We start from the raw sequence: 57,671 nt of genomic DNA, 5'->3' as shown, positions 1-57,671 counted from the left end.
GCATGCTCTTCATCATTGCGAAGATTTGTCATTCTGTGGCTCTCAGTGTCATCCCCGCAAAAGCGGGGATCCAGAAAAAAAAGTACTGGATTCCCGCCGTTGCTGGAATGACATAAAAGGAAGCGGGAATGAAATAAAGAGTAACCTAGCAGCTAAAGAACTCATTGCCAATCAAATATCTCTTTTTAAGGCACGTACGCAAATAGTAGGAAAACATGGTAATATAAGCAGAGCAGGTTCAAGCTAGTATACTAAATAGTCTTGGGTTTGAGTTAACTTCTTATCAGCAGCAAGTAATAGAAGAGATAGAGAAAGATCAGGCTAGCGGCATTGAGATGATGAGATTACTACAAGGTGATGTTGGATCAGGTAAAACTTTAATAGCACTGCTTACTATGACGAATGTAGCAGTTGCAGAGTTTCAGGCAACATTAATGGCACCGACTGATCTACTTGCCAATCAGCATTATGAGTTTTTTGTTAGAGCTTTGAAAAATACTGGTATAAAAATTGGATTACTTACGGGTAAAATACTCGGCTCGACTAGAAAAAATATTATGATGCAGCTTGAAAATGGTGAAATTGATATATTAATTGGCACTCACGCTTTATTTCAGGAAAAGGTAAGTTTTAAGAAACTCGGTTATATAGTGATAGATGAGCAGCATAGATTTGGCGTACAGCAAAGACTTGATCTAATAAATAAAGGTAAAAATCCTGATGTTTTAGTTATGACCGCAACACCAATTCCAAGAAGCCTTGCCCTCACTATGTTTGGGGATATGACTATATCTAAGCTCCAAGGAAAGCCCAAAAATCGTCTGCCTATTGCTACAAACACTATGTCTATCAATAAAATCGAACATATTTTAGAAGCGATAAATAAGAAGCTTGTTGCAGGCGAGCGAATATATTGGATATGTCCATTGATAGAGCAGGACGATAAAGAAAAAACGGAAGAAGATAGACTATTAATGGATGTAATGAATCGTTTTAATTCGATTGAGAATGTTTATGCAGAATGCAGCGGTATTATATTCATGGTAAAATGAACAATGAGCAAAAAGATGCTGTAATGAAGCAATTTAAGGATGGTGAAATTAAGATATTAGTTGCAACAACCGTTATTGAAGTTGGGATAGATGTACCTGAAGCAACATTAATTATTATCGAAAATGCCGAGCGTTTCGGGCTTGCTCAGCTCCATCAGCTGAGAGGTAGAGTAGGGCGTGGTAGTTTGCAATCATATTGTATATTGCTATATAATCCTAAAAGACTTGGTAAAGTTGGGCGTGGTAGATTTGAGATAATGAAACAAACTAATGATGGGTTTTATATTGCCGAGCAGGACTTAAAACTTCGTGGTAGTGGTGAGATTTTAGGTGTAAAGCAAAGCGGTGAGATGGATTTTTTCTTCGCTGATTTAGCAAGAGATTATGACCTGTTACTTAAAGCTAATAAGTTTGCTGAAATAGGAGCAAAGGGCGATGCAGAGTTTATTGATTTCCAAATTAAACTATTTGCAAAATCGCAGATTAGCGAGTTTGTATAAATATATTATTTGCTTTTTTCTCTGAATATTGTTAGTATTACTGCGATTATACTGGCTGGGTAGCAAAGTGGTAATGCCGTGGACTGCAAATCCTCTATTCGTCGGTTCGATTCCGACCCTAGCCTCCATCTAAAATTAAAAATTTTATGGAATTTATTTCACAATTCCTAGAAATGTTACTCGCTGAGCGAGCATTATCAAAAAATTCCATACTTAGTTATAAGCGTGATTTATTAGATTTTCATAATTATCTTACCAAACAAAAATTATCAGAATTAAATATTACTACAGAAAATGTTAGAAATTGGATTGAATATCTAGCAGAAAATGGTTTGCAAGCTCGTTCTATTAACCGAAAAATATCAACCATAAAAAGTTATTATGAATTTTTAATTAGTGAAAATCATACTAATTTAAATCCGCTACTAAATGTAGATTTACCAAAATATCAAAATAAACTTCCTGAAATATTAGCGATAGATGATATTAAAAAACTACTTGAATATTGTTCGCAAGATAGTTCACCTGAAGGTATCCGGCTTAATGCAATGATCCACTTGCTGTATGCTAGCGGTCTTAGAGTCTCGGAGCTGGTTAGTCTTAAGCTTAGTGATATTCTAACTAATAAAATGTCAAGAGAAGTAAAAAAAGTATTTTCTGTGCTTGGTAAAGGTAATAAAGAAAGAATTATAGTAATAAATGAGCAGGCTGTTAATAGTCTTGTTAAGTATTTAGCTGTTAGAGATAATTTTGTAAATAAAACAAAACCAAAAAATTTGATTTATTTATTTCCCTCTTCAGCTGCTGCTGGTTATATGACTAGGCAAAATTTTACTATTCTCTTAAAATCGGCTGCTCTTTATGCTGGGCTTAAGCCTGAGCATATTTCCCCGCACGTATTGCGTCATAGCTTTGCAAGCCATTTGCTTGAGGGCGGAGCGGATTTACGTGTTATTCAAGAGCTATTAGGTCATGCTGATATCTCTACTACTCAAATATATACTCATCTTCAAACCAACCATCTTAAAAAAGCATTGTTACATCATCCCCTCAGTAAAAATTAAAATACTTAACCATTGTATAAAATTCTTGCTAATATTTTTTAACTATGCATAATACGCCTTTTTGATATTCAAGGAGGATAAATGAAATTTACTAAATTTTTTTGTATAACAGTTGAGAATGATGATAATGAGTATGATATAAATTATATTGCAGAATATATAATTTATAATATTAAAAACAAGAAAATTATATTAAATATATTAAAAGTTTTACAAGAACTACAAAAACTATCAAATTTACCGAAACATATAAAACAATTATTTCTATTGAATTTAGAAAGTAAAATATCTGATGAAGGGTTACATAGTCTTAATGAAAAAATAATGGAGCATGCTATAAGTCTATCTGATTCTGAAGATCTAAGTTTTTTTCTACGCAAATCAGATGATTCTATATTACGTAACTTACTTTATTTAGAGGCAATAAGAAATAATTTTACTGCTGAACTTAATGAAGAAGGAGATCTAACAATTAATTTTCCTAATTCAATATTGCAGCTTTATAAACTACTGGTGAATAATTTTTATTTAAAAAAGTTTAAAGATGATAAAACTCAGGAAAAAATATATACAAAACTTACGCTATGTTATAGCAAATATGCTAAAAACTCTTATTACACAGCAATGTTTTATAGTGAAGCACTTCATAATATCCCTTAATTCATGGGCATTATATCAAACATAGCGTAAGTTTTGTATAATTTACATCAAAAAAATTTAAAAGATGAAAGTAAAGATGAGTTAGAAAATCATTATGTTAAACAGAGCTTAGCAGAAAGTACAATGTGTTTATTTATAAGTAAATATATTAATGAGCATGATCTAAATAAAGTATTTAAGTTGCCTATATTTAAACGCAAATTAGATAATTCATTAGAATTAGGGTATCCAGATAATGAAGATACTAAAACATTCATAGTTAGTAATATATTAAATGATGTAAAGGTATTTATATTAATAATCTAGCATTTTCAGATATTTTATAATCAGTAATGTATAGTAGATTAGATGATGAAATAATTACAGTAAAAGTTTTAGGAACTATTGAAACAGAATTATGACTTACGAGCTACTATCCTAAAATTTTAGTGATATAGTCAGTAAAAATTCATGGTAATTAGTTTATTACATATTTAATATAATTGTGTCATTAAGTTATTACCATATATGCTAAAAGAATCAAAAAAGAATCAAAATTTTATTACAAATAAAAATCTAGCAGATTTAGTTATTGAAGAGTTAGAAAATAAGGATTTTGATTTAAAAGTTTTAGAAAAAATACAGCAAGCATTTAGTACTGCAAGTAAGCAAAAGCAAAGAGAAGCTTTTATATCTATTATAGATACAAATCTTAAAAATGAGCAGTTACATAAATTAAATAGGGCAGTAATGGAACATGCAGGCGAGCTAATGCCAACTAATGATCCACATTTTGTTTGTCGTACTACTGATAATAAAATTTGGGGAGAATTATTATTATTAGAAGCAAGACGTCATGGTATGAAAGCTGAGTTTAACTCTAAGTCAGAGTTACAGCCTCTTAGTATCAAAAATATACCTCAAGAAATATTAAATCATTATTTCATTCTCAAACAAAAATTTTATCCCCAAAGAGATTCTAAAGACTCAATCTATAGTAGGATTGCTCAAAGTATTAATTTTTTACTATATGCTCCTCTTTTTCGAGAAACAAAAGAGTATGAAAAGCTATCTGATATGGATAAACTGACCGCAGAAGGTGAAATACGAAACCCTAACGGCAAATATGTTCAAAATTTGGTAGAGAAAAAATTAGCAGCACATATAGAAAAGCATGCTAATATTCAAGAAATATATGAGAATAAAAAAAATGAGGAAAAAGAAGCTGAAATATCTTCAATAATTGAAACATCAATAAAAAAGTTAGAACAAAACAAAAAAATAACTATTGAAAGTCAGCAGCGAGAAAAAATTAAAAGACGTCTATCTAGATTTTTAGAAGAATTTTCAATTGAAGCACTAACTTCTAACAAAAGAAAGTTAATAGATATAATTCATCAAGAGCTTTATCAAAAACGATCTATATGGTCAAAAATAGTTAATTATTTCGGTATAAAATATTACAAGATTTCAAAAGAAAACCTTAAAAATATAAAAGAAGTAATAGGTAGTAAAATTTGTTATTTTACTATGAAACCGGAAGTAAGAAAACAGTTAGAACAGCTTTCAAAAGAGTTACATAAATCAGGTACAGTAATATCTTCAATTGATAAAGATAAGCAGAAAAGCCTAGATGAATTAAAGGAAAATTTTAAAGAATTAAAAAAATTAAAAAATCCAATATTGCCGTCGAAAGTTAAACAAGCTAAATCCAAAACAAAAGCAAATTCTACTCTGCACAAAATCTAGAAATTTTAATTTATACTAGACCAGAAAGACATGGGCAAGACTTAAAAAGGTGAGGAAACCTAAAGCATCGGTTAGGGTTGTTAGGAAGACGCCAGAGCCGGCAGCTGGGTCAATATCGAAATAGTGCAGTAATATGGGAATAGCAGAACCAAACGACCCTGCTACCAGAAAGTTTAAGATTACAGCAATAGCAAAAATTACGCTAAGATTAAGGTCCGTCAACATCACAAAACTAAGTCCTGCACCGATAATTGCCAGTACGAAGCCGTTAAAACCCGATACAGCTATTTCTTTCAAGATTATTTTACTTACGTTGCTATAATGAATGTCTTTATTGGCAAGTGCTCTAACCGTAACTGTCATAACTTGCGTACCTGCATTGCCACCCATAGAAGCTACAATAGGCATGGTAGCTGCAAGCGTTACTAGTTTTGTGATAGTATCGTTAAAATGATTAATAATAAGCGAAGTCATGCAAGCGGTAATCAAATTAACAAATAGCCAAGGAAAGCGATGTTTAACAGTGTAAAAGAAATTAAAAAAGGTATCTTGTGTATGCACACCACTTAGCGATAATATATCTTTTTCGGCTTGTTCTTCAATAATATAGATTATATTGTCAATAGATACGCTACCAATTAATTTACCATTTTTATTGACCACTGGTACTATAGTTAAAGCATATTGTTTAAAAATGAAACTAAGTTCATTTAAATCGGTGAAACTATCAGCCAGTTTAAAATCTTTACTCATTAAATTTTTTACCAATTCATTTTTTTCATGCTTAATTAAAGTACTAAGCGAGATGATACCGATAGGACGTAGTTTATTGTCTGTAACAATAGCAGCGTGGAAGTCATTTTTGACAGTTTTTATAAAATTTAACGACTCTTTAACAGTCCAATTTTCTTTAAGATTAACAAAGTCTCTCTCTATTACTCTTCCTACTGTATTTTCTGGATATGTACACCCAATAGTGATTTGATGTTTTTTTTCTTTAGAAAGATTGCTTAATATTAAATCTTTAATATCATCATCTAAGTCAATTACAACTTCAATAGCGTCTTCTATATCAAGCTTATCAATTAATTCTGCCGATTTTTTAATACCAAGTGTTTCTATTATTAAAGGTTTGCTATAAGCATTTAGTGAAAATAAAGTTTCAGGTTTAAGTTTGTCTTGTAATAGTGGAATAATGATTTTATAGATTTTTGGGCTTAAATTATCTAAAAAATCTGCTAAATCGGCATAATGAAGTTCTGCAAGCCTACTAGCTGCAGCATTATAATTATGATCTTCTAATAAATCATTAATTTGATCAAAAATTTCAGCAAATTGATCATGATGATCAGGTAATATGCTTTTGAACATACTGAAATTAGGCATAATCCCTTACCTATAGTCAATTGATTTGAAATTTGTGCTTCGTTGTTCGTCGTCTCGCCTATTATTATAGACGTCGTTCCTCACGCCTGTCACAAAATTCACTGAATTGACTATAATAGTCTGCTTGCAGAACTATTATAATTATTTAAAACTGATTTAGTTAGGTTTGACGTAGAATGGTGTACGATTTGTTAATCAATATAAATTACAGAACAAAAATAAGCAATAGTTTTTTATCCGCTAAGATCTTATGTCAAAACTTACGCTATGAGTAAAAAAGTGATAAATTATTGTAAAAATAATTAAACATGTCAAAGAGGATAAAGTTGCAAGCAATACCAATTAATAGGACAGATTATTGTCAATTTTTAATAGTTAGCCAAAAGAATTATAGTTTAACCTACTACGCTGAACATGCAAAGAAATGTAGTCATGATGTTATTAATAGATTTTTAAGGAATAAAAAATATACACCTTCTTTGTTATGGGAACACATCAAGAATGATGTTATTTTTTCATCTAATGGATATACAATATTTGATGATACGGTTTTAAATAAAAGGAATACGAAGCAAATAGAAATTGCAAGATCGCAGTACAGTGGAGCTACAGGTAGAGTTACTAAAGGTATAGGAGTAGTGAGTCTGGTATATTATAACCCTGATATTAATAAGTTTTGGGTAATAGATTATCGAATTTTTGCACCTGATCATGATGGAGCAACAAAACTAGAACACCTATTAAACATGTTAAATAATGCTGTTTATAGCAAGAAGATTCCTTTTCAAACAGTACTTTTTGACACATGGTATTCTACACACAAAATTATGCAACATGTTGACTCTCTGGGGAAATATTATTATGCCCCTATTAAAGCCAATAGAAACGTTAGTAAAACACACGATTCTAAACCTTATAAAGCTGTAAAAGAGTTGACATTTTCAGATGAAGAGATCAGGCATGGAGTAGAGATTCATATAAAAGGCTTTGCTAAAAATAAGCATGTTAATTTGTTTAAATTTACTGTTTCTACCAACAGAGTTGAGTATGTTGTTACCAATAACAAAACTCACAAATCTTCTAAAGCTGCACAAGATGAGTGTGGCTTTCGATGGGTAATTGAGAGCATGCACAGAGAAATTAAGCAACTTACTGGGATAGAACGTTGTCAATGCAGGAAACAGCGTATTCAACGTAATCATATTAGTTGGGCATTTTTAGTTTGGGCATTTCTCAAAAGGACTGCAAATACAATCGGTAAAACGGTTTACAAAATAAAGTTAGGGCTTTTAGATGACTATATGCAACAACAGCTGCGTTCTCCATCTTTACGATATTTAGAACCAAACATAGCGTAAGTTTTGAGATATTATTGCCCCAATAATATTTGATGGGACATGTAATAAGGACATTTTTGAAACTTATGTACAAGAGATATTGATCAAGGAATTAAAGGCTGGTCAGATAGTAGTAATGGATAATATTAATTTTCATAAAAGTACAAAAGTGAAAACGTTAATTGAATCTGTTGGTTGCAGTATTTTATTTTTACCAACTTACTCTTCTGACTTAAATCCTATTGAGCATTACTGGTTTAAAATCAAGAATGAAATAAGAAAAACTATTTCTAATTTTGAGCACTTTTTTGATGCTGTTTACTATGCTTTTAAAAAAGTCACTACCTTATCGCATTAAGCTATAGCTTGTGGTAATCACATTATTTCTAGTTAAAATATAGACTGCATATGCTTTTTCCCTTGCTTCATTTAAGGAACTAATAGACCTATTTGCCATATTTCCTAAATATATATACCTTGATTGAATGTATCGCTAGGAACGGCTAAATATTTACTAGCTGCTTCGGTTAAAAAATGCATAGCATAAACAGAAATGAATGGATCAGAACTATCGCTAACATTATTCCAATATTTAAACCCGCCATCATAATTTTGACGTTCTGATAGCATTTGAAAAGCTTTAGATAATGACTCATCCATTTTCTTACGATCTGTTTGGAGTATGATAACTAGATTTTGCTGATCATATAGTAAAACATTAGCAAAATTTTGGCTTATTAATTGCTCAGTGCAGCCATAAGGATAATTATTTAAGAAATCTCTAAAACCAGAAATAATAGCAAGCGGTGATTTAGAAGCAGAAATTTGTAATTTAGCAAATTTCGGATATAAATCTCTTGCGATTTTTAAAGTAATATTATTACCAGCAGCAAAGCCAGTATCAACTGTTGTAACGTTAGGCATAGGCGGACGTACGCTAGTTGTTGTGGTAATTTCAGAGCTATGTACTACAGCCAAAGAGATAATATCAGGTTTAAGGTGATTTATAGAAGCTGTAACCTTGAAGTCAGCCGATCCAAGCTTATCTGTTGCTTTTAATTTAACATTAATAGTAGCTTCTTTATTTTTATCAATCTGTATTTCATTAGGATATTCTAGGATTTTAAGCCCGTTACTTGTCTCAATATTTACAAAAACTTGAGCGTTTCCTGAATCTTTTAAATTATTAAATATTGTTACCGGTACTATAAATTCATCATCTGGAGCTACAAATAAAGGTAAGTTTGGAGTAATAATAATATCTGATTGTACTAAAACATCAGATTTGAAAGCTCCAGCAGCTTCAAGACTTGCTGATACTGCCATAACTCTTAAAGTGCCGTTAAGTAGCTTGGAATATTAAATGTAATTTCTCTTTTATTAGGATCTGCATCTAAAATTCCTGACCAAAATACTACTGGAGGCTGATCTTTTCTTTTAAATGGGTTAAGGTTTCTGCTCATACTCATAGCATAATCACCTGCAGGGGCTGCCATAGCTCTCATTAAAAATGATTTTTCTGGCAATATTAAATCCATAATTTGTGATGTAGTTACCTCAAGGGCTCTATTACCTATAAAATAATTAAGAGGATCAGGTGTTTGATAACCAGCAAATGATAATATTCCCTCATCAATAGCAAATATTACAATTTTACCTGGATTTTTAGTACTATAATTAATTGTTAGTTTGAAAATACTATAAGTAAGTAGAACAGAACCTATTTAAAATAATAAGATTTTAAATAGGTAATGATGAACAGAAAATATAGACACTTATCTCGAGAAGAGAGATATGAGATAAAAAGAATGTATGACCTAGGAGTCAGTATTAATAAGATAGCACAACATCTTACGAGGTCTAAAAGCACTATTAGTATGGAGCTAAAAAGAAATAAGGTAAAAGATAAGTATATGCCTTGTGTTGCTCAGGAAAAATATGAAAACAGGATGTATCAGCAAGAGTTATTAAAAATAGAAAAGAACCCTATGTTGTTAGATTATATTAAAAATGCTATGATTCGTAAGAAATGGTCGCCGGATGCTATAGCCGGAAAGTTAAAACTAGACAAAAATACAGCTTTGTGTATCAGTACAGAAAGTATATATAGATTTGTTTACACTTCTGCAGTAGCAGCTAAATTAAAGTTATATAGCTATTTACCTTCTAAAAGATATAAAAGGCAAGAAAGAGGGAAGAGGCGTCAAAGGATCATTATACCACAAAGGATCTCAATACATCAGCGTGATGCAATAGCTACGAAAAAGGTAGAAGTAGGGAATTTTGAGGCAGATCTTACATTTCATAAAGGTAATCAAAGTATGAATATTGGTGCACTGGTGGATAAAAAGACAAAACTTACGCTATGTTTGATATAATGCCCATGAATTAAGGGATATTATGAAGTGCTTCACTATAAAACATTGCTGTGTAATAAAAGTTTTTAGCATATTTGCTATAACATAGCGTAAGTTTTGAAGAGTCAAAAGATTATTTTAGTGCTGAATAACTCCAAGAGAGCTACAACAGTTACCAATGGTTTTTTAAGAAAGATAAAAACTCTTCCAAATAGTTTGAGAAAGACTATTACTATGGATAATGGCAAAGAGTTTGTGGGGCATGTTGCCTATAGACTATCTGGGTTTCAAACTTTCTTTTGTGATCCATACCGCCCTAGACAAAAAGCATTAGTGGAAAAAATGAATTCTATGATTCATAGAATTTTACCTAAAAATACAGATATTACTACCGTTACACAAAGAGGTCTTGACAATGTTGCTGAGATTTTAAATAACATGCCAAGAAAGATTTTTGGTTATAAAACCCCCAATGAAATTTGGGCAGAAAATTTATAGGTTTTGTTCTACTTAGTCCTTGCATTTTCAATGGAAATTACTAGTTTTGCTTATTCTAATAAACTATAGCATAAATCATTAAGATACTGACAATTTAATAGTATTAAAAACAGCATCATAAAATGTTTCAAAATCTCCTACAACTTTCCTAATTTCGTTTTTTATCTTAAACCAGTAATGCTCTATAGGATTTAAATCAGGAGAGTAAGTTGGTAAATACAATATGGTACAACCAACGGATTCAATTAACTCTTTAACTTTAGAATTTTTATGAAAATTAATGTTATCCATAATAACGGTTTGCCCAGGTTGTAATTCTGTAATTAATACATCCCTAATATAAGTTTTAAAGACCTCTGTATTACAATTACCTTCAAATATTACAGGAGCAATAAGATTACCATTACAAAGACCAGCTATCATACTTATTCTAAATTTATGTTGATACACCTTTTCTCCATAACACCTTTGTCCTATAATGCTCCATCCATACTCTTTGCAAGCATTATCCTCTATTCCAGATTCATCAAGATATACTAATTTGTCTTTTGTGATGGTTTGTATCTTTGCTATAAATTCATTTCTTAATTTAATATCTCTTTTCGGATGAAAATGAGTTTTGTTTATAGCTATAGCCAAGTTTTCTGATTTGTCTTAAAATAGTTACAGATGCAATATTACCCCATTGCTTTGCTAACTCCTTTGATGTTTTATTCATATTAGCTTTAAAAAATTCTTTAAAAGATTCTGAATCTTTTATCTTATGACTATGTCCTTTCTGATAACCAGTTGCTGCTTCTAAAGTACCTTGCTTATCTTTTAATTTTTTCCATTTATATATAGTATCACGACTTACATTAAATAATTTACTTACCTTACTTATTCGTATCCCTGCTTCTACAGCTTTTATAACTCTTAGTCTTAGTTCTATTGCATATGCTCGTGCCATATCTCTTTACATGCTTGTTAATATTTGCTTACTATAACATGATACTCTCGCTCTGTCAGTACCTTAATGACTTATGCTATACAGCGTCATTTTACTATTACCGACAGTGGAGAAGATTATTATAAGCTTTTAATAAAAGTAAAAGAAGTAACTGATAATGATTCTTTTTCTGTAACACAGTATCTACGTGACGCTGAAATGAATACAATAGTAGGATTAAGACCTCCATGTGGTATTCCATTTAAATTAGATAATGTTATTCCTCTTGTCCTAATTAGTGGAGGGGTAGGAGAAAGCAATTCTATTGCTGTTATGCAAGCTATAAAAGAATCTATAAAAAATGGACAAAGCGATAAACTACCATCATCTATACATATTATTCACTCTACTCAAGGTGAAAACAGTGATACACATCAATTAGATCTACCTGTAGAGCAATTAAGAGATCTTGGTCTTAAGGTTTCTTATGATAAATATTATACTCAAGATAGCTACAGTAAGAATGATACTATTCATATCGGTAGAATAAATGAAGAATCGTTAAATAGTATCTTAGACAATCATAATAATAATTATGAAATTTGTGCTTCTCCTTCTTTCAGTGCTAATCTACAGCAGATATTAAAAGGATGGGGTGTTGCAGAAGATAATATTCATGTAGAGGGATTTGGACCATCACAGGAAGTATTTGATTCATATTTAGGACAAGATAATCTTGGGTCAAGTGTTTGCCCATTTGCTCACGAATAAATAAGAAAATATATATTGTTAAATAAATATTGCTTATATCTATGAACTAGTGTATTTTGCCTTTTCAAGGGATACAATATTGGAATTAAAAAAAGGTGGGTTATCCCGCCTTTTTTGTTATAAAATTGATAATGCAAACTATTGAACAACAAATAACAGATTTGATACAAGAAACCTTAAGTGATATGGGGTTTGAGTTAGTGCTTGTGCGTGTTAAAGGTCTAAGCTCTAAAGTAGTTGAGATATTAATAGACAAGCTTGATGATCAAAAAGTAACGGTAGAAGATTGCACTAAGGCAAGCAATACTATTTCGGCTATTTTGGATGTTGAAGATTTGATAGAAGAGGCATATTATTTAGAGGTTTCATCAAGTGGTGTTGAGCGTCCATTGGTAAAATTTGAAAATTATAAAAGATTTGTAGGACGGGAAGTTAAAATTAAGCTTAAAGAATTATTAAATGGTAGAAGCCGTTATCAAGGTACGATAATTGAGGCTAAAGACGATAAAGTATATTTAAAATGGGAAAACCAAGAAGTAATAATTAATTACGATTCAATTAAAAGTGCTAACCTAGTTTTAACAGAAGAAATGTTTAAAAAATTATTAGGTTCTGAGAATAAAAGTAATACAAGGTAATGTAATATATGTCTAATATAGGTAACATAGAAATTTTACAAATTATAGATTCTGTAGCTCGTGAGAAAGGAATATCAAAAGAAGTTTTGATATCAACTGTAGAACAAGCAGTGCAAGTAGCAGGGCGAAAAAAATATGGCAATGAATATAATATCAAAGCACAAATAAATAGAAAGACAGGTGAAATAAATCTTTTAAGAGTGCTTAAAGTAGTAGAAAATGTAGAAGATTATTTAACACAAATTTCACTTACCGAAGCTTTGCAAAAGGATCCTGAAGCTAAAATTGATGGTGAAATATACGAATATTTACCTTCTATTGATCATGCAAGAGTAGCAGCTCAAGCCGCAAAGCAAGTCATAACACAACGCGTTATAGAAGCAGAGCGTGAAAAACAATATCATGATTTCAAAGATAGAAAAGGTGAAATTATAAATGGTGTTGTCAAAAGAATAGAATATGGCGATATAATAGTTGACCTTAACCGTGCTGAGGCAATAATAAAGAAAGAACAGCAAATTAAAGGCGAAAATTTTAAGGTTAACGACCGAATTAAGGCATATGTACAAGATGTAAGGCACGAAACAAAAGGTCCACAAATCTTTTTGTCTAGAGCAGATGATAGGATGCTTGCTAAACTATTTGAGTTAGAAGTAACAGAAATTTATGAGGGAATGATCGAAATAAAAGCAGTAGCACGAGATGCCGGTTCAAAAGCCAAAATAGCTGTATTTGCTTCAGATAGTAGTATAGACCCGATAGGTTCATGTGTTGGTATTAGAGGCAATAGGGTAAGAGCTATAACAAATGAGCTAAATGGAGAAAAAATTGATATAATATTATGGAATAGGGATGTTGCACAGTTTATAATTAATGCTCTTGCACCTGCTGAAATTTTAAAAATTCTTATTGATGAAGATAAAAGAAAAGTAGAGGTAGTAGTTTCACAAGAGAATCAAAGCCTTGCAATAGGTAGAAGAGGACAAAATGTAAGACTTGCTGCTAAACTTACAGGATGGAATATCGATATAATGACTGAAGAGCAAGAGTCAAAACGAAGAAATGAAGAGTTTGTAACTTCTACAGAATTATTTATAGAAGCTTTAGACGTTGAAGAAGTAATCGGGCAACTTTTATCAGTTAGTGGATTTAATACAATAGAACAAATTGCAAATAGTGATATTAATGCTTTAATGAATATTGAAGGTTTTGAAGAAGAACTAGCTGTAGAGATTAGAAATAGAGCTATTAATTATGTTAATCTCAAAAATGAAAAGATTGTTAAAGAACTTGAAGAGCTTGGAGTTGAACAAGAATTAATAGATATATTAGAAATACCACCTGAATTAATATTAAAATTTGCCGAATATGGTATTAAAACTATAGAAGATTTAGGTGAAATGAGCGTAAATGAATTTAAAAATTTAGCTCCAAATTCTAATATAACAGATGAAAATATTAAATTATTAATTAAGACTGCTAAACAACATAGCGAGCTAAAAGAAGAATAGTGTCATCCTGTGGCGGCGTTGTTGTGTAATCATTTTTCCCTGTTATCCCGTGATTTATTCACTGGATCCAGTAAAAATACTAAAATTATTAGTATTTTTTATTGTTTTTCTGGATGCTGTGGTCAAGCAACTAGATGACATCGAGGATGCTTTTCGATCCATGCAACAAAGCCGGCGTGTCCACGGGGTGACACCGGTACTAAACACAAAGGTTTAAATATGACGGATAACCAAGAAAACAAACCCAAAAAGTTGACACTTAGCAATACAAAATTGTCACTTAACAAATCTTTTGATTCTCTTGCGAGTACTCAAAATTTTGTTAATGCTAAGTCGAAAACATTAGTAGAGGTTAGAAAAAGTTCTAGCGGTTCTACTACTACTCTTTCATTAAATAAAGAGAAAGGTAGCTTAGAAACTGGGTCAAGTAGTGGTAGTGAAGAATTCAACAGACGCTTATCTATTCTAAAAAAAGCTGCAGAACAATCAAAATTAAATGATAATTCACAAATAAGTACCTTAAGTAAACTTGCAAGCATTAATCAGTCTACTACTTCACAAGCAGAGCCTCTAGAGGTTGAGCAAGAAGAAATCAGAGATACTAACAAAATAAAAGAAGAACCAAAGATAGAAGAAGCAAAAGATATTGAAGAGCCAGCACCTCAAACTCCTAAGAAGAAAGAGGATATTTTTGTAAAATCTCCGTTAGTAGGAACTAGAACACGTTATGGTATAGAATCGGAAAAAGATGTAGATAAAGTAACTGAAAATAAGGTGATTGCACCAAAGCCTAAAGTTGATGAATCAAGAAAGTTTAAAAAGACTGACCTCTTTAATATGGTTGGTGATGATGAAAACGATAATAGAAATAGAACTAGGAGTCTTGCTTCTATAAAAAGGGCAAGAGAAAAAGAAAAGCGTAAATCATTAGTACAAGCACCTGAAAAAGTATATAGAGAAATAACGCTACCTGAAGTTATTGGTGTTGGTGATTTTGCAAATGCAATGTCTGAGCGTGTATCTGATGTTATTAAAGAGTTAATGAAGCTTGGCATCCTTGCTAATGCTAGTCAAACAATTGATGCAGATACTGCAGAGTTAGTAGCTACCCATCTAGGTCATGCTGTCAAAAGAGTCCAAGAATCGGATGTTGAAAATATCTTAATTACCAATGATAAAGAAGAAGATTTAAGATCACGTGCACCAGTTGTTACAGTTATGGGGCATGTTGATCATGGAAAAACTTCTCTACTTGATGCTCTGAAATCTACAGATGTAGCATCCGGTGAGACAGGGGGAATTACCCAGCATATCGGTGCTTATAGAGTAACGCTTGCTGATGGTAGAGCTATTACCTTTATAGATACTCCTGGTCATGAAGCTTTCTCAGAAATGCGTTCAAGAGGGGCAGGTGTAACTGATATAGTAATCATAGTAGTTGCAGCAGATGATGGAATTAAGCCGCAAACTGTTGAAGCGATTAACCATGCAAAAGCAGCAAATGTTCCGATAATAGTTGCTATTAATAAGATTGATAAACCTGATATTGATATTCAGCGTGTAAAAAACGAACTCTATATGTATGAAATTATTGGCGAAGAAGCTGGAGGTGACGTTATGGTTATTCCAATCTCGGCACTTAAAAAAATTAATTTAGACAAGCTTGAAGAAGCTATTTTATTAATTGCAGAAATGCAAAATTTAAAAGCTAATCCGTTCGGGTCAGCTAGCGGCGTTGTGATCGAATCAAAAATCGAAAAAGGAAGAGGTGCGTTAACAACCATGTTAGTTCAGCGTGGTACTTTAAAAAGTGGTGATATTATAATAGCTGGAACTGCGTATGGTAAAGTCAAAAAAATGACTAACGATAAAGGAATAGAAGTTTTAGAAGCTACCCCATCCGTTCCGATAGAAATTCAGGGGTTGAGTCATGTTCCTCATGCTGGCGATATGTTTAACGTAGTACAAACTGAAAAGCAAGCAAAAGACATAGCAGAATATAGAGAGCGAGTTGCTAAAGAAAAGAAAATATCTATAGCACCACGTTCAAGCTTAGAAGATTTATTCTTAAAAGCTTCTGGTAGTAGTAAAATTAAAGAATTACCTTTAATTATTAAAGGCGATGTTCATGGTTCAGTTGAAGCTATTGCTGGTAGTTTATTAAAATTACCAAATGATGAAGTTAAGCTCCGCATTCTTCACAGTGGTGTAGGTCCTATAACAGAATCAGATGTATCACTTGCTCATGCTTCTTCAGCTATCATTGTTGGTTTTAATGTTAGAGCAGGTGCAAATGCAAAAACTGCTGCAGAGAAAGAAAAAGTTGAAATTAGATATTATAGCATAATATACGATCTATTAGATGACGTAAAAGCAATTATGAGCGGAATGCTTGATCCGATTATTAGAGAACAATATATTGGATCAGTAGAAATTAGGCAGATATTTAATATTACCAAGATTGGTAAAATCGCTGGTTCTTATGTTACTAGAGGTATTATTAAGAAAGGAGCAGGGGTACGCTTATTACGTGATAATATAGTAATTCATGAGGGTAAGCTGAAGACTTTAAAACGCTTTAAAGAAGAAGTTAAAGAAGTCAGAGAAGGCTATGAGTGCGGTATCGCATTTGAGAATTACGAAGATATCAGAGAGGGCGATACAGTCGAGGTATTTGAGCTTATTCAAGAGAAAAAACAGTTATAGCTTAGTTTTCCGTCATTGCGAGAAAAACTGTAAGTTTTGACGAAGCAATCTAGTAAAAAAATACAAAACTTACGCTATGTTATAGCAAATATGCTAAAAACTCTTATTACACAGCAATGTTTTATAGTGAAGCACTTCATAATATCCCTTAATTCATGGGCATTATATCAAACATAGCGTAAGTTTTGAATACTAAAATTATTAATATTTTTTATTATTTTCTGGATGCTGTGATCAAGCAACTAGATGACACCATGAGTGTTTTTTGATCTACACAACAAAGCCTATGCGGGAATGACATGTAATATATGACTATGGAACTTACCGGAAATGAGTTAATTAAGTCCAAGCTTATAGATACCCCTGAGCGTTCAGGGGTTTATCGGATGTTTGATGCTAATAAACAAGTCATTTATGTCGGTAAAGCTAAAAACCTAAAAAGGCGTCTTACTAATTACATTAAAACAGATTTAGATACTAAAACGCTTCGGATGGTTGCAAATACTTGCTTTTTGGAGTATAGTATTACTAATTCTGAAGTTGAAGCACTGCTTTTAGAAGCTCAGCTAATCAAAAAATTTCAACCGAAGTTCAATATTCTTCTTAAAGATGATAAATCTTTCCCTTTTATCAAATTACGTTTAGATCATGATTTCCCGCAATTGCTAAAATACCGAGGCAGAGCCTTAAATGATGGGAAGTTTTTTGGTCCTTTTGCTTCAGCAACCGAAGTTAACACTACTTTATCAGAACTACAAAAAATCTTTAAACTACGTTCCTGCACAGATAATTACTTCAATTCACGTACTCGTCCTTGCCTGCAATATGAAATCAAGCGTTGTTATGCTCCATGTGTTGGTAAGATCAATAAAAAAGATTATGCAGAGCTAGTAGGGCAGGTGAAAGATTTCTTGCAAGGACGCAGTAAAGAACTTCAAGAAAATCTATCAAAGAAAATGGAAGAATTAAGTGAGCAGATGCGTTTTGAAGAAACAGCAGAAATCAGAGACCGTATTAAAGCATTAAGTTATGTACAGCTTAAAGCTGGTATTACGGATATCGTTAAAGACGCAGATATAATTGCTATTGTAGAAAAGAATGGGCATTATTGTGTAGAAGTATTTTTATACAGGATAGGGCAAGCTTGCGGTAATATTCCGTATTTCCATACTTCTACTGAAAATAGTACCAAAGAAGAAGTATTAAAACATTTTTTACTGCAATTTTATCAAAAGCAACAAGTGCCTCCGGAAATTATTATTAATCATGAAATTGATGATAAAGATAATATCATAGAAGCGATTAGGAGTATTAATGATTTTGCTAAACTTAATATTACAATTCCTGCTAGTGGTGGTAAGCTTAAATTAGTTCAAAATGCTGAGGAAAATACCTTATTTTCACTTGAGCAATATCAAAAGAAATTTGCTAAAAATCAAGAAATTATGTTTGAGATTAAAGAGTTATTTAATCTTTCTGAAATTCCTGAACGAATCGAAGTTTATGATAATAGCCATATTCAAGGTAATTTTGCCGTCGGGGTTATGATAGTTGCCGGTAAATCCGGTTTTGATAAAAAAGAATATCGGGTTTTTAATGTAAGTGTAAGTCATTTCAGTTCTTTACAATGTCATTCCCGCAAAAGCGGGAATCCAGAAAAATTAAGTATGGATCCCCGCTTTCGCGAGGATGACATAAGAAATGACGCTGTAGGTGATGACTATGAAATGCTTCGTCAAGTTTTAACTAGACGATTAACCAGATTAAAACAAGAGCCGCATAGGTTGCCGAGCTTGATGATTATAGATGGGGGGAAAGGGCATTTAGGAATTGTTAAAGAAGTGATGAACAAGCTTCAAATGGATATTCCATTTGTTTGTATGTCAAAAGGTCCTGATAGAAATGCTGGTCTTGAGCAGTTTTATATGATGGGTAGAGAAGTATTTACCTTGAACAAGAATTTACCGCTTATGAAATATTTACAAATCCTGCGGGATGAAGCTCATAATTTTGCGATAAAGAATCATAGACTTAGTAGATCCCGAGCTATAAAAGTCTCAAGTTTTGATGAAATAGAGGGAATAGGGGATACACGTAAAAAAGCATTACTGCATTATTTTGGTTCATATAAAGCAGTATCAGATGCGAGCATAGATGAGCTTTCTAAAGTAAAAGGCATTAGTAAATCACTTGCGAAAATGATCTTTAATGCCTTGCATAAAAATTAAGCTATTAAGCTTTATCTGTAGGATTATTAGTAGTAGTGTTATCAAAACTTACGCTATGTTTGGTTCTAAATATCGTAAAGATGGAGAACGCAGCTGTTGTTGCATGAAAATACTATAAGTAAGTAGAACAAAACTTATTTAAAATAATAAGATTTTAAATAGGTAATGATGAACAGAAAATATAGACACTTATCTCGCGAAGAGAGATATGAAATAAAAAGAATGTATGACCTAGGAGTCAGTATTAACAAGATAGCACAACATCTTACGAGGTCTAAAAGCACTATTAGTATGGAGCTAAAAAGAAATAAAGTAAAAGGTAAGTATATGCCTTGTGTTGCTCAGGAACAATATAAAAAAAGGATGCATCAGCAAGAGTTATTAAAAATAGAGAAGTTACCTATTTTGTTAAATTATATCAAAAATGCTATGATTCACAAGAAATGGTCACCGGATGCTATAGCCGGAAAGTTAAAACTGGACAAAAATACAGCTTGTTGTATCAGTACAGAAAGTATATATAGATTCGTCTACACTTCTGCAGTAGCAGCTAAATTAAAGTTATATAGCTATTTACCGTCTAAAAGATATAAAAGGCAAGAAAGGGGGACAAGGCATCAAAGGATCATTATACCACAAAGGATCTCAATACATCAGCGTGATGCAATAGCAATGCAAAAGCTAGAAGTAGGACATTTTGAGGCAGATCTTACATTTCATAAAGGTAATCAAAGTATGAATATCGGTGTGCTGGTGGATAAAAAGAGTCAAAAGATTATTTTAGTGCTGAATAACTCCAAAAGAGCTAAAACAGTTACCACTGGGTTTTTAAAAAAGATCAAAACGCTGCCAAGTAGTGTTAGAAAGACTATTACTATGGATAATGGCAAAGAGTTTGTAGGGCATCTTGCTTATAGACTATCTGGGTTTCAAACTTTCTTTTGTGATCCATACCGCCCTAGACAAAAAGCATTAGTGGAGAAAATGAATTCTATGATTCATAGAATTTTACCTAAAAATACAGATATTACAACCGTTACACAAAGAGGTCTTGACAATATTGCTGAGATTTTAAATAACATGCCAAGAAAGATTTTTGGTTATAAAACCCCCAATGAAATTTGGGCAGAAAATTTATAGGTTTTGTTCGACTTAGTCCTTGAATTTTCACTCATAGTGACTATTTTCAATTAGCATATTAGAAATATGAAGTAGAGAGTGAAAGCTTTCTTTTAAATGCTCTTTTAAAATCCAAAACTTACGCTATGAGTAAAAAAGTGATAAATTATTGTAAAAATAATTAAACATGTCAAAGAGGATAAAGTTGCAAGCAATACCAATTAATAGGACAGATTATTGTCAATTTTTAATAGTTAGCCAAAAGAATTATAGTTTAACCTACTACGCTGAACATGCAAAGAAATGTAGTCATGATGTTATTAATAGATTTTTAAGGAATAAAAAATATACACCTTCTTTGTTATGGGAACACATCAAGAATGATGTTATTTTTTCATCTAATGGATATACAATATTTGATGATACGGTTTTAAATAAAAGGAATACGAAGCAAATAGAAATTGCAAGATCGCAGTACAGTGGAGCTACAGGTAGAGTTACTAAAGGTATAGGAGTAGTGAGTCTGGTATATTATAACCCTGATATTAATAAGTTTTGGGTAATAGATTATCGAATTTTTGCACCTGATCATGATGGAGCAACAAAACTAGAACACCTATTAAACATGTTAAATAATGCTGTTTATGAGTCTTTCTAATTAAGTGTGTAAATTTTTCATAGGGCTTAAATTCTACCTTCAAATTTTATCAAAAAGTGAGCCATAGCTGCGTTCCAGTTTGGAATCGGCATAGCCCATTTCTTGGTCATATAATCAATTGCCAAATATAAGGTCTTAAAAACGGCATTATCATTTGGAAAAACCCGTTTATTCTTGGTAACCTTACGTAATTGGCTATTGACAGATTCTACACTATTCGTTGTGTATATTACTTTCCTTATCGCCCCAGGGTATCCTAGAAAAACCATTAAATTTTCCCAATGAACATACCAAGATTTAGCAATTTGTGGATACTGTTTACTCCATTTAGCTTCAAAAGATTCTAAAGCAAGATGTGCTTCTTCCTCTGTGCTAGCAGTATAAATAGGCTTTAAATCAGCCGCTAATTCTTTTCGGTCTTTATATGATACATATTTTAAACTATTTCTAATCTGATGTACAATACATAATTGATGTTCGGTTTTCGGAAAAACTGCCTCTATCGCCTCAGACATACCGGTTAAATTATCACTGCAAGCAATAAGCATGTCTTGCATACCTCTGTTCTTCATCTCAGTAAAATTACCAAGCCAAAATTTTGCTCCTTCATTTTCACTGATCCACAATCCTAAAATATCCTTCCTGCCAGATAAATCAATACCTAATGCTACATATACAGACTTATTGATAATTCGTTTATCTTGACGTACTTTTACTACTAAACAGTCAAAAAATACTATAGCATATACTCGATCCAATGGTCGGCTTTGCCATATCTTGACATCCTCAATTACATCATCAGTAATTTGACTTATCAAACTTTCGCTAACGTCAGCTCCATACAATTCTTGCATTTGAATCTTAATATCAGATAAGCTCATTCCTTTAGCGTATAACGATATTATTTTATCATCAAATCCTTCAATACGTCTTTGACGCTTTGGAATTAATGCAGGTTCAAATGTACTACTTCTATCCCTTGGAACCTCAATCTCTATAACTCCATTATTTGTTACTAGATTCTTTACATTCTTACCATTACGAACATTATCACTATCAGTATGACAATATTTATCATATCCTAAGTGATTATTCATCTCTGACTGCAATGCCTTCTCTACAAGCCGTTTGGTTAATTGCTTTAATAAACCATCCTCTTTAAGTAATGTTGATATATCTGTATCATTATTTATTAATAAATCTATCGCTTGATTCATTGCTTCATTTTGTTTTTGGCTCATATAATTTCTCCTTTTGTTATATTATATTTTTATATAACCTTTGAGAAATTCCCACACTTATTTGGACAGAGCCCTGTTTATAGCAAGAAGATTCCTTTTCAAACAGTACTTTTTGACACATGGTATTCTACACACAAAATTATGCAACATGTTGACTCTCTGGGGAAATATTATTATGCCCCTATTAAAGCCAATAGAAACGTTAGTAAAACACACGATTCTAAACCTTATAAAGCTGTAAAAGAGTTGACATTTTCAGATGAAGAGATCAGGCATGGAGTAGAGATTCATATAAAAGGCTTTGCTAAAAATAAGCATGTTAATTTGTTTAAATTTACTGTTTCTACCAACAGAGTTGAGTATGTTGTTACCAATAACAAAACTCACAAATCTTCTAAAGCTGCACAAGATGAGTGTGGCTTTCGATGGGTAATTGAGAGCATGCACAGAGAAATTAAGCAACTTACTGGGATAGAACGTTGTCAATGCAGGAAACAGCGTATTCAACGTAATCATATTAGTTGGGCATTTTTAGTTTGGGCATTTCTCAAAAGGACTGCAAATACAATCGGTAAAACGGTTTACCAAATAAAGTTAGGGCTTTTAGATGACTATATGCAACAACAGCTGCGTTCTCCATCTTTACGATATTTAGAACCAAACATAGCGTAAGTTTTGATGTTTAATAGGTGTTCTAGTTTTGTTGCTCCATCGTGATCAGGTGCAAAAATTCGATAATCTATTACCCAAAACTTATTAATATCAGGGTTATAATATACCAGACTCACTACTCCTATACCTTTAGTAACTCTACCTGTAGCTCCACTGTACTGCGATCTTGCAATTTCTATTTGCTTCGTATTCCTTTTATTTAAAACCGTATCATCAAATATTGTATATCCATTAGATGAAAAAATAACATCATTCTTGATGTGTTCCCATAACAAAGAAGGTGTATATTTTTCATTCCTTAAAAATCTATTAATAACATCATGACTACATTTCTTTGCATGTTCAGCGTAGTAGGTTAAACTATAATTCTTTTGGCTAACTATTAAAAATTGACAATAATCTGTCCTATTAATTGGTATTGCTTGCAACTTTATCCTCTTTGACATGTTTAATTATTTTTACAATAATTTATCACTTTTTTACTCATAGCGTAAGTTTTGTAGATTTTACGTTATGAAAATAAGGAAAATATTCTTTATGACGAGTGCTATTTGCTATTTCTTTGACTTTATCCGCCCAAATTATTTTTCCACTAACTTTTGTAGTGCCAAAAATTAAAGGGATAGGCTCACCATAATTTGCTGTAACATACTTAAAACTTTCTTTGAAGTTTTTAATATAATCATATTCTTCTGGTTCATGATTTAGTTGATCTAAATACTCACCAAGCATTTTACCAGCAAATCTTCCTATGCTTGAAAATATACCACCTCCAAATGCATTTCCGATAGCACCACCAAACGAACTAAAAAAACTTCCAAACATATTTACCATATTATAGTTTAATATGGATTGATATTAGCCAAAACTTACGCTATGTTATAGCAAATATGCTAAAAACTCTTATTACACAGCAATGTTTTATAGTGAAGCACTTCATAATATCCCTTAATTCATGGACATTATATCAAACATAGCGTAAGTTTTGTAGCATTACGATGTGCTAACACTAAGATATGCTTTTCGGTTTAGTGTCATCCCGTGGCAGCATTGCCTGCGTGATCAGTTTTACCGTCATTGCGAGGAAATTACGAAGTAATTGATGAAGCAATCCAGTAAAAAATGCTAACTTATAGCATTTTTTATTATTTTTTCTGGATTGCCACGCTCCTTGCAGTCGCTCGCAATGACGATTTGGTATCCACGCAGACAATGCCGCCACGGGGTGACAATGTATTATATTGGAGTATATTAATGTTTAAAAAATATATATTTATCTTATTACTACTTGTCACATCTATAGTTAAAGCAGAAAATATAGAAGTAAATAATTTAGATAAAATAAAACAAGATTTTGAAGAAAATTATAATAAAAATTATTTGCCGCAAGATTTACTAGTGGTAATAGACTTGGATAAGGTATTATTTAAGCCATTATTATCTTTAGGTGAGCAAATCGATAAAGATGTTTATACTAAACTAGCACCTACTTTGCAAAAGATGAATAAAAACCCTAAAAATATTTACATCGACCAGTTAATTTTAACAAGTGATAAATATAAAAAGGAATTACTAGATCCTAACTTTCCAAATTTTGTAAGTGATATCAGCAATAAAAATATTCCTATAATAGCTGTAAATGGAGGTTTTACAGGTAATTTTAATAATATACCTAAATTTGAAATATGGATTGCTGATTATTTAAAAAAGAATTTTAACATTGATTTCTCAAATAGCTTTCCTAAAAATAATTATATTATTTTTAATAATTTAAAAAATTTTTCGAATACTTATCCGGTATTTTATAAGGGTATATTGACCAGCAATAATATATCTGGTGCTGAACTAATGATTAATTTTTTTGTTCAAATGAATTTTATGCCTAAAGTACTTATAATGATTAGCGGTAGTACTGAGTTATTAAGTTCAATGGAAGCACAGCTAGCTAATTATAGTTCTTCTGTTTTATTTGTTGGATATTATTATAATAATCAAGATACTAAGGATAATACTACAAATTATAATGTAATTATTAATGACTTGACTAATCAATTGAATAATATAAAAAGAAATAACCCACCTTTAAAAACTAATAATACAAAAAGTAAAAACCCTTATGATCAAAGTAAATAAAATTTTACTCCATTTATTACTTTATTTAATTGTGCCAACTTCAAGCTATGGTCAAATAATTCCTACTTATTCTGTAAATTCTGTAACAATGAAAGATTTGTTACCCAAAATAGACCAAGATAGCCTTGTTTTAATAAATATAGATAATACTATTATAACGCCCAAATCAAAATTTTTTCGCTATAACGATAATCCTTATGTAAATTTTACCAAAAACTTATATAGTCTTGCAGTAAATGATTCATCAGTAAATAATTCTATAGCACAATTAATGCAACAACGCCAAATGATGCTTGTAGAAAAAAATTGGGGGGATTTTATTAATCAAATGAAAAAGCAAGGTGCAACAGTTTTAGGGCTTCAAGAAATAACTACCCCCTGTAATTTGATTGAAAATTATGAAGGATGGTTGTATACCTTACTTTACGGATTAGGGATTAATTTTACTAGTAAAGTTAATGATAAAGATGTATTTAGATTTGATCCAACTGATGCAAGTGCACCTATTTTTTATTTAGGAATAATATTTACCGGAAATACTAATAAAGTAAAGTCACTAATTGAATTTTTAAAAATTGTACCAAAGGAGCCTAGCAAAATTATAGTGTTTGCAAATAATAAACAAGATTTAAAAGATATGGATTCTTATTTAAGAAATGTTGATATAGAATATTATGGAATTGAATATTTGGGATGGCAACAATTACAAGGATCACCCGATCTAGAAGTCGCCAAATTGCAGCAATCAACTCTTCTAAATACAGGACAGTGGTTGGAGGATGATGTAGCTGCAAAAATGTTAAATAAATAGTATGAATAATAATTTAATAAATACTTTAAAAGATTTGATTATTGATACCGGTAAAATTGCTTTAGATATAAAAAAATCAGGAATATTAATTGATACTAAGTCAGATGGGTCGGTAGTTACTAATGCAGATAAAGAAATTAGTAAAATAATCTATCAAAATCTGCAAGTCTTAACTCCAGAAATAAATATAGTGTGTGAAGAACAGCCACTGCCAATACTTAACAGTAACACTTTTTGGTTAATTGATCCAATTGATGGAACACGAAGTTATGTAAACGGCAAAAGCACCTATACTATAAATATAGGTCTAATTAAAAATGGTTTACCGACTATTGGCTTGATATATCAACCTGAGACAGATAAATTATATTATACTGATGAAAAAAATCAGTTAAAAATCGAACAACATTCCAAAGAAATTCCTATCATCCATAAACAAAAAGAGCTAAACGCTGTCATAGGTTTTTATCATTCAAATAAAGCAAATAAAGAATTCTTAAGTAAATATTCCTTTAATAAAATAGACGCAATAGGTAGCTCAATTAAATTATGTTTAATTGCTGAGGGTAGTGTGGATATTTGTCCTAAATTCGGTCAAACTATGGAATGGGATATAGCAGCAGGTCATGCTTTAATTAAAGCTGGTGGCGGTAATATTTTAGATTTAGAAGGCAAAGAAATTACTTATGGTAAAGATAACTTTGCCAATCCTAATTTTCTTGCATGCAGCAAATATTGGCTGGAGAATGTTGTTCCGGTGTAAGGCTTAGAAAAAGCATATCTTTATGTCATTCCTGCGTGGCATTGCCTGCGTGGATCATTTTCCCTGTCATCCCGTATAGCGATACGGATATTTTGATAATATTGAAAAAAGGTAAGTATAAAGGGCATGCTACTTTAAGGCTCGAAGACAATATTTATAAAAGATTAGTAAAGACAGGAGTAATAAATCCTAAACAAATTATTCCATATGATTCAGAAATATCCATAATTCTTGAATCAATAGAAGAAAGAAATAAACAGTTAGAAAAGGGGCGTTATTTTTATACCGATATCAAAAAAGAGGGAATACTTTTATACGACAGTGGTGAATATACTTTAAGCGAAGCTAAAGATTTACCTTGGAGTGAGATAAAAGAAATCGCTCAAGGTGATTATGAACAGTGGTTTGATAAAGGTAAAGATTTTTTAGATGGAGTAGATTACTATTTAAAAAAAGATCGATATGCAGTTGCTGCTTTCTTATCACATCAAGCTACTGAAAGTTTTTATAATGCTATTTTATTAGTTTTTTCTAATTATAAGCTAAAATTGCACGATATAAAAAAGTTAGGTAGTAGAGCCAAAAATTATAGTAGTGAGTTATTACAAGTTTTTCCTATAATAACTTCTGAGCAAAAAGAATGTTTTAAGCTGCTACGAAAAGCTTATGTTGATGCACAATATGATAAAAATTATAAGATTACGAAAGAACAGCTGCTTTATCTAATAGAGCGAATAGAAAAATTAAAAGAAATCACCGAAAGAATCTGCAAAGCAAGGATTAGTAGATAGAGAATTATTTTGTAATGAAGTTTTTCCGTCATTTTTTTAAATACTGGATCCCGTGGTGAGACCAATAGTACCGGACAGTTTTAAAAAAATGTTATATTTTATTCAGGTGTAGGTGACCTTATATGTCATTCCCGCGGAAGCGGGAACCCAGAAAAATAAACATAAAAGCAGTAAGTTTTTAAAATTAAAAGCTTAGGTATCTTGCTTTATGCTGGATTCCCGCTTCTAGTTAGGAATGACATGAAAATTCAAGGACTAAGTAGAACAAAACCTATAAATTTTCTACCCAAATTTCATTAGGGGTTTTATAACCAAAAATCTTTCTTGGCATGTTATTTAAAATCTCAGCAATATTGTCAAGACCTCTTTGTGTAACGGTTGTAATATCTGTATTTTTAGGTAAAATTCTATGAATCATAGAATTCATTTTCTCCACTAGTGCTTTTTGTCTAGGGCGGTATGGATCACAAAAGAAAGTTTGAAACCCAGATAGTCTATAAGCAAGATGCCCTACAAACTCTTTGCCATTATCCATAGTAATAGTCTTTCTAACACTACTTGGCAGCGTTTTGATCTTTTTTAAAAACCCAGTGGTAACTGTTTTAGCTCTCTTGGAGTTATTCAGCACTAAAATAATCTTTTGACTCTTTTTATCCACCAGCACACCGATATTCATACTTTGATTACCTTTATGAAATGTAAGATCTGCCTCAAAATGCCCTACTTCTAGCTTTTGCATTGCTATTGCATCACGCTGATGTATTGAGATCCTTTGTGGTATAATGATCCTTTGATGCCTTGTCCCCCTTTCTTGCCTTTTATATCTTTTAGACGGTAAATAGCTATATAACTTTAATTTAGCTGCTACTGCAGAAGTGTAGACGAATCTATATATAGCATAAATCATTAAGATACTGACAATTTAATAGTATTAAAAACAGCATCATAAAATGTTTCAAAATCTCCTACAACTTTCCTAATTTCATTTTTTATCTTAAACCAGTAATGCTCTATAGGATTTAAATCAGGAGAGTAAGTTGGTAAATACAATATGGTACAACCAACGGATTCAATTAACTCTTTAACTTTAGAATTTTTATGAAAATTAATGTTATCCATAATAACGGTTTGCCCAGGTTGTAATTCTGTAATTAATACATCCCTAATATAAGTTTTAAAGACCTCTGTATTACAATTACCTTCAAATATTACAGGAGCAATAAGATTACCATTATAAAGACCAGCTATCATACTTATTCTAAATTTATGTTGATACACCTTTTCTCCATAACACCTTTGTCCTATAATGCTCCATCCATACTCTTTGCAAGCATTATCCTCTATTCCAGATTCATCAAGATATACTAATTTGTCCTTTGTGATGGTTTGTATCTTTGCTATAAATTCATTTCTTAATTTAATATCTCTTTTCGGATGAAAATGAGTTTTTTTATAGCTATAACCAAGTTTTCTGATTTGTCTTAAAATAGTTACAGATGCAATATTACCCCATTGCTTTGCTAACTCCTTTGATGTTTTATTCATATTAGCTTTAAAAAATTCTTTAAAAGATTCTGAATCTTTTATCTTATGACTATGTCCTTTCTGATAACCAGTTGCTGCTTCTAAAGTACCTTGCTTATCTTTTAATTTTTTCCATTTATATATAGTATCACGACTTACATTAAATAATTTACTTACCTTACTTATTCGTATCCCTGCTTCTACAGCTTTTATAACTCTTAGTCTTAGTTCTATTGCATATGCTCGTGCCATATCTCTTTACATGCTTGTTAATATTTGCTTACTATAACATGATACTCTCGCTCTGTCAGTACCTTAATGACTTATGCTATATACAAAACTTACGCTATGTTTGGTTCTAAATATCGTAAAGATGGAGAACGCAGCTGTTGTTGCATATAGTCATCTAAAAGCCCTAACTTTATTTGGTAAACCGTTTTACCGATTGTATTTGCAGTCCTTTTGAGAAATGCCCAAACTAAAAATGCCCAACTAATATGATTACGTTGAATACGCTGTTTCCTGCATTGACAACGTTCTATCCCAGTAAGTTGCTTAATTTCTCTGTGCATGCTCTCAATTACCCATCGAAAGCCACACTCATCTTGTGCAGCTTTAGAAGATTTGTGAGTTTTGTTATTGGTAACAACATACTCAACTCTGTTGGTAGAAACAGTAAATTTAAACAAATTAACATGCTTATTTTTAGCAAAACCTTTTATATGAATCTCTACTCCATGCCTGATCTCTTCATCTGAAAATGTCAACTCTTTTACAGCTTTATAAGGTTTAGAATCGTGCGTTTTACTAACGTTTCTATTGGCTTTAATAGGGGCATAATAATATTTCCCCAGAGAGTCAACATGTTGCATAATTTTGTGTGTAGAATACCATGTGTCAAAAAGTACTGTTTGAAAAGGAATCTTCTTGCTATAAACAGCATTATTTAACATGTTTAATAGGTGTTCTAGTTTTGTTGCTCCATCATGATCAGGTGCAAAAATTCGATAATCTATTACCCAAAACTTATTAATATCAGGGTTATAATATACCAGACTCACTACTCCTATACCTTTAGTAACTCTACCTGTAGCTCCACTGTACTGCGATCTTGCAATTTCTATTTGCTTCGTATTCCTTTTATTTAAAACCGTATCATCAAATATTGTATATCCATTAGATGAAAAAATAACATCATTCTTGATGTGTTCCCATAACAAAGAAGGTGTATATTTTTTATTCCTTAAAAATCTATTAATAACATCATGACTACATTTCTTTGCATGTTCAGCGTAGTAGGTTAAACTATAATTCTTTTGGCTAACTATTAAAAATTGACAATAATCTGTCCTATTAATTGGTATTGCTTGCAACTTTATCCTCTTTGACATGTTTAATTATTTTTACAATAATTTATCACTTTTTTACTCATAGCGTAAGTTTTGTATAGATTTGTTTACACTTCTGCAGTAGCAGCTAAATTAAAGTTATATAGCTATTTACCTTCTAAAAGATATAAAAGGCAAGAAAGAGGGAAGAGGCGTCAAAGGATCATTATACCACAAAGGATCTCAATACATCAGCGTGATGCAATAGCTACGAAAAAGGTAGAAGTAGGGAATTTTGAGGCAGATCTTACATTTCATAAAGGTAATCAAAGTATGAATATTGGTGCACTGGTGGATAATAAAGAGTCAAAAGATTATTTTAGTGCTGAATAACTCCAAGAGAGCTACAACAGTTACCAATGGTTTTTTAAGAAAGATAAAAACTCTTCCAAATAGTGTGAGAAAGACTATTACTATGGATAATGGCAAAGAGTTTGTGGGGCATGTTGCCTATAGACTATCTGGGTTTCAAACTTTCTTTTGTGATCCATACCGCCCTAGACAAAAAGCATTAGTGGAAAAAATGAATTCTATGATTCATAGAATTTTACCTAAAAATACAGATATTACTACCGTTACACAAAGAGGTCTTGACAATGTTGCTGAGATTTTAAATAACATGCCAAGAAAGATTTTTGGTTATAAAACCCCCAATGAAATTTGGGCAGAAAATTTATAGGTTTTGTTCTACTTAGTCCTTGCATTTTCAAGGGCATAAAATTAAAGATTTCACTAAATTATTATCATTACTACAAGCGTTGAATAATATAGTTAATTCTTTTTTATCAAAACTTTTAAATGCCTCGTGATACAATACTAAAAATCTATTATAAGCTACTTGTGGCAAATTTATAAAATTATCTAAATTTTTATCGTAAATACTTATTTCATTAGTATAATTTAATTCTATATCAATTTCACTATCTAAAAAAATTTTTAAATCTTCTTCATCATAAAATCTACTAGCAATATCTAGTATACAATAACTTACCTTACTATGATCAACAACAAAAAATTGATTTATAAAATTTAGTAATTTAATAATTTCGCACAATTTAGAATTAAAAAATAATAAATTATTACCTTTTTCTCTAAGGATTGTTAATTCTTGAGGGCTATAATTTCTAATCTTATTTTGTATTTAAATTTAGGTATATTAATGTTTAATTTATCAGATTTTAATATATCCTTAATAGATTCTACCCTGTTTGGTTCACAGCATGGTAAATCTAATATGTGAATATTTTGTAACAGAAAATTAACCTCTGCGGTGTTCTTAAATAAAGATTTTGATAATTTTATTATATTTTCTTTATTTGGTTGCAGAGGATAATCTTCTATTAAAAAATTATATAAATTAGCAAAAAACCTAATTTGCAGTTTCATAAGCTTGTAGAAATAGTTTCATCTCTTCTACATTACTTATATTACTCAATTTAAATGTATAGTTGATTTTTCTAAGCATATTTGTTAGCACATTTCCTGCTCCTATTTCTACTATATGGGCAATATCTAACTTGTTAAATAGCTCTATAGTCTCACGCCATCTAACTCGCCCGCATATTTGTAAAACTAGATTTTGCTTGATTTCTAAAGGATCTAATACAGGCTTTGCAGTATAATTTTGAATTACTGGTATTAGCGGTTTGTTAATTACGCTATTATCAAGTGCTATTCGCATTTTTTCTTCTGCTGGCTTCATTAAACTACAGTGAAACGGAGCACTTACCTTTAGCTTTATTGCTTTATATCCTGCTTCTTTAATAAGATTAATAGCGTAATCAATAGCGTCCGCTTTACCGCTAATTACAATCTGTCCTTCAATATTATCATTTGCTATTTCGCATTTGCTTTCTTTAACTATTTTCTCAAGCTTTTCGATAGATATACCGATACAAGCAGCCATAGCACCGATATTTGGAGGGCAGGCTTCCTGCATAGAGCTGCTACGTGTATGCAATAATTTTGCGGCTGTTTCAACGCTGATGCTTTCGGCAGCACATAAAGCAGAGTACTCACCTAAAGAGTGACCAGCGACATAATCGCATAGCTGAGCTACATTTTTGTTGGTCTCAGCTTTGATAGCATTAATTATTGCCATAGATACAGCCATTAATGCTGGCTGTGCATTAGTAGTTAATGTTAATTCTTCCGAAGTAGAATTAAAAATTATATCGGTAAGTTTTCGTTTTAGTGCTTCATCGATTGTTTGGAATGTTTCTTTTACGGATTTAAAATTATCGTAAAAATCCTTGCCCATGCCAATGGCTTGCGACCCTTGACCTGGAAAGATAAAGGCTGTTTTCATATATTATATTATTGTTTAGATTGAGTTTATTAATAAATATTATGAATTTTTTCTGAAATAGTCAAATTATTTTAATACTTTAAGCAAACTTTTTCAATTATTGCGTTAAGCTAAAATTTTATATGATTATAAACTATTAGCAGAAAATATAGTTTGATTATTTTCAGCTTAATTATATAATGAATGCATCATAAGTAAATGGTATTGTTCAACGTCACCCCGTGGCGGTATTATTGCGTGGATTATTTTCCCCTGTCACCCCCCCCCGTGGCTTGGGAACTAGGTGCAGCTTAAAAATACTAATAACATAAGTAAATAGGGAGTATACATAACTAATGTTTCCCGAAAACTTTTTGGCAACGGTACTATTCTGTCTTTTTTTCCTTTTCCGGCAATAATTCTAATTTGGCATCTATTCTGGTCAACATCAGGCTTTTTCAGCCTTAATATCTTGAATTTAATCGTTTCATAAAAAAGTTCCTATAATTCCCAGTCTCGGTACATTATTAACCAAAACCATGAAAAATCTGAAAACTTTTATAGCATAATTATTTTAACTATGAAAGTCATTTCTTAACTCGGTACTTTCTATAACTTTGCCACTTCTTGCACGATCTTTAGTATTGGGCCAAAAAGCAAGATACCCAAAATCTTATTTATGTAAAATCTCCTTATAAATTTAGTAAAAATGAGCTTGAAACATTAGATATTTATGTCCATCTTGCTCAATTACTCAATACTAATGTAAGAGTAGAAGTAGGGGGATTACCTACCATACAAACATTGATATTTAACGCAAAATATGCTAAAGTAATATTATAAAATTTAGCCAAAATAGCGATAATTAATATGTATAAAGTTAATCCAAGAGTAGATTTAGCATTTAAAAAAATTTTCGGAGTAGAAGAGAATAAGGATTTATTGATATCACTTATTAATTCAATAGTTAGTGAAAAAGATCAAGTAAAAGAAGTAACGCTTCTTAATCCATATAATCCAAAGAATTTTTTAAATGATAAACTTTCTGTTTTAGATATTAAAGCAAAAGGTGAAAGCGGCAAAATGTTTAATATCGAAATACAGATAACGGATGAAGCTGATTATGATAAGCGAGCTTTGAACTATTGGGCAAAATTATATGCAGGGCAATTAAAAGAAGGTTCTAGATATTCAGAATTGAACAAAACAATAGGAATTCATATCCTTAACTTTACTGGCATCAATACTAATAAATATCATAATATATTTCAGTTACGAGAAAATGAAAGTGGTATTAAATATTTTGAAGATATAGAATTACATACAATAGAACTTAATAAATTTGCTGATAATGCTAAGGAAGAGTTGTCAGATATAATAAAGAAAATAAAGAATGCATTAGATATATGGGTTGCATTTCTAACGCGTAATGACTTATTAAATAAAGACAAGCTGCCGAAAGAATTAAATAGTAAAGAGCTAAAGAAAGCATTAAACGTGCTTGAAGTAATAAATCTAACTGATGAAGAAAGAGAAGAATATGAGAATCGCTTGAATTGGCTTAGAATTGAAACTAGTGCCGTTATAAAGAGCTGAAGAAAGGGGCAAAGAAGAAAGAAATATAGAAATAGCAAAAAAATGCTAATTAAAAAAAGATCTATAGAAGAAATTTATGAAATTACTGAATTATCTATAGAGGAAATAGAAAAACTAAAAGTAGAAATAGAATCTTAAGTCGCTCTAATCGTATAACTATTTTTCATCAACTCTTTTCTTAACTATGTTATAATTCTTCATTAGATAATTAAATTCTGCACCATAAATAAATATCATATTGATAATATAGAAAAATATCAGTGTAACTATTATACTACCAAGAGATCCATACATTAAATTTAGCTGGTTATAGTAAACTATATAAGTTGAAAGTAAGTAACCGCTTATTACCCATAATATTACTGTTAATAAAGCTCCTGGAAATACATCTATGAAGTTTAGTTTTACATTAGGTAATATATAGTATAAAGAGGAGGCCCCTAAAAATAATAAAACTAAGATTAAAACATATCTTATAAAATTTAAAATATTTTTATATTGTTCTATAGCTTCTAATAATACTGGAATTTTTGTGAAAACTATTGGAATAAATACTAAAAGAAACATGGTGAAAGTAATTAAAATACTAATTACAAGGAATTGTAAAATACTAAGTAATCGTCTTCTTATATAAGGGGGAGGGGACTTAATCTCATATACACGATTTAAAATAGTTCTTAGGCATTCTACAAAGGAAGAAGCGGTCCAAACACTACCTACAACAGCAAGATTCATTAAACTCTGCGGCGGTACACTTAATAATTCTTTTATTCTTTTTTCAATTGATTCTGTTGCTCGTTCTGGCATACTTTCTAAAAAAATTTGTATAAAATTTTGCCCAAGTTCCGAAGCTCCTAAAAAGCTTGTTAGAGCTAGTAAAAATACTAAAAAAGGAAAAATAGATAAAAGTACCATAAATGACATATATCCGGAATGTTCGACTCCGTCATGCTCTATTGTTTTAAATAACGCAACATAAAGACAATTAAATATTTTTTTCATTAAAATCAATTTCCAAAATTAGTTAAAATGTTACTTGTATAAAGAAATATTTGAAATATTGCAAAGGAAATTAAATTTATCATTGCATTTATTTTATATTTTTCTATAATATCCCAGAACTTTATTTTTTTATTAAGTTACAATCTTATAAAGATTTAAATCTAAAAAAACACATTTTATTTTATATATAATACTTCTATTACAAATTTAATATAATAATCTAGTATTAATATAATAATCTAGTATATTAATATATAAATTAAATTTGTCTTTAAATAAGAATATTTTTTATTTTACAAATATTTCAATAATATTAAAGTTTAGAATTAATTATTATTTACTAAATAATTACAAAAAACTTAAAAAATGTTATTTTTTAGTTGTATATGATATTGAAATGTGTTATTATTTCCACTAATAATTGTATAAGTTTAATATTATATAATTATTAATAACTATAGTATTAGTAGTTATTGAAATAATTATAAATATATACAAAACTTACGCTATGTTATAGCAAATATGCTAAAAACTCTTATTACACAGCAATGTTTTATAGTGAAGCACTTCATAATATCCCTTAATTCATGGGCATTATATCAAACATAGCGTAAGTTTTGCATAAAATAACCAAGGAGAAGAGAATGGCTAGAAAAAATGATATAATACAAAAAATCGATAGTTTTATAGGAAATAAAATCTATTCCTTAAGGCTAGCAAAAGGATTATCTCGTCAACAACTTGCAGAAGTAATTGACGTTACCCATCAGCAATTACAAAAATACGAAAGAGCGATTAATAGAATTTCTGTAGGAAGACTTGTATTAATTGCTGAAGCATTAGATAGAAATATTGATTATTTCTTCGAAGGATTAGAAGAGGCAAATAGGCCACAACCTGTGCATACTCAACATCAACGTATGTGTATTGAAGTTTCAAGAAATTTTATGAAAATTCAAAGTACAGATGAGCAACAGGCTGTTAATAATCTAGTAAAATGTTTAGCTGGAAAAGATAAATTAAAAACCACTACCGCTACCAATAATAATAACGCATAAGCAATAAAAAAGGATAAGTTTTCAATCTTATCCTTTTTTTATATTTCATACCCTCTTGATTTACCTTAATTACTACAGTATAAAAATAAATATGCATTCGTAGCTCAGCTGGATAGAGTATTGCCCTCCGAAGGCAAAGGTCGTTGGTTCAAATCCAATCGAATGCACCAAACTAAAACAGCTAGAATTATACTTTAAATTCAGGAAAAAATTGAAGTAATGAGTATATTATGATGGATAAGAAAATTACAATAATCGTATAATTTACTATTTTATAAGCTTTTTAATTTAGTAAATTAATTTTTTTAGGTTGGAAAAGTAGGAGTATACATAATCGGCAATAATGGAACAAAAGAATTAGCTAAAGTTTTTATTTTCCATAATATAGATTATAGAACAATTAGATTTAAAATGTACAAGATTATCTGAAAGAACATAAAATTAAATTTCGTCCTATTAAACCGTTGTCACCTCATCTAAATGGTAAGGTAGATGTAAATAAGTAACTTAGAAATTAGTTGGTTGGGACGGGAGGATTCGAACCTCCGGATGACGATACCAAAAACCGTTGCCTTACCACTTGGCGACGTCCCAATGTATGAATTTGCTTGCTGTATTGATGTCATTCCCGTCATTGCGAGAAGAATTACAAAGTAATTCGCCGAAGCAATCTCAGGAGTCTTATACTACTATACTACTGCTTGATGAGATTGCCACGTCACTTCGCTCCGCGCAATGACAATTCAGTACCCAATATGTGACCTAGTTATAGACTTTATACCAATAAATAGTAGAAACGTCAATTACAATAATAGCTATAAAAATAAATTTATTTCATTATCAAGCCACTTCTGAGAAGCTGGGGATAATAAATGATGAATTTGTGTTTTAATTTTTTGATAATAATGTTTTATATAATTTATTTCATCATTATTAAGCAATTTAACATCAATCAATTTCTTAGCATAAGGCACTAAACTTAGAGTTTCAAACTCTAGCCAGCCTTTATTTTCTTTTATATATATTAAATTTTCAATCCTGATACCATATTCCCTAGGAATATAAAACCCTGGTTCATTTGATAAAATCATACCAGCTTGCAAAATCGTTTTATTACGGAGATTTATACTTTGCGGTCCCTCATGAACGCTTAAGAAGCTTCCAACCCCATGCCCTGTACCATGAGGATAATCCTGCTCGTATTGCCATAAATATTGCCGTGCTAAGATATCAAGATTTGCTCCCGTAATGATATTTTTAGGGAATTTAGCTTTAGCTAAAGCAATATGCCCTTTAAGCACCTGCGTATAACGCTTTTTCTGCTCATCGGTAGCGGTACCTATCGTAATTGTTCTTGTTATATCAGTAGTAGCACCCTTATATTGACCGCCTGAATCTATAAGCAATATCCCCTGCCTTTCAATCTTCTTAGCGGTTTTAGCATCAGCTCTATAATGAATGATTGCACTATTTTCTCTAAAACCACAAATAACCGGAAAACTATCCGAAACATAGCTCTCCTGCTTGGCTCTATATTCAGTAAGTTTTAGACCGAGAGTATATTCGTTTAATATTTCGTCATTGCGAGCGGTCGCAGACTGCGTAACAATCTCCTCATATTCTCCTGAGATTGCTTCGTCGATGCTTTGCGTCTTCTCGCAATGACGAGTACTTTCCTCCAAATCAGCAAAAAACTCGCATAAAGCTACTGCATCTTTGATATGGAAATTTATAGCATGCTTAATTTCTACTTCATTTTTACAGGCTTTAAGCATTAAGCAAGGATCTTTAATTTTATGTACTTTTTTACCCTCTATCAAATCCATTATATGAATGGATGCTATGCTATCATCGATAAAAATATTATCCTGATCTCTTAAAATATTTTCAAATTTTTCTTCAGGTAAAATCGTTATTTCAGGACGCTCTTTAATAATTTCAAGGCTGATTCTTGCAGGATTAATAAATAGATATAACTTTTCAGGAGTGATTATTACTTTAGCGAACATTAATGGCGTATAAGCAACATCGCTAGCCCGCATATTTAATAACCAGCATATAGAAGAGCTATCTAGAATGATTAAAGCATATTCTTCGGTATCTATTTTTCTGGATCCCGTGGATAAACCACGGGATGACGTGTTACGGCATTTATTAATCTTCTCTATATGCGAGACACCTGCAAACTGGATATCATGTAAATAAACTTGGGAATTTGGTTCTAATGGTTGATCTTGCCAAATTTTATCAATTAGATTGCCTTTGATTTTCTGTAAATTGTCACCACATGTTTTATTCACGGAATCCAGTAGATTAGTTATAGCAGGGTAAGTAAATAACTCTGGATCATACCCTGCTCTACTTAAATAATCTTTCCAAGCAAATTTAGATATGTCCTTTAAGTCAAAAATTTTGAACAGTTCTAGATCAAGTTCTTTACGTGCTTGTTCTAAATATCTACCATCAGTAAAGAATAGCACTATATCTTTGCATATAACAGCCATACCATTTGAACCAGTAAAACCTGTAATATACTCAAGCCTTTTAGCATATTCAGGTACGTACTCGCTCATATATTTATCGTTAGACGGAACTATATAACCATCTATGCCATGCTCTTCAAATAAATTTCTTAGCGAATTAATACGTTCTTTTACCATAAACTTTTTTTATTGCTCACTATCATTTAGTTGCTTGTTTGGCTTTGTTGCATGGCTCGATTTTTTTGCTGTCACCTCTCCACTTTTCTGGATTCTGCAGGTACAAGCAACTAGATAACATCGAGCACTTTTTTAGAGCCATGTAATAAAGCCGCTAAAAGCTACTAACTGTGTAAGCATATTGTATTTAATAAAATATTAAAACTAATAAATAAGAAAATAACAAGATAAGTAGTAGAGAAATATGGAAGCGGGGCGTGGATCAGTTTCCCCTGTCATGCCGTGGCGGCATTGCCTGCGTGGATAGAAAAACGCCCTCGGGGTCATCTAGTTGCTTAGGAACTAGATCCAGAAAATAATAAAAAATACTAATATTATTAGTATTTTTTAGCTGGATTGCTTTGTCAATTACTTCGTAATTTCCTCACAGGATGACAAAGGAAAAATTGAAAATTGAGCCGTAGCGGTCGAAGACCGCCTGGCAATAGATAGGATTAAATTAGAAATTTACTTGTACTTTTAAACTACCTGAATGTGCTTCGTACTTTTTAGCAAAAGTAGCAGTATAATTAATGCCATATTCCATCATATTATGTTTTAATGAAAGACCGACACCTAAATTATAATCTACTTTATTACTCTTAAAGTTAATTGTTGGTAAAGTTTCATCTATACCTTGCAACTGAGCATTAACACTAGGAGTTTTATTTTTCAGAGAATAATTAACAAAGCTATATAATTCAGGTGTTATAGTTAACTTACCTTGATTTATATTCTTAAATGTTCTAACTCCTAATGTGCTGCTTAATTTATTATAATGTTTCTTCGCAACATTTAAATTCTGAAAGTTAGTTCCAGTTTCTTTATATCCAGAATCTTTAATTAAAGAACCTGTTATACCTAAACTTGGTGTAATATAGATGTCATTACTTGTATGATAATTATATCCTAAAAACACGCTACCGCTATATAAATGTGATTTATATTTGCTTGATGCTACTTCGTTACCATTACGTACATTTTGACCTCTTATAACACTTTCTGCATACGATATAGTACCATCTACAAACCAATTATAATTTGGTATATTATATGAACTATATAATGAGAATATATTAGTTCTGGCTTTGTCTACATTACCTGCATTTTGATTTTGCGGCTTTATACCTGTGTAAGCGTTAGTATACGCTAAACCAAGAAGTAGATTATCGTTTATTAAAGTATCAACACCTATAGTACTACTATGTCCTTTTGTTTTATAACCACTAAAATATTCTGCTGTCTTATTACTTGCTTTATCTTTGCTGTGACTAATTGATGCCCTAGCCCATACGCCATGCTGCCATGTATCATTAGCTACATCATCATCACCTGCTGCTACTATTAAAGGTCCATTACTTAACCTGCTATGTATCGCACTCATTGCAGAATTATGAGCATCTGTTAATGCATGTCTTAACACCACACGTATAATTTCGCTATTTCGCTCTTTTGGACGATCAGTTAATTTAGAAAAAGCTTCTTTTACTTTCTCATTACTTAATTCATTAAGACTCTTACCAAATTTGTCTGCATCACTACCTGGTAATGCTTTATTTAACTGCTCGACAAATTTTTTATCTTTAGACGAATTAAAAACGTACTCTTCATTTTCATCTTCAAAATACTCTCTATTTTCTTGAATAACATGCTCTCTATTTTCTTGAGTAGCGATACCTGCGTGTTTGTTACGAAGCATTTGAGCATCTGTTATATTAGAAAGTAATGCTCTTGCTGATTCCAATGTCAACTCATCACCGTTCATCTCTGCTAAAACTACAAGATCTTCAGCAGTAAATGCTCCACAAGAAGTACCATCACTTTGTTGATGTATTTGTAAGTCACGTAACTGGAGATCAGGTCTTAAAGCTCTTATTGCTTTAAGTAATAATGTAGAAGTATATGGACCGCCATTAGGATCGTTGTAATATAATGCAGCCGCTCCTGATGCATCTTTACGTATTACTGATGCAGTCCAATGACCACCAAGATCATTATAAATTAAAGATATTATACCATTATTTAAATTATTAGAGACTTCTTTAGCAGCTGGTTCTACAAACTCATCTGTAGCATCTATTGGATATAACGGTGCAATGTATACATTTGGATTATTGCCCACACGATTCTCTATCACGTTACGAATATCATCATCATAATATAATTTGTTAGGATCAACTACATTGGTAAGTAAAGGTCCAGCAAATGACATACTACTAGTTAGTAACATTAAAGCAAGAGTACAGCGATTTAGTTTATTAAACATATTAATCTCTCTAATAATTGATTTATTTTTAATTAATGCGTATTATACACATATTTTATTTTTTTGTTAATCAAATTATTAATATGTTATTTTAAACTCTATTATTATTTTTTCGTGTGTATGATGAATTATTAAAGAAAAAAGAGAGTTTTTAAATTTTGTATTTGTGAACCTAGTTTGAGAGACAAAAACTTTGATTATAACTGGGCTTTCCCGGTTGATAAACTGCAAGAAATAGCATATTATAGGCACTGGCTCCCCGGGCCGGACTCGAACCAGCGACCGAACGGTTAACAGCCGTTTGCTCTACCACTGAGCTACCGAGGAACATTAGGAGCATCTGGAAAATTCAGATAATTCCTTATAACAAATCTTTTTGTTAACGTCTAGCCTTTTCTTTCAATAAAATAAAAAAAAGTTATAAAAATACCTCTAGACGCATTTAAATCTAATCTAACTATGGCTTTGCTCATTTTTACTTTTGCCTGATTTTTTAGCCTTAACAGTACCTTGCCATGAAGCAGTTTTTGATTTTGAATCTTGCTTTGTTGGTTTTAAAACCTCTTCTTTTAAGTGCTTAATTACTTCTAGGTCTTCTTCATTTAAATCTAATAAATTTGGTTTTTCTTTAGTTTTTACTTTGGTTGTGGTTGGTGCTTTAACTTTTTTTATCTCAATTTCTTTTGAAAAATCTATTAAATCTTTTTCATTATTAATTTCTTCATTTAAGCTTTTTATTGTTTTTATTAAGTGTTTTTTTGCACTAGGTCTAATCCCTAAAGCTTCTAAAATTCTATTTAAGGTAGAGCTAACTTTGTCTCGTAATTTAAGTTTTTTCCCTCCTATTTTTCCTTCTTCACCTTTAAGAATTTTTTCAAAGTAATTAGGATGTTCTTTCATTAACGATTTTAATTCTTGCTCTTTTATTTCAAAATAAGGGTAATCGTATTTTTTAGAAATTACATTAGTTAACTTTATTTCAAGACCATATTCTTTTAGAGACTCCTGCCTTTTTAGCATTACATCTAATAAGCTATCTTTAACCTGCTGCGGGGTTATTTTTTTAGATTTATTAAATCGTCTTGGCATAGCTTGTTTAGCAAAACCTGCTATTGCTTCGTCACTATAATATTTAGTTAGCTCATCAAAACTTTCATTAATAGTTTTGGTTAAATTGATTTTGGAAGCTGCAATTAAACTATCACCAAGTTCAGGACTTCTTCTTAATTTAGACGGAAATTCTCTAAAGTGATTAGTAGAACCAAAGCCAGGTAAATGCCTCATTCTTGAATGAGAATAAATTTGATTTGTTAATTTATCAAAACTACCAGCAAAATCAATTCTTACTAATTTAGGTAAAATTTTTGGATTTTTCTCATCTCTAATAACCCCTATATTTCCGACATGTATATCAAAATCACCAATCAACAAACTTGTCGGCATGATATTTTCAAAATTTTGATATTTAACTTCTTTAAAAGCATTTTCTAAAGTTCTAAATAATTTATTTCGGGCTCCCATAAAAAGCGGTCTGCCCCCATCTTTTCTAAACCAAGAACTTGGTTTAGTTTCAGCAGACATATGTTTATCCATATCCACATACATATCACTACTGTAATTCTTAAAGAATTCAGATTTAACATATATTTGTGAATCACTATTTTTAGATTTGCTAAAACCATCTGGAGCAATTAAACTAACTTCAGCACCGTTACCAGGGCTTATTGCTGCAAAAAATTTAGACCCTAAAAATTCAGCTATATTTTTTGATGATGAAGCTTCTTGTTTTATCATTGCAGTAATGTTACTATCCGCACTTTGATATACTCCACCGTACTCCCCTGCTTCATTAGCACCACCACTTTTAGGCTTTAAAAATTTCCAATTTTTAAAAGCTGATTTTTTATCTGAACTTAATTCAGGCTCTAAAGTTTCAACTCTATTTTTTAGTAATGGTTTATTGCTTGTAGCCATTTTTACCTCTCTAAAAATAATTTATTTCTTAAGTATACCGCGAATACTTCAAAAGTTGGTAAGTCAAATAAGCGGTGAGTTTGCGGAACGTAGATAAACTACGTGAGCAAAGACGTATCCCGAAATTTGGCTTGCCAAATCTTGAAGTATCAAAGGTATAGTTCAGCTGCTTCAAGAGCAGCATACGTAAATATGCCGCTTGCCCCTGCTCTTTTAAAACTAATTAATGATTCTAATAAACCTTTTTCGAAATCTATAACTCCGGCATTTGCTGCAAATTTTAACATGGCATATTCTGCAGTAATTTGATAAGCAAAGATTTTAGTATTAAAGTTATTAGCCGCTTCACGAATAACATCTAAAAACATCATACCAGGCTTAACCATGACCATATCAGCTCCCTCTGCTATATCATGTTCAATCTCAAGCATTGCTTCTTTAATATTTCGTATGTCCAATTGATAACTTGCCTTATCTAAATAAGTTTTCTTAGTACTACCGACTGCATCACGATATAAACCGTAAAAACTTGAAGCATATTTAGCAGCATAGGCAAGAATCCCAACATTGGTAAAATGCTCCTTATCAAGATACTCTCTTATAGCCATAATTCTACCATCCATCATGTCAGAAGGAGCAACAATATCAACACCAGCTTTTGCAAGAGTTAAAGCCTGGTTGCATAAGGCTTTTACTGATTTATCATTATCCACTTCGCCATTATATATTATGCCATCATGCCCGTGCGTAGTATAAGGATCAAGTGCTACATCACATATTATTCCAATATCAATCCCAGCATTTTTAATACTTCTTATAGTACGGCACATTAAATTATCTAGATTATAAGCTTCGTCACCATTCTCGTTTTTTAAACTTTGATCAATACACGGAAACAAAGCAATAGCTTTGATACCAAGATCAGCTGCTTTTCTTGCCGTTTCTATCACCTGATCTATAGACAGGCGATATATACCTGGCAAAGTTTTAATTTCTTGTCTCTGATTATGCCCTTCCACAACAAATAAAGGTAATACCAAATCTTCTACTCTAAGAGTAGTTTCAGCAACTAAATCACGAAGCCAAGCAGCTTTTCTATTTCTTCTAAGTCTAATAAGTGGGTACATATAAATTCTCTTGATTATTCAACATTCTTATTTTGTCAACTTTACATATTGATTATTATCTACATATTATTAAGTCTCATTAATTTATATAATAAATATTGTGATAAAAAAAATTATAATTTTCTAGTGGTAGTAAATATTATATTACCTGTAAATGCAAATAATATAAATAAAAAAGAAGAAAACTTATATAACTTTAAAGATTTATCAATAATAATGCCTTCTTATGATAAATACTCAGAAATATTGGTCTAGCTTAAATAATAAATATAGTTATGTACCTATTTATTTGATGAGTAATGAAGAAAAATTTGATTATCCAAGAGTGACTAACATTTTAGTTGGAGACGCAAATTAAAGGCTGGTCAAGTAATTTTTTAAAAGCACTTGTAAAGTGTTAAAACAAAATATGTGGTTATTGTATTAGATGATTAGATTATATACTAAATGCTCCGGTAAACGAAAAAAGGTTAGACCAAATATTAAATTTAATGACAAAACTTACGCTATGTTTGGTTCTAAATATCGTAAAGATGGAGAACGCAGCTGTTGTTGCATATATTTATCTAAAAGCCCTAACTTTATTTGGTAAACCGTTTTACCGATTGTATTTGCAGTCCTTTTGAGAAATGCCCAAACTAAAAATGCCCAACTAATATGATTACGTTGAATACGCTGTTTCCTGCATTGACAACGTTCTATCCCAGTAAGTTGCTTAATTTCTCTGTGCATGCTCTCAATTACCCATCGAAAGCCACACTCATCTTGTGCAGCTTTAGAAGATTTGTGAGTTTTGTTATTGGTAACAACATACTCAACTCTGTTGGTAGAAACAGTAAATTTAAACAAATTAACATGCTTATTTTTAGCAAAGCCTTTTATATGAATCTCTACTCCATGCCTGATCTCTTCATCTGAAAATGTCAACTCTTTTACAGCTTTATAAGGTTTAGAATCGTGCGTTTTACTAACGTTTCTATTGGCTTTAATAGGGGCATAATAATATTTCCCCAGAGAGTCAACATGTTGCATAATTTTGTGTGTAGAATACCATGTGTCAAAAAGTACTGTTTGAAAAGGAATCTTCTTGCTATAAACAGCATTATTTAACATGTTTAATAGGTGTTCTAGTTTTGTTGCTCCATCATGATCAGGTGCAAAAATTCGATAATCTATTACCCAAAACTTATTAATATCAGGGTTATAATATACCAGACTCACTACTCCTATACCTTTAGTAACTCTACCTGTAGCTCCACTGTACTGCGATCTTGCAATTTCTATTTGCTTCGTATTCCTTTTATTTAAAACCGTATCATCAAATATTGTATATCCATTAGATGAAAAAATAACATCATTCTTGATGTGTTCCCATAACAAAGAAGGTGTATATTTTTCATTCCTTAAAAATCTATTAATAACATCATGACTACATTTCTTTGCATGTTCAGCGTAGTAGGTTAAACTATAATTCTTTTGGCTAACTATTAAAAATTGACAATAATCTGTCCTATTAATTGGTATTGCTTGCAACTTTATCCTCTTTGACATGTTTAATTATTTTTACAATAATTTATCACTTTTTTACTCATAGCGTAAGTTTTGATGAAAAAAACTAATGCTGCTTATACTGAAATCGCATTAGATCCTAGCATAAATGATGGACCTCCTGTTGAAGGAATTGATAATGTACATATTAGAGATCGTTTTGGACCATATAGAACTTCATTACAAGCCTGCATATGGGGGAAGTAAATGTTTTAAAATGGCTTCTAAGGCCAGGAGAAAGTATATGGGATTTTGAAGGACTAGATAGTATTAGAAGCTCAGGAGTAACAAAACCTTTTTATTTAGTAGCTAAAGATCCAGTATTCACCTATTTAAATGCTGCTAATTTGGGACATTACTTAAAAAGCGTTGTTAATTATATCAATGAACAAGGAATTAAATTTAACCCTACTAAATTACCTATAGATGAAAATAGGTAGCAAAATCATTTATAATAACTTTATATCCCATAGTAAAAATATCGCACCACAAAAAGAAATTTTTATATTTTGATAAAATAGATTTGAAAACTATAAACTATTAGTAGTTATATTTTAATATGGTTAAATTTATTTAGGATATTTATTATGGGTATAATAGACGGTATAAAAAATTTTTTTGAAGCAAAACCTAAAAAGGAAGAAGATAAAATTAATGCAAACAGGCAAGAAAAACAAGATGCTTTACACAAAACTTTTGCCGATATTCAAGAACAGCGGTTACATGGTATAATTTCTACACTTAAGGAATTATCAACGGATGAAGAGGTAAAAGCTAATTTAAAGCAGACGAGACATCATAAAGAATTTGAAGAAAAAGTAACTGATATCATTGAAACTTACAACAGGAAATTAGATCATATAGATCCTAGTATAAAAGAATCTCAAAAATTAACTGTTTTGCCTATAGTAGAAGCAAAGCTAAAAGAACTAGATAAATGGTGTGAAGAACCTACAAAAACAGATAAAACTCTTCTTTGGAAAAATATTGGTAATGTTTTAAAGCACAGTTTAAAAGCTATCAAAAATATAGGTAATAAAGAATATACTGACGAACTTCAGAAAGTGCGTTACTATATGAAAGCAGTAAAAAATGCTAAACAAAATACTAAAGAAGCTAAAGAAGAAGTACGAGGTACTACTAGATCTTTAACTGCAAAATATACAGCAAAAAAACTTTTAGAAAGTAAGATCCAACCTAAAAAAACTAAATCTAAAAGCAAAGTTCAACAAAAAGGCTAATAAAAACTTTTTGGGTCGACATCTATTTTTATATGACAAAAGGATGGAATTTTAACTTGCTCTAACCAAAATTTTAAATATTTTTGCAGATTAAATTTTTTATCAGCAATAATAAGTATTCGGAAGCGATATTTACCAGCAAGTTTTGACATTAACGAGCTTGCTGGTCCTAAAATTTTCACCTGTGCTTCTGGAGCAATTCGTACCATATTCTTAGCAATTTCTAAAATCTTATGCTCATTTGTACCGGATAGAATTATTGATGCCATTTTCGAGAATGGCAGCATATCAGCAGTTTTTCTTACTTCTAACTCGTTGACAAAAAAGTTATCTTCTCGCTCATCTTTAATATAGCTAAAAATAATATTATCAGGATAATAGCTTTGTAAATATACCATACCTTTAGAGTTTCCTCGCCCTGCTCTACCACCTACTTGATGAAGCAACTGAAAAGCCCTCTCACTTGATCTAAGATCAACATGATTACTTCCAAGATCAGCATCAACTACTCCAACTAAAGTAAGATTTGGAAAATGATAACCTTTTGTTATCATTTGTGTTCCTATTAATATATCAATTTCTAGATTTTCCATTTGATGTAGAAGCTGAGCTATCTTTTCTGGATTTTTAACATGATCCTTACTTATCACAGCAATTTTACTATTTGGAAAAAGCGTTTTTGCCTCTTCCTCTATACGTTCTATTCCAGGACCGCAAATAGCTAAAGATTCATCTTCTAAGCATTCAGGGCAAGAGTTAAAAATTTTACTTTGATAACCACAATGATGACATTCAAGCTTTTTGGAGTTTTTATGCACTACCATCCAGCTAGAGCAATATTTACAAGTAAATCTATGACCGCAAGATTTACATAGCATTAAAGGGGCATAACCTCTTCTATTGAGAAATAAAAGCGTTTGCTCTTTGTTTTCTAGATTCTTTTTAATAGCTTTTATTAAAATATTAGACAAATAACAATTTTTAGGTAACTCCTCCTTTGTCATGTCAATCATTTCAATATTTGGTAAAACAGCGTTTTTATATCTACTACTTAAGCTAATTAAACTATATTTTCCTATATTTGCATTATATATTGTCTCAATAGAGGGCGTTGCCGAACATAAAACTATTTGTGCTTTATCAAATGTACTTCTAACTATAGCAGTATCTCTTGCATTATATAATACACCATCATCTTGTTTATAAGAATCGTCATGCTCTTCATCAATAACTATTAATCCAAGTTTTTTAAAAGGCAAAAATAAGCTACTCCTAGCCCCAATTACTATCTTAACTTTATCCTCTAATATGCCTCTTAGAATCATTTTCTTTTGAGCTTTTGTAACGCTTGAATTCCATATTATAGGATCAAACCCAAAACGCTCCTTAAAACGATTAATAATTTGCGTGCTTAGTGCTATTTCTGGAAGCATCACAAGTGCTTGCTTACCTTTCGCTAAATATTCTGCTATTAGATGAAAATAAACTTCTGTTTTACCTGAACCAGTAACACCTTTAATAAGAATTGGTTTATTACTATCGTTTAACATTTGTAACGCCTGTTTTTGCTCTTCTGATAAATCAGGCAACGTAAAATTATTATTTATTTTCTGTTCTTTAACTTTAATTGGCTTTTCGGCTATATCTACTGGTAATACTAATTTAGCTATACTACCAAGCTCAGCCATATAGTAATTACTCATCCATTTAATTAAGTCTAAAACTTCTGAAGTTATAGTTAAATTTAGCGGTACTTTTTCTTTTATAGTTTTTAGCTTCTTTATCTCAGGAATATTAGCAAACTCCCATACTATGCCGGTTAATTCCTTGTTTCTAAAAGGTACTACAACAAGATCACCTATATTTAATGATAAATCTTCAGCTATTAAGTAATCTAGAGGAAATAATTTTACTGCTGGTAATAATATCTTTGCTATTTGCATATATAATTTGTTTTATATAATTTTTTTTATTATATACTAAACTAATAAATTGTAAAAATATCGATGAAAAAAATTATTATAGCAATTTCTGGAGCTTCAGGGGCAATATATGGTATCCATTTACTTGAAGTATTAAAAGAACAAAATATAGAGACTCATCTAATTATTTCAGATGGAGCCGCTCTTACTATAAAAGCTGAAACTGAATATTCTATAGAAAAGGTAAAAGCTCTTGCAAATTATCATTATAGTAATAAAGCTATAGGAGCTGCTATTGCAAGCGGTTCGTTTAAAACTTCTGGCATGATAATAGCACCATGCAGTATGAGGACTTTAGCTAGCGTTGCTCATACAATGGAAGATAATTTAATTACTAGAGCAGCAGGAGTAGTATTAAAAGATAAAAGAAAACTCGTTTTAATGACTCGCGAAACACCTTTGCATACAGGACATATTGAAAATATGCTGAAAGTAGCAAATTATGGCGGAATTATAGCACCACCAATGCCGGCTTTTTATAGCAAACCTAAAGAGATAGATGATATAATAAACCACTCTATCGCTAGAGTTTTAGACCTTTTCGATATCGAAACTAATCTAATTAAAAGATGGAGTGGGCTTTAAGTAATGTGTCATCCCGTGGCTTGTCCACGGGATCTAGAAAAAAACGAGAGAATCGAGCTTTTATATTTGTATTTTTTATTATTTTCTGGATCCCGTGGACAAGCCACGGGATGACAAACGCCCAAATACTAACAACTTTATAATATAATACACAACAATGGCACGTAATAAAGCAAATAATGATAAAAATATAGATAACGGTGAAGCAAATACTGTATTAGCAAGAGTTTTACCTTCAAATACTCAGGCAGAACAGATGCTTATTGGGGCAATTTTAACCAATAATGAATTACTAAACTATGTATCAGAATTTTTACGCAGTGAACATTTTTTTGAATCTATTCACCAAAAAATTTATAAAGGAATTGAAGTAATTACCGAGAAAGGTTTAATAGCTACTCCTATAACCTTACGTAGTATGCTAGTGAATGATGAGCTTTTTGCTGAAATGGAGGGAGCTGAATATTTAGCAAAATTAGTCACTATGTCAATGATGGTAATTAATCCTATTGACTATGGTAAAATAATATATGATTTAGCAATAAAACGTTATTTAATAAATATTGGTGAGGAAGTAGTAAACGACGCATATAATTCTTCTTTAGAGTTTGAAGCAAAAGAACAAATTGAACGAGCTGAATCTAAGCTTTATGATTTAGCTAGTGAAGGGATAAATGAAAAAAGCTTTACCAAAATTGCTATACCTATTTCAGAGTCGATTGCTAGCATAAACAGAGCAATGAAAAATAATGATCATGTGATAGGTATATCTACTGGCTTAATTGATTTAGATAGTAAACTGTTTGGTTTTCATAATTCTGATCTCGTAATTCTTGCAGGACGTCCCGCTATGGGTAAAACAGCCTTTGCTTTAAATTTAGCTTTAAATGCTTGCAATAACATGCTTCTTAGAAATAAGCGTGATAATCAAGAAGTGCAATCTGTGGGATTTTTCTCTCTAGAAATGTCCTCCGAGCAGCTTACAACACGTTTGCTTTCAATGAGTGCAGGAATTGACTCCACTATTCTTCGTACAGGAATGATTAATGAAGCAAATTATAATCGCCTTCGCAAAGAAGCAATAGCTTTATCAGAATTATCATTTTTTATTGACGATACTCCTGCTTTAACTATTTCAGCTATAAGAACACGTGCTAGAAGAATGAAACGCAAGCATAATTTAGGTATATTATTTGTCGATTATTTACAATTAATTAGAGGAGTAAGTAAATCCGATAATAGGGTTAATGAAGTTTCGGAAATCACCCAAGGTTTAAAAGCCATAGCCAAAGAATTAAATATTCCTGTCATCGCATTATCTCAGCTATCTAGAGCAGTAGAGCTTCGTGAGGATAAAAGACCTATGCTATCCGATCTTAGAGAATCAGGAAGTATTGAACAAGACGCCGATATAGTTATGTTTATCTACCGAGAAGAATATTATCTAAGCAGAAAAGAGCCTGCAGCAAGCGACCCTAAACATGCCGAAAAATATGCTGAATGGCAAAATAATATGAGTAAAGCACATAATATTACCGATATTATAATTGCAAAACACCGCAGCGGTCCCGTTGGAAATGTTCAGCTATTCTACGATAGTCAATATTCTAAATTTGTTAATCTAGAAATAAAACACCCAATGCATCCAAGATAGCAGCTGCATAAAACTTGGTGTCATCTAGTTGCTTAACCGAGCTATAGTAAATAAAGATAGAGTATATTTATAAAATACCGATAATCGTATTAGTAAGTTCATATCCCATAATAAATATTCCAATAATTACTGATATAACAATTAAATATTTCTTTTTTAGTTCAGGATAATAAAAATTTTTTATTTTTGCTTTATATAATAAGTAAGCAGGCAATAAAATTGCAATTATTACTAGTATCATACCGGCGAACCCTAAAACTGTAATAAAAGCATTAGGAACTAGTATTGTTACAATATAAGCTGGTAATATAGTAATAGAAGTGAAAATACTATAAGTAAGTAGAACAGAACCTATTTAAAATAATAAGATTTTAAATAGGTAATGATGAACAGAAAATATAGACACTTATCTCGAGAAGAGAGATATGAGATAAAAAGAATGTATGACCTAGGAGTCAGTATTAATAAGATAGCACAACATCTTACGAGGTCTAAAAGCACTATTAGTATGGAGCTAAAAAGAAATAAGGTAAAAGATAAGTATATGCCTTGTGTTGCTCAGGAAAAATATGAAAACAGGATGTATCAGCAAGAGTTATTAAAAATAGAAAAGAACCCTATGTTGTTAGATTATATTAAAAATGCTATGATTCGCAAGAAATGGTCGCCGGATGCTATAGCCGGAAAGTTAAAACTAGACAAAAATACAGCTTTGTGTATCAGTACAGAAAGTATATATAGATTTGTTTACACTTCTGCAGTAGCAGCTAAATTAAAGTTATATAGCTATTTACCTTCTAAAAGATATAAAAGCAAGAAAGAGGGAAGAGGCGTCAAAGGATCATTATACCACAAAGGATCTCAATACATCAGCGTGATGCAATAGCTACGAAAAAGGTAGAAGTAGGGCATTTTGAGGCAGATCTTACATTTCATAAAGGTAATCAAAGTATGAATATTGGTGCACTGGTGGATAAAAAGAGTCAAAAGATTATTTTAGTGCTGAATAACTCCAAGAGAGCTACAACAGTTACCAATGGTTTTTTAAGAAAGATAAAAACTCTTCCAAATAGTGTGAGAAAGACTATTACTATGGATAATGGCAAAGAGTTTGTGGGGCATGTTGCCTATAGACTATCTGGGTTTCAAACTTTCTTTTGTGATCCATACCGCCCTAGACAAAAAGCATTAGTGGAAAAAATGAATTCTATGATTCATAGAATTTTACCTAAAAATACAGATATTACTACCGTTACACAAAGAGGTCTTGACAATGTTGCTGAGATTTTAAATAACATGCCAAGAAAGATTTTTGGTTATAAAACCCCCAATGAAATTTGGGCAGAAAATTTATAGGTTTTGTTCTACTTAGTCCTTGAATTTTCAGAAGCAGCTATTATATCACGAATCCTTAAATTACACTTTAGGTTTGAAAAACTTACTTTAAGAGAATCACATAGACCTACACCTACACCAATTACTGAGGTAGCTATAGCTAAAGTAGAGATTATCCACACTAGCAATTGTACGGATTGCCATTTTGCTATACTGCTTAATTCTTTAACTAACTCTCCTACTTCAACATTGCCTACAACCATCTGTTGATAAAATACCGGATTTTCATGATGTATTACAGTAAGAACGCTACATGTCCAAATTATATATACTATTGCTGGAATTAAAGTACCAAATAAGAATGCTAATTTTAATGTTCTAGCATTTTTATTACAGCAAAACTTACGCTATGTTTGGTTCTAAATATCGTAAAGATGGAGAACGCAGCTGTTGTTGCATATAGTCATCTAAAAGCCCTAACTTTATTTGGTAAACCGTTTTACCGATTGTATTTGCAGTCCTTTTGAGAAATGCCCAAACTAAAAATGCACAACTAATATGATTACGTTGAATACGCTGTTTCCTGCATTGACAACGTTCTATCCCAGTAAGTTGCTTAATTTCTCTGTGCATGCTCTCAATTACCCATCGAAAGCCACACTCATCTTGTGCAGCTTTAGAAGATTTTTGAGTTTTGTTACAAAACTTACGCTATGTTTGATATAATGCCCATGAATTAAGGGATATTATGAAGTGCTTCACTATAAAACATTGCTGTGTAATAAGAGTTTTTAGCATATTTGCTATAACATAGCGTAAGTTTTGGTTATTGGTAACAACATACTCAACTCTGTTGGTAGGAACAGTAAATTTAAACAAATTAACATGCTTATTTTTAGCAAAGCCTTTTATATGAATCTCTACTCCATGCCTGATCTCTTCATCTGAAAATGTCAACTCTTTTACAGCTTTATAAGGTTTAGAATCGTGCGTTTTACTAACGTTTCTATTGGCTTTAATAGGGGCATAATAATATTTCCCCAGAGAGTCAACATGTTGCATAATTTTGTGTGTAGAATACCATGTGTCAAAAAGTACTGTTTGAAAAGGAATCTTCTTGCTATAAACAGCATTATTTAACATGTTTAATAGGTGTTCTAGTTTTGTTGCTCCATCATGATCAGGTGCAAAAATTCGATAATCTATTACCCAAAACTTATTAATATCAGGGTTATAATATACCAGACTCACTACTCCTATACCTTTAGTAACTCTACCTGTAGCTCCACTGTACTGCGATCTTGCAACTTCTATTTGCTTCGTATTCCTTTTATTTAAAACCGTATCATCAAATATTGTATATCCATTAGATGAAAAAATAACATCATTCTTGATGTGTTCCCATAACAAAGAAGGTGTATATTTTTCATTCCTTAAAAATCTATTAATAACATCATGACTACATTTCTTTGCATGTTCAGCGTAGTAGGTTAAACTATAATTCTTTTGGCTAACTATTAAAAATTGACAATAATCTGTCCTATTAATTGGTATTGCTTGCAACTTTGAAAATTCAAGGACTAAGTAGAACAAAACCTATAAATTTTCTGCCCAAATTTCATTGGGGGTTTTATAACCAAAAATCTTTCTTGGCATGTTATTTAAAATCTCAGCAACATTGTCAAGACCTCTTTGTGTAACGGTAGTAATATCTGTATTTTTAGGTAAAATTCTATGAATCATAGAATTCATTTTTTCCACTAATGCTTTTTGTCTAGGGCGGTATGGATCACAAAAGAAAGTTTGAAACCCAGATAGTCTATAGGCAACATGCCCCACAAACTCTTTGCCATTATCCATAGTAATAGTCTTTCTCAAACTATTTGGAAGAGTTTTTATCTTTCTTAAAAAACCATTGGTAACTGTTGTAGCTCTCTTGGAGTTATTCAGCACTAAAATAATCTTTTGACTCTTTTTATCCACCAGTGCACCAATATTCATACTTTGATTACCTTTATGAAATGTAAGATCTGCCTCAAAATGCCCTACTTCTACCTTTTTCGTAGCTATTGCATCACGCTGATGTATTGAGATCCTTTGTGGTATAATGATCCTTTGACGCCTCTTCCCTCTTTTTTGCCTTTTATATCTTTTAGAAGGTAAATAGCTATATAACTTTAATTTAGCTTCTACTGCAGAAGTGTAAACAAATCTATATATACTTTCTGTACTGATACACAAAGCTGTATTTTTGTCTAGTTTTAACTTTCCGGCTATAGCATCCGGCGACCATTTCTTGCGAATCATAGCATTTTTAATATAATCTAACAACATAGGGTTCTTTTCTATTTTTAATAACTCTTGCTGATACATCCTGTTTTCATATTTTTCCTGAGCAATACAAGGCATATACTTATCTTTTACCTTATTTCTTTTTAGCTCCATACTAATAGTGCTTTTAGACCTCGTAAGATGTTGTGCTATCTTATTAATACTGACTCCTAGGTCATACATTCTTTTTATCTCATATCTCTCTTCTCGAGATAAGTGTCTATATTTTCTGTTCATCATTACCTATTTAAAATCTTATTATTTTAAATAGGTTCTGTTCTACTTACTTATAGTATTTTCACTTTATCCTCTTTGACATGTTTAATTATTTTTACAATAATTTATCACTTTTTTACTCATAGCGTAAGTTTTGACAGTAATTAGTTAAAGTATGAAAAATTACTTGGAAACCAAAATAAGTAAAAACTACAGGCATTATTTCACTCCATACTAATATTTCTTTATATCTTGATGAAAACAATGGTAAATTGTACCATTTAATCATAGCAATAAGTCCTATAATTAAAATTGCTATTACTATAAGTATCCCAATAAATAACAAACGATTTATATAATCTATTAACTTTAACGGTAGCAATAATAGTAAAATAGATATAACGGCATAGCATATACTCCTATGTAATCTATACTTATATCTAAAGCTAATAAATTTTGTATTATTGACGAACCTCCATATATAAAAACTGCCAGTAAAGCGTATGAAAGAATTTTAAGATTTACCATACCGATAATTTCAGCAATACGTCCTGAAAAATATTTTCCAAGTCTTCCTAGTGCTATACCTTTACCGGCTTGAAGGTTAAGTTCCAAATTAATTAAGGAAGTATAATACATTAGAAACCAAATTATAAACATTAATATTATACTAGGTATTAAACCTATTTTTGCTTATACCATAGGCAGGGCTATCATACCGCTACCTATACAAGTACCCGCAATTAATAAAATTGAACCGATAAGTTTTTCCATATTTTTAATTTTTTAAAATTAACTTTAAAAGGCTTATAATTAAGAAGAATTATGTATAGACTAGTTGAAATTTAGAAGCAATAATATTCGCAAGGATAATAATGAGAAAAATAAAAAATTTTCATGGATGGCTTCCATAGTATTAGAATAGGCGAAGACTGCGTTACAGTCTCATGAAGCAATAAAAATTTCTGAAATTGCTTTTTTAAAGACTAACTACGCATGACTCCTTTCTTTATCACTATTTTTGGCTTAGGTTTTGCTTTTACTTTATTGTTAGAAGCAAGTGTGACTTTAGGCTTGGTAGATGCTACGTTAAAGTGCTGATCTAGCAATCCGATCATTTTCTGATCACGAGATTCAGCACTTCTACCGCCTGTAACAACTGCGATTAATGACTTACCGTTTCTTGAGGCAGTAGTAACTAAATTATAACCAGATGGATTAGTAAAACCTGTTTTTAGACCTTCAGCTCCTCGATAGTTTTTAGTAATATTATTATGTCCATTTCTTGTATTACCGCGAAATACAAAACTTGTTTTGGAAAATAACGGATAATATTTAGGATAGTTTTTCTTAATTGCTAAAGCAAGCTTAGCCATATCTCTTGCAGTAGTTTGCTGCAACGGATCATGCAAACCTGAAGCATTCTTAAAATAGGTATTTTTCATCCCAAGTTGTTTAGCTTTGACATTCATTGCATGAGCAAAAGCTTTTTCTGAGCCTTTAAGATTTTCAGCAGCAACCACAGCAGCATCATTAGCGGAAGTTATAATTAACCCATTAATAGCATCTCTGACTGTTATAGTTTCACCCGCTTTTAAACCTAGCTTACAAGGAGGCATTTTTGCCGCTTTTTCTGATACAGTTAACTTTTTATTTAATGATAGTTTACCTGTCTCAATTGACTCAAACATTAAATATAGTGTCATTAATTTAGTTAAAGAGGCAGGATACATCCGAACTTGTGAATTATGAGCATGCAAAACCTCACCATTTTTTTCATTAATTACTAAACTAGTTTGAACGGGAATAGGAACTTTAGAAGAATTTTTTACAGCCTTTTTTGCTTCACTTACTTGGGTAAGTAAAGAAATGATAACAAAAATGTAAGGCAATAAAATTTTTCTAAACATCTTATATAGATAAAATATTATTAGAGTTTGGTCAAGATGAAATTATAGTGCTATGCACTATAATTCCATTCCCGCGTAGGCATGGATCCAAGATAAAGCAATATAACCTAAGCTTTCAATTTTAAAAATTCCTCGTGTTTATACTTTTTCTGGATTCCCCCTTTTGCGGGAATGACATCAGAGCTATGTAATAACGCAAGCCACGGGATGACACAGCCAAAGCCAAAACTTACTACACGTTAACCTTTTTATTAAGATACATTAATATAAATAAAGCAGGCAAGGCTAAAATGATAGTGAAGATGAAAAAGCCATTCTAGCCTAGCATATTTACAAGTTTACCAGCATAAATAGTGACAGTATTGTTACATAAACTGCTTGCAGCGGTAAAAAGTG

The 57,671-nt window shown here is 31.2% G+C and carries 53 protein-coding genes, 4 tRNA genes and 7 pseudogenes (2 of these 64 running past the window's edge); 35 read left to right on the top strand and 29 right to left on the bottom strand.

What is annotated here, in order from left to right:
- From AAGD55_RS06645 to AAGD55_RS06620, 6 genes and pseudogenes are all read left to right on the top strand, one after another.
- A pseudogene (locus AAGD55_RS06645) lies at positions 1-1,552 on the top strand (ATP-dependent DNA helicase RecG) (it extends 593 nt beyond the left edge of the window).
- A 53-nt stretch (positions 1,553-1,605) separates the two neighbouring features.
- Positions 1,606-1,680 (top strand) — tRNA-Cys (locus AAGD55_RS06640).
- An 18-nt stretch (positions 1,681-1,698) separates the two neighbouring features.
- A complete protein-coding gene (xerD, locus tag AAGD55_RS06635; protein WP_341790902.1) occupies positions 1,699-2,616 on the top strand; it encodes a site-specific tyrosine recombinase XerD in 918 nt (305 codons plus the stop codon).
- Positions 2,617-2,697: 81 nt separating this feature from the next.
- Positions 2,698-3,276, top strand: coding sequence for a DUF5410 family protein (locus AAGD55_RS06630; protein WP_341790901.1), 579 nt, complete (start codon positions 2,698-2,700; stop codon positions 3,274-3,276).
- 33 nt (positions 3,277-3,309) lie between these two features.
- The gene (locus AAGD55_RS06625; RefSeq protein WP_341790900.1) at positions 3,310-3,582 is read left to right on the top strand and encodes a hypothetical protein; all 273 of its coding nucleotides are present in this window, start codon (positions 3,310-3,312) and stop codon (positions 3,580-3,582) included.
- Between the two features lie 201 nt (positions 3,583-3,783).
- Positions 3,784-5,004: a DUF5410 family protein gene (locus AAGD55_RS06620; protein WP_341790899.1), complete on the top strand. Its 1,221-nt coding sequence runs from the start codon at positions 3,784-3,786 to the stop codon at positions 5,002-5,004.
- A 15-nt stretch (positions 5,005-5,019) separates the two neighbouring features.
- On the opposite strand, the gene mgtE is transcribed toward AAGD55_RS06620, so the two are convergent.
- On the bottom strand, positions 5,020-6,390 hold the full coding sequence (gene mgtE, locus AAGD55_RS06615; protein ID WP_341790898.1) for a magnesium transporter: 1,371 nt from the start codon (positions 6,388-6,390) through the stop codon (positions 5,020-5,022).
- Positions 6,391-6,698: 308 nt separating this feature from the next.
- Between mgtE and AAGD55_RS06610 the strand changes: the two genes are divergently transcribed.
- Both AAGD55_RS06610 and AAGD55_RS06605 read left to right on the top strand, forming a co-directional pair.
- A complete protein-coding gene (locus tag AAGD55_RS06610; protein WP_341790897.1) occupies positions 6,699-7,748 on the top strand; it encodes a transposase in 1,050 nt (349 codons plus the stop codon).
- 10 nt (positions 7,749-7,758) lie between these two features.
- Positions 7,759-8,085: pseudogene (locus AAGD55_RS06605) on the top strand (transposase); the annotation flags it as partial.
- Between the two features lie 3 nt (positions 8,086-8,088).
- On the opposite strand, the pseudogene AAGD55_RS06600 reads toward AAGD55_RS06605, so the two are convergent.
- Positions 8,089-9,418, bottom strand: a pseudogene (locus AAGD55_RS06600) (alpha-2-macroglobulin family protein); the annotation flags it as partial.
- A 60-nt stretch (positions 9,419-9,478) separates the two neighbouring features.
- Between AAGD55_RS06600 and AAGD55_RS12395 the strand changes: the two are divergent.
- A pseudogene (locus AAGD55_RS12395) lies at positions 9,479-10,582 on the top strand (IS30 family transposase).
- Between the two features lie 78 nt (positions 10,583-10,660).
- On the opposite strand, the gene AAGD55_RS06585 reads toward AAGD55_RS12395, so the two are convergent.
- A protein-coding gene (locus AAGD55_RS06585; protein ID WP_341790894.1) for an IS630 family transposase occupies positions 10,661-11,531 on the bottom strand; the annotation gives its coding sequence in 2 pieces (ribosomal slippage) (positions 10,661-11,203 and positions 11,205-11,531; 870 coding nt in all).
- Positions 11,532-11,597: 66 nt separating this feature from the next.
- On the opposite strand from AAGD55_RS06585, the gene AAGD55_RS06580 reads away from it, so the two are divergent.
- The 8 genes from AAGD55_RS06580 to AAGD55_RS06545 all read left to right on the top strand — a co-directional run bounded on the left by AAGD55_RS06580 (position 11,598) and on the right by AAGD55_RS06545 (position 21,141).
- Positions 11,598-12,281, top strand: coding sequence for an FAD-dependent oxidoreductase (locus AAGD55_RS06580; protein ID WP_341790893.1), 684 nt, complete (start codon positions 11,598-11,600; stop codon positions 12,279-12,281).
- 131 nt (positions 12,282-12,412) lie between these two features.
- Positions 12,413-12,919, top strand: coding sequence for a ribosome maturation factor RimP (gene rimP / locus AAGD55_RS06575; protein ID WP_341790892.1), 507 nt, complete (start codon positions 12,413-12,415; stop codon positions 12,917-12,919).
- Between the two features lie 8 nt (positions 12,920-12,927).
- Complete coding sequence (gene nusA, locus AAGD55_RS06570) at positions 12,928-14,430, top strand: transcription termination factor NusA (protein ID WP_341790891.1); 1,503 nt, start codon at positions 12,928-12,930, stop codon at positions 14,428-14,430.
- Positions 14,431-14,649: 219 nt separating this feature from the next.
- On the top strand, positions 14,650-17,136 hold the full coding sequence (gene infB / locus AAGD55_RS06565; RefSeq protein WP_341790890.1) for a translation initiation factor IF-2: 2,487 nt from the start codon (positions 14,650-14,652) through the stop codon (positions 17,134-17,136).
- A gap of 308 nt (positions 17,137-17,444) precedes the next feature.
- Positions 17,445-19,364 carry an excinuclease ABC subunit UvrC gene (gene uvrC / locus AAGD55_RS06560; protein ID WP_341790889.1) on the top strand — a complete coding sequence of 640 codons (1,920 nt, stop codon included), beginning with the start codon at positions 17,445-17,447 and terminating at the stop codon, positions 19,362-19,364.
- Complete coding sequence (locus tag AAGD55_RS06555) at positions 19,345-19,482, top strand: hypothetical protein (RefSeq protein ID WP_341790888.1); 138 nt, start codon at positions 19,345-19,347, stop codon at positions 19,480-19,482. Before uvrC ends, AAGD55_RS06555 begins: the two co-directional genes overlap by 20 nt.
- A 47-nt stretch (positions 19,483-19,529) precedes the next feature.
- Positions 19,530-20,504: an IS30 family transposase gene (locus tag AAGD55_RS06550; protein WP_341790887.1), complete on the top strand. Its 975-nt coding sequence runs from the start codon at positions 19,530-19,532 to the stop codon at positions 20,502-20,504.
- Between the two features lie 166 nt (positions 20,505-20,670).
- Positions 20,671-21,141 carry a hypothetical protein gene (locus AAGD55_RS06545; RefSeq protein WP_341790886.1) on the top strand — a complete coding sequence of 157 codons (471 nt, stop codon included), beginning with the start codon at positions 20,671-20,673 and terminating at the stop codon, positions 21,139-21,141.
- A gap of 26 nt (positions 21,142-21,167) precedes the next feature.
- Here the strand turns inward: AAGD55_RS06545 and AAGD55_RS06540 are convergent, their stop codons facing one another.
- Positions 21,168-22,382, bottom strand: a complete 1,215-nt coding sequence (locus tag AAGD55_RS06540; RefSeq protein ID WP_341790885.1) for an IS256 family transposase — start codon at positions 22,380-22,382, stop codon at positions 21,168-21,170.
- On the opposite strand from AAGD55_RS06540, the gene AAGD55_RS06535 reads away from it, so the two are divergent.
- Positions 22,374-23,054, top strand: a complete 681-nt coding sequence (locus AAGD55_RS06535) for a transposase (protein WP_341790884.1) — start codon at positions 22,374-22,376, stop codon at positions 23,052-23,054. The genes AAGD55_RS06540 and AAGD55_RS06535 overlap by 9 nt on opposite strands.
- Here AAGD55_RS06535 and AAGD55_RS06530 read toward each other — a convergent pair.
- Positions 22,994-23,500 carry a hypothetical protein gene (locus AAGD55_RS06530; protein WP_341790883.1) on the bottom strand — a complete coding sequence of 169 codons (507 nt, stop codon included), beginning with the start codon at positions 23,498-23,500 and terminating at the stop codon, positions 22,994-22,996. The two genes, AAGD55_RS06535 and AAGD55_RS06530, sit on opposite strands and share 61 nt — an antisense overlap.
- A gap of 37 nt (positions 23,501-23,537) precedes the next feature.
- On the bottom strand, positions 23,538-23,879 hold the full coding sequence (locus AAGD55_RS06525; RefSeq protein ID WP_341792537.1) for a hypothetical protein: 342 nt from the start codon (positions 23,877-23,879) through the stop codon (positions 23,538-23,540).
- Positions 23,880-24,308: 429 nt separating this feature from the next.
- Here AAGD55_RS06525 and AAGD55_RS06520 point away from each other — a divergent pair, with 429 nt between their 5' ends.
- From AAGD55_RS06520 to AAGD55_RS06505, 4 genes are read left to right on the top strand one after another with little or no spacing between them, the layout of a single operon-like run.
- Complete coding sequence (locus AAGD55_RS06520) at positions 24,309-25,187, top strand: DUF2608 domain-containing protein (RefSeq protein ID WP_341790882.1); 879 nt, start codon at positions 24,309-24,311, stop codon at positions 25,185-25,187.
- Positions 25,171-25,998 carry a DUF2608 domain-containing protein gene (locus AAGD55_RS06515; RefSeq protein WP_341790881.1) on the top strand — a complete coding sequence of 276 codons (828 nt, stop codon included), beginning with the start codon at positions 25,171-25,173 and terminating at the stop codon, positions 25,996-25,998. Before AAGD55_RS06520 ends, AAGD55_RS06515 begins: the two co-directional genes overlap by 17 nt.
- 1 nt (position 25,999) lies before the next feature.
- Complete coding sequence (locus tag AAGD55_RS06510; RefSeq protein WP_341790880.1) at positions 26,000-26,761, top strand: 3'(2'),5'-bisphosphate nucleotidase CysQ; 762 nt, start codon at positions 26,000-26,002, stop codon at positions 26,759-26,761.
- A complete protein-coding gene (locus AAGD55_RS06505) occupies positions 26,722-27,552 on the top strand; it encodes a HEPN domain-containing protein (protein ID WP_341790879.1) in 831 nt (276 codons plus the stop codon). Before AAGD55_RS06510 ends, AAGD55_RS06505 begins: the two co-directional genes overlap by 40 nt.
- A 271-nt stretch (positions 27,553-27,823) precedes the next feature.
- Here AAGD55_RS06505 and AAGD55_RS06500 read toward each other — a convergent pair whose 3' ends face one another.
- The 3 genes from AAGD55_RS06500 to AAGD55_RS06490 all read right to left on the bottom strand — a co-directional run bounded on the left by AAGD55_RS06500 (position 27,824) and on the right by AAGD55_RS06490 (position 30,467).
- The gene (locus AAGD55_RS06500) at positions 27,824-28,459 is read right to left on the bottom strand and encodes an IS30 family transposase (RefSeq protein ID WP_341790878.1); all 636 of its coding nucleotides are present in this window, start codon (positions 28,457-28,459) and stop codon (positions 27,824-27,826) included.
- Positions 28,459-29,328, bottom strand: coding sequence for an IS630 family transposase (locus tag AAGD55_RS06495; protein ID WP_341790877.1), 870 nt, complete (start codon positions 29,326-29,328; stop codon positions 28,459-28,461). Before AAGD55_RS06495 ends, AAGD55_RS06500 begins: the two co-directional genes overlap by 1 nt.
- 89 nt (positions 29,329-29,417) lie before the next feature.
- Positions 29,418-30,467: a transposase gene (locus AAGD55_RS06490; protein WP_341790876.1), complete on the bottom strand. Its 1,050-nt coding sequence runs from the start codon at positions 30,465-30,467 to the stop codon at positions 29,418-29,420.
- Between the two features lie 51 nt (positions 30,468-30,518).
- Here AAGD55_RS06490 and AAGD55_RS06485 point away from each other — a divergent pair, with 51 nt between their 5' ends.
- Both AAGD55_RS06485 and AAGD55_RS06480 read left to right on the top strand, forming a co-directional pair.
- Complete coding sequence (locus AAGD55_RS06485; RefSeq protein WP_341790875.1) at positions 30,519-30,797, top strand: hypothetical protein; 279 nt, start codon at positions 30,519-30,521, stop codon at positions 30,795-30,797.
- The gene (locus AAGD55_RS06480; protein WP_341790873.1) at positions 30,748-31,143 is read left to right on the top strand and encodes an IS30 family transposase; all 396 of its coding nucleotides are present in this window, start codon (positions 30,748-30,750) and stop codon (positions 31,141-31,143) included. Before AAGD55_RS06485 ends, AAGD55_RS06480 begins: the two co-directional genes overlap by 50 nt.
- Positions 31,144-31,170: 27 nt before the next feature.
- Here AAGD55_RS06480 and AAGD55_RS06475 read toward each other — a convergent pair whose 3' ends face one another.
- Genes AAGD55_RS06475 through fabD form a run of 3 tightly spaced genes read right to left on the bottom strand, consistent with a single transcriptional unit; the run spans position 31,171 to position 32,772 of the window.
- Positions 31,171-31,518: a hypothetical protein gene (locus AAGD55_RS06475; RefSeq protein WP_341790872.1), complete on the bottom strand. Its 348-nt coding sequence runs from the start codon at positions 31,516-31,518 to the stop codon at positions 31,171-31,173.
- Positions 31,519-31,565: 47 nt separating this feature from the next.
- A complete protein-coding gene (locus AAGD55_RS06470; protein ID WP_341790871.1) occupies positions 31,566-31,850 on the bottom strand; it encodes a hypothetical protein in 285 nt (94 codons plus the stop codon).
- Positions 31,834-32,772 carry an ACP S-malonyltransferase gene (gene fabD, locus AAGD55_RS06465; protein ID WP_341790870.1) on the bottom strand — a complete coding sequence of 313 codons (939 nt, stop codon included), beginning with the start codon at positions 32,770-32,772 and terminating at the stop codon, positions 31,834-31,836. The genes AAGD55_RS06470 and fabD overlap by 17 nt, the downstream gene beginning before the upstream one ends.
- An 849-nt stretch (positions 32,773-33,621) precedes the next feature.
- Between fabD and AAGD55_RS06460 the strand changes: the two genes are divergently transcribed.
- Positions 33,622-34,347: an Rpn family recombination-promoting nuclease/putative transposase gene (locus AAGD55_RS06460; protein WP_341790869.1), complete on the top strand. Its 726-nt coding sequence runs from the start codon at positions 33,622-33,624 to the stop codon at positions 34,345-34,347.
- 156 nt (positions 34,348-34,503) lie between these two features.
- On the opposite strand, the gene AAGD55_RS06455 is transcribed toward AAGD55_RS06460, so the two are convergent.
- Positions 34,504-35,349, bottom strand: coding sequence for a YihY/virulence factor BrkB family protein (locus tag AAGD55_RS06455; RefSeq protein ID WP_341790868.1), 846 nt, complete (start codon positions 35,347-35,349; stop codon positions 34,504-34,506).
- 644 nt (positions 35,350-35,993) lie between these two features.
- Here AAGD55_RS06455 and AAGD55_RS06450 point away from each other — a divergent pair.
- Positions 35,994-36,407: a helix-turn-helix transcriptional regulator gene (locus tag AAGD55_RS06450; RefSeq protein WP_341790867.1), complete on the top strand. Its 414-nt coding sequence runs from the start codon at positions 35,994-35,996 to the stop codon at positions 36,405-36,407.
- A gap of 93 nt (positions 36,408-36,500) precedes the next feature.
- Positions 36,501-36,577, top strand: a tRNA-Arg gene (locus AAGD55_RS06445).
- Between the two features lie 349 nt (positions 36,578-36,926).
- On the opposite strand, the gene AAGD55_RS06440 is transcribed toward AAGD55_RS06445, so the two are convergent.
- From AAGD55_RS06440 to AAGD55_RS06420, 5 genes are all read right to left on the bottom strand, one after another.
- Positions 36,927-37,001: transfer RNA gene (locus tag AAGD55_RS06440), tRNA-Gln, on the bottom strand.
- A 221-nt stretch (positions 37,002-37,222) separates the two neighbouring features.
- Entirely contained in the window at positions 37,223-39,067 is a 1,845-nt protein-coding gene (locus AAGD55_RS06435) for an aminopeptidase P family protein (RefSeq protein WP_341790866.1), read from the bottom strand.
- A gap of 499 nt (positions 39,068-39,566) precedes the next feature.
- On the bottom strand, positions 39,567-41,318 hold the full coding sequence (locus AAGD55_RS06430) for an autotransporter outer membrane beta-barrel domain-containing protein (RefSeq protein ID WP_341790865.1): 1,752 nt from the start codon (positions 41,316-41,318) through the stop codon (positions 39,567-39,569).
- Between the two features lie 306 nt (positions 41,319-41,624).
- A tRNA-Asn gene (locus AAGD55_RS06425) sits at positions 41,625-41,699 on the bottom strand.
- Positions 41,700-41,825: 126 nt separating this feature from the next.
- Entirely contained in the window at positions 41,826-43,346 is a 1,521-nt protein-coding gene (locus AAGD55_RS06420) for a hypothetical protein (protein ID WP_341790864.1), read from the bottom strand.
- A gap of 27 nt (positions 43,347-43,373) precedes the next feature.
- On the opposite strand from AAGD55_RS06420, the pseudogene AAGD55_RS12390 reads away from it, so the two are divergent.
- Positions 43,374-43,504 (top strand): annotated as a pseudogene (locus AAGD55_RS12390) (palindromic element RPE5 domain-containing protein); the annotation flags it as partial.
- Here AAGD55_RS12390 and hemB read toward each other — a convergent pair.
- Together hemB and AAGD55_RS06410 are read right to left on the bottom strand one after the other, a co-directional pair.
- The gene (gene hemB / locus AAGD55_RS06415) at positions 43,496-44,473 is read right to left on the bottom strand and encodes a porphobilinogen synthase (protein WP_341790863.1); all 978 of its coding nucleotides are present in this window, start codon (positions 44,471-44,473) and stop codon (positions 43,496-43,498) included. The pseudogene AAGD55_RS12390 and the gene hemB overlap by 9 nt on opposite strands.
- Positions 44,474-44,974: 501 nt before the next feature.
- The gene (locus tag AAGD55_RS06410; protein ID WP_341790862.1) at positions 44,975-46,024 is read right to left on the bottom strand and encodes a transposase; all 1,050 of its coding nucleotides are present in this window, start codon (positions 46,022-46,024) and stop codon (positions 44,975-44,977) included.
- A gap of 51 nt (positions 46,025-46,075) precedes the next feature.
- On the opposite strand from AAGD55_RS06410, the gene AAGD55_RS06405 reads away from it, so the two are divergent.
- The 3 genes from AAGD55_RS06405 (at position 46,076) to AAGD55_RS06395 (ending at position 47,262) form a co-directional block, all read left to right on the top strand.
- Positions 46,076-46,228 carry a hypothetical protein gene (locus AAGD55_RS06405; protein ID WP_341790861.1) on the top strand — a complete coding sequence of 51 codons (153 nt, stop codon included), beginning with the start codon at positions 46,076-46,078 and terminating at the stop codon, positions 46,226-46,228.
- Positions 46,216-46,461, top strand: a complete 246-nt coding sequence (locus AAGD55_RS06400) for a hypothetical protein (protein WP_341790860.1) — start codon at positions 46,216-46,218, stop codon at positions 46,459-46,461. The genes AAGD55_RS06405 and AAGD55_RS06400 overlap by 13 nt, the downstream gene beginning before the upstream one ends.
- Before the next feature lie 147 nt (positions 46,462-46,608).
- Positions 46,609-47,262: a hypothetical protein gene (locus AAGD55_RS06395; protein WP_341790859.1), complete on the top strand. Its 654-nt coding sequence runs from the start codon at positions 46,609-46,611 to the stop codon at positions 47,260-47,262.
- Here the strand turns inward: AAGD55_RS06395 and AAGD55_RS06390 are convergent.
- Positions 47,259-49,205, bottom strand: a complete 1,947-nt coding sequence (locus tag AAGD55_RS06390) for a primosomal protein N' (RefSeq protein WP_341790858.1) — start codon at positions 49,203-49,205, stop codon at positions 47,259-47,261. The two genes, AAGD55_RS06395 and AAGD55_RS06390, sit on opposite strands and share 4 nt — an antisense overlap.
- Positions 49,206-49,268: 63 nt before the next feature.
- On the opposite strand from AAGD55_RS06390, the gene AAGD55_RS06385 reads away from it, so the two are divergent.
- Both AAGD55_RS06385 and AAGD55_RS06380 read left to right on the top strand, forming a co-directional pair.
- The gene (locus AAGD55_RS06385) at positions 49,269-49,829 is read left to right on the top strand and encodes a UbiX family flavin prenyltransferase (RefSeq protein WP_341790857.1); all 561 of its coding nucleotides are present in this window, start codon (positions 49,269-49,271) and stop codon (positions 49,827-49,829) included.
- 157 nt (positions 49,830-49,986) lie between these two features.
- The gene (locus AAGD55_RS06380) at positions 49,987-51,483 is read left to right on the top strand and encodes a replicative DNA helicase (protein WP_341790856.1); all 1,497 of its coding nucleotides are present in this window, start codon (positions 49,987-49,989) and stop codon (positions 51,481-51,483) included.
- Between the two features lie 67 nt (positions 51,484-51,550).
- Here the strand turns inward: AAGD55_RS06380 and AAGD55_RS06375 are convergent, their stop codons facing one another.
- Positions 51,551-51,838 (bottom strand): aromatic amino acid transport family protein, encoded by a 288-nt coding sequence (locus AAGD55_RS06375; RefSeq protein ID WP_341792536.1) that lies wholly within the window; start codon positions 51,836-51,838, stop codon positions 51,551-51,553.
- 27 nt (positions 51,839-51,865) lie between these two features.
- Here AAGD55_RS06375 and AAGD55_RS06370 point away from each other — a divergent pair, with 27 nt between their 5' ends.
- Together AAGD55_RS06370 and AAGD55_RS06365 are read left to right on the top strand one after the other, a co-directional pair.
- Positions 51,866-52,369: a helix-turn-helix domain-containing protein gene (locus AAGD55_RS06370; protein ID WP_341790855.1), complete on the top strand. Its 504-nt coding sequence runs from the start codon at positions 51,866-51,868 to the stop codon at positions 52,367-52,369.
- Positions 52,324-52,839 (top strand): IS30 family transposase, encoded by a 516-nt coding sequence (locus AAGD55_RS06365; RefSeq protein ID WP_341792535.1) that lies wholly within the window; start codon positions 52,324-52,326, stop codon positions 52,837-52,839. Before AAGD55_RS06370 ends, AAGD55_RS06365 begins: the two co-directional genes overlap by 46 nt.
- A gap of 8 nt (positions 52,840-52,847) precedes the next feature.
- On the opposite strand, the gene AAGD55_RS06360 is transcribed toward AAGD55_RS06365, so the two are convergent.
- From AAGD55_RS06360 to AAGD55_RS06330, 7 genes and pseudogenes are all read right to left on the bottom strand, one after another.
- Positions 52,848-53,162 (bottom strand): aromatic amino acid transport family protein, encoded by a 315-nt coding sequence (locus AAGD55_RS06360; protein WP_341792534.1) that lies wholly within the window; start codon positions 53,160-53,162, stop codon positions 52,848-52,850.
- 58 nt (positions 53,163-53,220) lie between these two features.
- A complete protein-coding gene (locus AAGD55_RS06355) occupies positions 53,221-53,451 on the bottom strand; it encodes a hypothetical protein (protein ID WP_341791151.1) in 231 nt (76 codons plus the stop codon).
- A 78-nt stretch (positions 53,452-53,529) separates the two neighbouring features.
- On the bottom strand, positions 53,530-54,411 hold the full coding sequence (locus tag AAGD55_RS06350; protein ID WP_341790854.1) for a transposase: 882 nt from the start codon (positions 54,409-54,411) through the stop codon (positions 53,530-53,532).
- Between the two features lie 3 nt (positions 54,412-54,414).
- Positions 54,415-55,389, bottom strand: coding sequence for an IS30 family transposase (locus tag AAGD55_RS06345; protein ID WP_341790853.1), 975 nt, complete (start codon positions 55,387-55,389; stop codon positions 54,415-54,417).
- A 112-nt stretch (positions 55,390-55,501) separates the two neighbouring features.
- Positions 55,502-56,082, bottom strand: a pseudogene (locus tag AAGD55_RS06340) (aromatic amino acid transport family protein).
- A 269-nt stretch (positions 56,083-56,351) separates the two neighbouring features.
- Positions 56,352-57,275, bottom strand: a complete 924-nt coding sequence (locus AAGD55_RS06335; RefSeq protein WP_341790852.1) for a D-alanyl-D-alanine carboxypeptidase family protein — start codon at positions 57,273-57,275, stop codon at positions 56,352-56,354.
- Between the two features lie 232 nt (positions 57,276-57,507).
- A pseudogene (locus tag AAGD55_RS06330) lies at positions 57,508-57,671 on the bottom strand (MFS transporter); its annotated part runs 184 nt beyond the window's last position; the annotation flags it as partial.

Origin of the sequence: Rickettsia endosymbiont of Gonocerus acuteangulatus (genome assembly GCF_964026435.1) — a bacterium.
Taxonomy (GTDB): Bacteria; Pseudomonadota; Alphaproteobacteria; order Rickettsiales; family Rickettsiaceae; genus Rickettsia.
This window is presented reverse-complemented; position numbering and strand designations above follow the sequence as displayed.

Bases quoted from the DNA above. Each gene is read 5' to 3' on its own strand.
- AAGD55_RS06470 (WP_341790871.1), bottom strand. From the start codon at position 31,850: ATGAAACTGCAAATTAGGTTTTTTGCTAATTTATATAATTTTTTAATA.
- AAGD55_RS06395 (WP_341790859.1), top strand. From the start codon at position 46,609: ATGGGTATAATAGACGGTATAAAAAATTTTTTTGAAGCAAAACCTAAA.
- infB (WP_341790890.1), top strand. From the start codon at position 14,650: ATGACGGATAACCAAGAAAACAAACCCAAAAAGTTGACACTTAGCAAT.
- AAGD55_RS06410 (WP_341790862.1), bottom strand. From the start codon at position 46,024: ATGTCAAAGAGGATAAAGTTGCAAGCAATACCAATTAATAGGACAGAT.
- AAGD55_RS06345 (WP_341790853.1), bottom strand. From the start codon at position 55,389: ATGATGAACAGAAAATATAGACACTTATCTCGAGAAGAGAGATATGAG.
- AAGD55_RS06460 (WP_341790869.1), top strand. From the start codon at position 33,622: ATGTATAAAGTTAATCCAAGAGTAGATTTAGCATTTAAAAAAATTTTC.
- AAGD55_RS06520 (WP_341790882.1), top strand. From the start codon at position 24,309: ATGTTTAAAAAATATATATTTATCTTATTACTACTTGTCACATCTATA.
- AAGD55_RS06515 (WP_341790881.1), top strand. From the start codon at position 25,171: ATGATCAAAGTAAATAAAATTTTACTCCATTTATTACTTTATTTAATT.
- AAGD55_RS06450 (WP_341790867.1), top strand. From the start codon at position 35,994: ATGGCTAGAAAAAATGATATAATACAAAAAATCGATAGTTTTATAGGA.
- AAGD55_RS06610 (WP_341790897.1), top strand. From the start codon at position 6,699: ATGTCAAAGAGGATAAAGTTGCAAGCAATACCAATTAATAGGACAGAT.
- AAGD55_RS06500 (WP_341790878.1), bottom strand. From the start codon at position 28,459: ATGATTTATGCTATATATAGATTCGTCTACACTTCTGCAGTAGCAGCT.
- AAGD55_RS06510 (WP_341790880.1), top strand. From the start codon at position 26,000: ATGAATAATAATTTAATAAATACTTTAAAAGATTTGATTATTGATACC.
- uvrC (WP_341790889.1), top strand. From the start codon at position 17,445: ATGACTATGGAACTTACCGGAAATGAGTTAATTAAGTCCAAGCTTATA.
- AAGD55_RS06385 (WP_341790857.1), top strand. From the start codon at position 49,269: ATGAAAAAAATTATTATAGCAATTTCTGGAGCTTCAGGGGCAATATAT.
- AAGD55_RS06495 (WP_341790877.1), bottom strand. From the start codon at position 29,328: ATGGCACGAGCATATGCAATAGAACTAAGACTAAGAGTTATAAAAGCT.
- AAGD55_RS06420 (WP_341790864.1), bottom strand. From the start codon at position 43,346: ATGGCTACAAGCAATAAACCATTACTAAAAAATAGAGTTGAAACTTTA.
- AAGD55_RS06525 (WP_341792537.1), bottom strand. From the start codon at position 23,879: ATGTTTGGAAGTTTTTTTAGTTCGTTTGGTGGTGCTATCGGAAATGCA.
- fabD (WP_341790870.1), bottom strand. From the start codon at position 32,772: ATGAAAACAGCCTTTATCTTTCCAGGTCAAGGGTCGCAAGCCATTGGC.
- AAGD55_RS06430 (WP_341790865.1), bottom strand. From the start codon at position 41,318: ATGTCATTTGCTGGACCTTTACTTACCAATGTAGTTGATCCTAACAAA.
- AAGD55_RS06455 (WP_341790868.1), bottom strand. From the start codon at position 35,349: ATGAAAAAAATATTTAATTGTCTTTATGTTGCGTTATTTAAAACAATA.
- AAGD55_RS06550 (WP_341790887.1), top strand. From the start codon at position 19,530: ATGATGAACAGAAAATATAGACACTTATCTCGCGAAGAGAGATATGAA.
- AAGD55_RS06435 (WP_341790866.1), bottom strand. From the start codon at position 39,067: ATGGTAAAAGAACGTATTAATTCGCTAAGAAATTTATTTGAAGAGCAT.
- hemB (WP_341790863.1), bottom strand. From the start codon at position 44,473: ATGTACCCACTTATTAGACTTAGAAGAAATAGAAAAGCTGCTTGGCTT.
- mgtE (WP_341790898.1), bottom strand. From the start codon at position 6,390: ATGCCTAATTTCAGTATGTTCAAAAGCATATTACCTGATCATCATGAT.
- AAGD55_RS06530 (WP_341790883.1), bottom strand. From the start codon at position 23,500: ATGTCAAAGAGGATAAAGTTGCAAGCAATACCAATTAATAGGACAGAT.
- AAGD55_RS06370 (WP_341790855.1), top strand. From the start codon at position 51,866: ATGATGAACAGAAAATATAGACACTTATCTCGAGAAGAGAGATATGAG.
- AAGD55_RS06555 (WP_341790888.1), top strand. From the start codon at position 19,345: ATGCCTTGCATAAAAATTAAGCTATTAAGCTTTATCTGTAGGATTATT.
- AAGD55_RS06390 (WP_341790858.1), bottom strand. From the start codon at position 49,205: ATGCAAATAGCAAAGATATTATTACCAGCAGTAAAATTATTTCCTCTA.
- AAGD55_RS06540 (WP_341790885.1), bottom strand. From the start codon at position 22,382: ATGAGCCAAAAACAAAATGAAGCAATGAATCAAGCGATAGATTTATTA.
- AAGD55_RS06490 (WP_341790876.1), bottom strand. From the start codon at position 30,467: ATGTCAAAGAGGATAAAGTTGCAAGCAATACCAATTAATAGGACAGAT.
- AAGD55_RS06380 (WP_341790856.1), top strand. From the start codon at position 49,987: ATGGCACGTAATAAAGCAAATAATGATAAAAATATAGATAACGGTGAA.
- AAGD55_RS06620 (WP_341790899.1), top strand. From the start codon at position 3,784: ATGCTAAAAGAATCAAAAAAGAATCAAAATTTTATTACAAATAAAAAT.
- AAGD55_RS06580 (WP_341790893.1), top strand. From the start codon at position 11,598: ATGACTTATGCTATACAGCGTCATTTTACTATTACCGACAGTGGAGAA.
- AAGD55_RS06630 (WP_341790901.1), top strand. From the start codon at position 2,698: ATGAAATTTACTAAATTTTTTTGTATAACAGTTGAGAATGATGATAAT.
- AAGD55_RS06335 (WP_341790852.1), bottom strand. From the start codon at position 57,275: ATGTTTAGAAAAATTTTATTGCCTTACATTTTTGTTATCATTTCTTTA.
- AAGD55_RS06355 (WP_341791151.1), bottom strand. From the start codon at position 53,451: ATGCACAGAGAAATTAAGCAACTTACTGGGATAGAACGTTGTCAATGC.
- AAGD55_RS06545 (WP_341790886.1), top strand. From the start codon at position 20,671: ATGTCAAAGAGGATAAAGTTGCAAGCAATACCAATTAATAGGACAGAT.
- AAGD55_RS06400 (WP_341790860.1), top strand. From the start codon at position 46,216: ATGGGGGAAGTAAATGTTTTAAAATGGCTTCTAAGGCCAGGAGAAAGT.
- AAGD55_RS06505 (WP_341790879.1), top strand. From the start codon at position 26,722: ATGCAGCAAATATTGGCTGGAGAATGTTGTTCCGGTGTAAGGCTTAGA.
- rimP (WP_341790892.1), top strand. From the start codon at position 12,413: ATGCAAACTATTGAACAACAAATAACAGATTTGATACAAGAAACCTTA.
- xerD (WP_341790902.1), top strand. From the start codon at position 1,699: ATGGAATTTATTTCACAATTCCTAGAAATGTTACTCGCTGAGCGAGCA.
- nusA (WP_341790891.1), top strand. From the start codon at position 12,928: ATGTCTAATATAGGTAACATAGAAATTTTACAAATTATAGATTCTGTA.